The organism is Mucilaginibacter aquariorum (assembly GCF_024498135.1).
Taxonomy (GTDB): domain Bacteria; phylum Bacteroidota; class Bacteroidia; order Sphingobacteriales; family Sphingobacteriaceae; genus Mucilaginibacter; species Mucilaginibacter aquariorum.
Map to the genome: position 1 here is coordinate 115343 of NZ_JANHOH010000010.1, position 57671 is coordinate 173013.

Below are 57671 nucleotides of genomic sequence, written 5' to 3' on the forward strand. Positions count from 1 at the left end.
GCAACGAAAAATTTATGCAGATGGCTATTGACCTGTCTGAATACAATGTAAAACAGGCACAGGGCGGCCCTTTTGGTGCGGTGATAGTGAAAGATGGCATGGTGGTGGCACGCAGCGCAAACAAGGTTGTTACGCAAAACGACCCAACCGCGCATGCCGAAGTATCTGTTATACGTTTAGCCTGCCAGGAACTGGGTACTTATGATTTAGAAGGCTGTGAGATATATACCAGCTGCGAACCCTGCCCTATGTGCCTTGGCGCAATATATTGGGCACGTATTAGCAAAATATATTATGCCAATACAAAGAAGGATGCCGCCGACATAGGCTTTGACGACCATTTTATTTATGATGAATTGGTACAGCCAATGGAAAAACGCAAACTGCCTTTTGTACAACTAATGCGGAACGAAGCCCTTGCTGTGTTTAAACAGTGGGAGATATCAGAAAGTAAAACGGATTATTAAGCCCAGGCCAGGGATCAAAGGATCTCTCGGATTTCAACTCATCATGACAAACTAAATCATCGGGAGATTGCTTCGATCCTTGTCAACCATACACGGGGTAACTGCTGCTTCAAAGCACATAGCCGGTTTTATTACTCATAATTGTTTTATAAATATTCCATTCCGGAATATAACTCCTAATTACTTTGCATATTAAGCAAGGGAAGCTTTTATGCATTTTTTATTTCTCTTTAACAATTCATTAACAATTGCTAATCAGATATATTATGCGTAAATTTATTATACCAATAAGCCTAAGTGATAATATTTAGACTAATTAGAATCTAGGTATTTATTTGCCCTTCCTGGTGTTTTTTTGCTGAACCTAATAAAGCTACTGCCACCAAACAAAAAAACGCCATCAGAACAAATAAATTTTTGTCTCACATTTAAATTTAATCATATGAAAAAGATTTTCATTTATGCAACTTTATTAAGTTGCTTGATTTTAGGATGTAAGAAAAAAGAAAAGCCATCTCAGCCAAGCCAGGCGGGGGCATATGAATTAGAAAAGCAGGTGCTTAGTCGCGGGGGCAAAGATTCCACGATTAAAAGGACTCAAGTTAAAATTTATACAGATACTCACTATATGTATGCCAGTATAGTACCCGATTCATCTGTTGGGTTTGGTGTTGGCACTTATACGCTCGACTCTAATAAAATTACAGAACGCAGTATTTATAGCAGCAGGGCGCTTGATTCATCTATAACCAGTAACCTTGAAATTACAACAAAACCTGATGGCTATACCCAAATCATTCCAGACTATGCTACAGTACAGGGCGTAAAATATGTTTTGAAAGAAGACTATAAAAAATTCCCACCGGCCGATACCTCTGTACTGGATGGTTTGTGGAAAATGGAGAAAGCCTACACGGTAAAAGGCAAGGACACTATACCCACTGATGTAACACAGTACAAAATATTCTGGGCAGGACATTTTACTTTCATACACAGGCTCCCACGAAATCCGGAAAAAACCAAGTTTAAAAATGGCTTTGGCACCGGGACATTTACTTTTAAGGATGACATGCTCAGGGAAGAAGAGGTAACATCAAATTATGCCCTTCTTCGTGGCCATAAGTTTGCTATTAAGATTAAATTAAACGGCAGGGACGAATACACTCAGGTGATTAACAGTGCTACGAATGGCCAATCTGTAGAAATATACAGACGGGTTAAATAAGCCTAAATAATTATAACCACAAGCAATCCTGCAGATCTGTAAACATATGGAAAAGTAGCCCTACCGCTACTACTCTGGTTTTGGGGAAAAACAACAGAAGTATGTATACGCCTATAGCATAATATGAATGTAATGGGTGGAAGCCAACGCTACAGCGGTTTGGATCGAAAACAGGCCGTGCCAGCAAATGATCGGCATCCACTGCTATTGTAGCAGCCATAATTAACCAGGCCTTTTTCCATCTGTCCCTAAAAAACAAGTATGCCAGTAAACCCGGAGCTATAAAATGCAGCCCGTAATGCAATATAGGGCGCAGTACATGCAAAAATTGGAAGTTTTGCATCAGTAAAATTGAACTCCATTTTACTGATGCCGGCAATACTTTATTCAATCAGTGATTTTATTAGCTCTTCCAGATCTTTTAGATAAAGCATGTTTGGGCCATCACTTAATGCATGGTCAGGATCAGGATGGGTTTCTATAAAGTAACCGCTTACACCAAACGCCCTTGCAGCGTGGGCCATATTAGGTACAAACTTTCTGTCGCCGCCGGTTTTACCGCCTGCACCACCCGGGCGCTGTACCGAATGGGTACAATCCATACATACTGGATAGCCAAATTCTTTCATATCATAGATATTTCTGAAATCGACCACCAGGTTATTATAACCAAACGAGTTTCCGCGTTCGGTAAGGATAATTTGCTCGTTACCTGATTCTTTTACTTTTTGTGCCGGGTAAAACATATCCTGGCCAGATAGGAACTGTGCTTTCTTGATGTTTACAATTTTACCGGTTTCCGCAGCGGCAACAAGCAGATCGGTTTGGCGACAAAGAAAAGCCGGAATCTGTAATATATCAACCACTTCAGCGCACGCAACCGCCTGAAAAGGTTCGTGAATGTCAGTTGTAACAGGCAGCCCGAATTTTTCTTTTACGTTGTTAAGCATCTCCATACCCTTTGTTAAGCCCGGGCCGCGGTATGCATGCACGCTGGTACGGTTTGCCTTATCAAATGATGATTTAAATACAACCGTTACAGGATACTTACTTCCAATTTCGGCAACCTTTTCGGCCACGGTATATAAAAGCTCCTGGTTCTCCATTACGCATGGGCCAACAATAAAAAAAGGTTTCTCGATAATATCTTTATACAGTGCCATTTTCTTCTATTTTTTTACGTGCAAGTTCCAGGTCAGCCGGAGTATCTATCCCCTTTTCAATACCCTTCACTTCAATCATTTTAATTTTATAGCCGTTCTCTATCGCTCTTAGCTGCTCCAATTTTTCGGTGCTTTCTAAAAACGAAACCGGCATGGTAATAAATTCTTGTAAGAACGAAGCTTTATACGCGTAAACGCCCATATGCTTTTTATAAACAGATACATCTTCCACTTCCCTATCCCTTGAAAAAGGAATAGCAAACCTTGAAAAATATACAGCGTTGTTATTTACATCTGTTATAACTTTAACCAGGTTGGGGTTATTTAGTTCTTCTATGTTTGCAACCGGGGAGCAAACACTCGCCATTACGGCATCGCTTTGCTGTAAGGCAGTTATTAACCTGTCTATAATTCCTGCATCAAAAAATGGCTCGTCGCCCTGTACGTTAACAACAAGGTCGCACGCTATCTTTTCTACAACCTCTGCAATACGATCTGTACCGCTGGGGTGATCCTCACGTGTCATTATCACATTCGGGGTAAATTGCCTGCAAACGTTAAATACCTCGTCGCTATCGGCAGCTATCCAAATTTCGTGATGCAGGGTTGCCTTTAGGCAAGCTTCATAAACTCTTTGTATTACGGGCTTACCGCCCAGATCAAGCAGTACCTTTCGTGGCAATCGGGTAGATTTTAACCGGGCAGGTATAACAATGATCGCTTTCATTATTTAAGCCTGATTAAATATCTGATAAACGCCGGTAAGAATATTATCATCATTATGCACCAGCAGTGTGGTTATTTTACATTCCATCATTAACGCCTCGGCATCATATACCAGCTCATGCTCGTTAATAATCCTGGGGTTGGTATTCATCAGATCGGTAATTGGCAAATGATGAATATCATTATACTTAACCAAGCCCCGGCGCAGGTCGCCATCTGTTATTACACCGGCTACATTTGTCGGCGTGCCCACTATTACCATCCCCAGCTTACCTTCGCTCATTTGTAGTACCAATTGTGTAAACGTTGCTGTAGTATCAATAAACGGAAGTTTATCTGTACGCATCAGGTCTTTAACCCTTACCAGCAATTTACGGCCAAGCCTGCCGCCCGGATGGAACCGTGCAAAATCAGCCGGACTAAAATCTCTCGCCGTCATTAATGCTACCGCAAGAGCATCACCCATAACTAAAGTAGCGGTAGTTGACGATGTTGGGGCTAATTCTAATGGGCAGGCTTCCTGCTTTACACAAACATTTAAATGATATGTTGCATTTTTTGCCAGTGTAGAATTAGGGTTGCCGGTAATAGCTACGAATACATTTTTATTGTACTGCAGATAAGGGACAATTTTCAGCACCTCTTCGGTTTCGCCGGAGTAAGAGATCAATATTACTACGTCTTGCTCACTGATCATACCCAAATCGCCATGAAAGGCTTCTGCCGGGTGCATAAAGAAACTTGGCGTACCGGTGCTGGTAAATGTAGCGGATATCTTTTTGCTGATATGGCCCGATTTACCCATGCCGCACACCACTAATTTACCATTGGAATTAAGAATAGCATCAACGGCCTGGCTAAATTGCTCGTCAATCATCGAGGCAACGTATTGCAACGATGCTATTTCTATATCAAATACTTTTTGGGCAATACTCTTCATAAGCTGCAGAAGCTCGGAACATTTTTTGTATTGCAATTATACTCAATAAAATCAGATAAGCTAAATGACAGCTTAGCAATAAGATAAAACGATGATATTAATCCTGCAGTACCCTTAACTTAGGAGCCTCAATCTGAACACCTTCAGACCTGTCATTATCAAGGCCTTCAAACTTCGAATTTTTGCTGATAAACTCAGGAACTATGTCTTTCATTTTGTTTACCATTGCAAACTCATCATTTTGCTTATTTAATAAGATAAGCTCATCAATATCATCGGCAACTTGTTTATATGAATAAGATATAACCTTTGATATCTTTATTTTCTCGTGGTGGGTCGGCATTGTGCTTTCGCCCTGGTTAAGCAATTCTTCGTATAATTTCTCGCCCGGCCGCAAACCTGAATAAACAATTTTTATATCACGATCTGGCTGTAAACCCGCAAGCTTTATCATTTTAAGGGCAAGATCAACTATTTTGACAGGTTCACCCATATCAAAAATAAATATTTCGCCACCGGTACCCATCGTTCCTGCTTCCAATACAAGGTGAACAGCCTCTGGAATGGTCATAAAGTAACGGGTAATCTCGGGATGGGTCACTGTAATTGGGCCTCCCTTTTGTATCTGTGCCCTAAAACGTGGTATAACCGAGCCATTCGAGCCTAGCACATTACCGAAGCGTGTAGTGATAAAGCAGGTGCCTTTATTAGCGGGACTATCTTTAAGAGATTGAATGTAGATCTCGGCAATACGCTTAGTAGTACCCATAATATTTGATGGGTTAACAGCCTTATCGGTAGATACCATTACAAATTTTCTTATGCCAAAAGCAAGAGAAAGATCAGCAATGTTTTTAGTACCCAATACATTAGCTCTTACCGCTTCTGATGGATTCTCTTCCATCATTGGCACGTGTTTGTAAGCTGCAGCATGGTAAACCACCTCTGGTTCATAATCAGAGAACAACTGATGCATACGGCTGTAATTCCTTATATCGCCAATAAATATTTTTATTGGAACCTCTGCAAATTTTTCTTCTACCTCCAGACGGATGTCATGCAGTGGTGATTCGGCCTGATCGCAAAGAATAACCATAGCCGGGTTGTATTGCAACACTTGCTGTACAATTTCTGATCCAATAGAACCGGCAGCACCAGTAATTAATACACGCTTACCCTGCAGGTCTTCAGATATGCGCGTGGTATCTATCTGTATAGTTTTACGTTGCAGCAGATCTTCAATTTTCAGATCTTTTATTTGCTGCATGTTTAGCTTACCGTATATCCATTGGTCAGACGGTGGCACTGTAAGTACCTGAATACCTAATGCAAGGCATGTTTCAAGCGCTGTTTTTTTAGATTGCTCATCAAGGTGGTGATTCATGATAATCATCTTATCAATAGCACGCTTTTCTTTTAGCTTAGCAAGTTTATTAATATCGTAAACTCTAACCTGCTGTATTTCTTTATTGATCTTACTTGTATCAGCATCTACAAAACCGGCGATAACAAAGTTGGTTTTGGCACTTGCCTCTAAAGCCTGTTTAACCAATACCGCGCTGGTATCTGACCCATATATAAGTACTACGGTTTTTTTAGAACTTGAATAGTTGTTAAGGTAATTAAAAGCACTTTTTACAGCACTTCTAAGCAGGATGAGTAAGGTACTTGATACCGAAAAATTCACCAGCAATACAAGGTCAACCGTAGTATTATTAAGATTTAAGAATGGCTTAACCCATAGCGTTATAACAGCCAGGTAAATTATACTGCTTATAAATACCGATCCAAAAATACGCAGTACATCCCTTGTATTTGAGTACCTGATAAGCCCTATATGAATACGCATCAGGTACATTACTATAACAGCGATTATACAGTATAGGCCTGTATAAACAAAAAAGTAGCCTCTTAGTATATTGGTAAATTCGAACCGGTGAACGATAAAGTAGGAAGATGCAAATGACCAGGTAACAATAACAAAGTCTAACAACATTATTATCCATCTGGGCACAACCTTACTAAAAAGTAGATATTTTTTCATAGGTATATTATATTGCAGATAATTGTGTAAAGTTAATATTTTAACTTTAACCATAGTTATCTGTATATGTTTGACTTTAACTGTTAATAATTAATGTTAAACAGCCATCAACAGCCTTTTCAATAGTTAAATTATTGAAAATAAGATCAGCATTAGATAAACTAGCACTGTACTTAATTGATTTATATTACTGAATGTATTTCCAGATTTATAAACCAATGTAACAACACAACCGGGGGAAATTTGTTGTTAACAGCGGCAAATATAATATTACAGTTTGAATAAATGAAATAATGTATTGATAGTTAACAATCCGGAATCAATATCTTAATGTTTATCTAAGTACTTTCATTAAGCGCGGCTTAAAAATCAAATACACAAGCATCAAAGGAAGCAGTACGACCATAAAAACTTCAAGCTGTGAAAACCGCGTATTTAGAACAACAAAAGCAATTACCGATAACTGGATTAATGCATAACCTGCGGCAATAACTAAATGAGAAACCTTATGCTCATTTGCCAGTAACTGATAAAAATGCAACCGGTGTGCTTTAAATATATTTTGTTTTAAAATTAACCGGTGTGCAATAGTAAGTACAGAATCGACCCCGTAAACAGCCAGAAAAAGTATATAAGACCAATTATGATTTATAAATATTAGCTGGAACAGTAAAAAAACTATCCAAAAGGCAATGGTAATACTTCCTACATCGCCTGCAAAGCATTTCGCCTGCTTCCTGAAATTATAAAATAAAAACACAATACATGCCAGCATCGGGAACCATATCAGATCCGGATGAATAAAATTCACACCATATAAATTCACGTATTGTAAACCGGCCAGTACAATTAAGGTGTAACACCCTGTTATACCGTTAATGCCATCCATAAAATTATATACATTTATTACCCCTATAGCTATTATATAAAGTACAATAAACAGGTAGAAAGGCAGCTTGAAAACATCTAAAAATATAAACATGAGGGTTACAGACACAATATGTATTATAATCCTTATTTTATTCGAAAGGGTAATCCTGTCATCAATAAAACTAATAGTGCCAATAAGTAAGCCCCCTAAAGCCGGCAGCCAATAAGCAGGGTATAATACAATAATTAGTAAGTTAACAAGTGGAAAAAGTATTCCGCCCCCTCTAATTGTTATATCAGAATGCGAACTACGCTCATTAGGGTGATCAATAATGTTATAATGATCTGCAATGCGGAAATAAAACAGCAGTGCAATCCATAAGCATATAAATAAAACAAGGTAGGTCATCTGTATAAATATCTCTGTGATTTATAATTAAAGCTTTTATAGTTTCTATAAGTCCGTCTTGTGTACTAACCAGTAAGATTAATATTCATTATTAGTCAGCATTAGTTTCAATAGCCGTTAGAGAAAGTATTAAAAAGTAGTAAGTAGTGTATGTGTGACGTTTATATTAACTTAGTTACAACAAATGTGAATAAATTAATTATTGTTTTCATACTACTTAATTTAATATGTTACAATTCTTTTGAGAGCTTTTCTATAACGCTTGATGGACTCCAATTTATATCATTGCAAGCCTTACTATCATCAAATGTTAAATTAGAAGTTATTTTTTTTAGTTTATCGCTATTTATTGGGAAACGTGGGCCTAAAATATCTCCTGTTAAAGCCAGGATTTTTGCTAAAAAAAACGGAATGGACGCGGGTTTCTTTTTACCAAGAGATTTTGCTATTACTAACTCTAATTGCTTAAAACTAGGATTATTACCATCTGTTAAATTATAAGTTCCACCAACATTAGCCAGAGTGGGAATTATTGATGCTATATCCTCTTGCCATATAACACTCTTTTTGGCGCTTGCGCTTCCAATACTAAGATACCGCCCTGTTCGGATACCGTTGATCATTGCACCTAAATTACCCGGAGGATTAGGCCCTGCAATCAACGGCAATCTTAATATCCCTAATATTATATCATTCCTCCTGGCCCACTCTGCTAACCAATTTTCAGCTAAAATTTTTGATTTTGCATATGGGGTCATTCCATTAAGCGGATGACCTTCTGAGATCATGTTACCACTATCCAACCCGTATACGGCAACTGTGCTAATAAAAATGAATGATTTTGGCTTCTGTTTTAATAATTCGATAGCTGCACAAATATTTTTTGTCCCCTCAAAATTCACATCATAAAAAACCTTCTCTTCTTCACTGTTTTTTGGAATCGAATGGGCCTTGCCGGCTGCATGAACTACCACCTGAAGGTTGATATCTACATCTAACTTAAATTGTTTGGTAATATCAACATTTATGCTTTGCCCATGCAAATCTAAACCTGTAACGGTGTAACCTATTGAGGTTAGGTACGCCTTAATTATACGCCCAAGAAACCCGCTTGCCCCCGTTAGTAGATAATGATTATTTTGATTCATAAACTTTTACTAAAATATCAAGCATCTTATTTGAAAGAAAATCTTTATCAAAAAACCGTTTGGCAACTATCAATGCCTTTTCACCCATTAAAGAAACAGCCTCGGGGTTATCCTTCATCCATATTAACTTATCAGCAAGTTGGTCAGCATTATTAGGATCAAGTGTAAAACCTACATCATGTTCATTTAAAAAATCTTTCATCCAGCCTTGTGTGTTTTGTATAACGGGCACCCCTGCGGCTAACGATTCAAAGAATTTATTAGGAGAAGAGGTATCAAGAACCGGAGTTCCTTTTAATGGAACTAAAGAAGCAAATGCCTGCTGAATGTATGCTACTAATTCTGTTTTGGGCATTAAACCTAAACGTTTAAAAGTAGTTATATCTTCTTTATTTGACAATTCAACAAGTTCTGAACGTTGTTGCCCCTCCCCTATTAATAAAATTACAATATCTTCCCTTTTTTTTGCCTTTAATATTTTGGCTGCTTCGAAAAGCCAATACGAATTATTTACTACACCAATATTACCCGTATATATTGCGTACGATTTTGGCAAAACAACATCTGAATTAAAGGGAACAGGCGTTGAAAAAAGTTTAATATTGGCTGCATTGGTAACGTCGTCAACATTTAATATATTAAACCTTTTTTTTATGTTTTGGGTCATCCCCGGCGATAATGTAATAATGTAAGACGAAGCCTTGTAACATACTTTCTCAAACCAATACGAGAACTTTTTTAGCCATGCATTATTGATCATGCCCAATTCTATTGCTCCCTCGGGCCAAAGATCCCGCGTTTCAAATACTAATTTCCTACCCCTTATATATCTAGCTACTAACCCAGGCAGCCCCACTGTAATTGGGCCTGACGACGCAATAACTATATCTGCTTTTAGTGTTAATGCATAATAACAAGACAAAACACTATATAAAATAAATGACCAGATACGTTTTAAAAATGGTTGCTTATTATCTATACTGATGTTTAACACCTTTAGGTGTATCCCTTCGAAGTATTGGTCTTCGATAAATTTATCTGCCTTCAGGTCAGACTTGCTGTAAACACTTGTTACTACAGTAACCTCATGTCCCTTGTCAACCCAATCTTTTGCAAACTCGTATACGCGGGTTCCCCAGGATCCCTTGGGTGTTGAAAAATATTGATAAAAATAAACAATCTTCATACTCAATTATCAAAATTAATAAGTGTTTCTAGTGTATCGGTGAAGCTAACCTTGATCGCTATAGATGACCGCGTTTTATTAAACCCATCTGCAAAAGTAAATGCTTCTGTAGTAATTGCTAATGATCCTTTAAAACTAACTGTACCAATACCCTTTATATTAAAAGCACTATCTGTGCGAAGAATATTTATATCAGGATGAAAATGAAAATATGCCACCCTATTTACATCTTTTGTTTTAGCGCGCACATGGTCTACAATTGAAACACTGTTTGCATTTAAAACAAAGCTTCTTTTATGGATGCAACCATATCGTTTTAAGTAACCATCATGTTTGGCTTCAATGGCATTTGCTGTTTCGCTTATTATACGGGTATGAGCTCGTTCTGCTACCCTAAATGCCCCCCAAACTTGCGATTGATTGCTATCGGCAATTACAACTGTATTGTGTGCAGCGGTAGAACGTTCATAATACCTTATCTGGTTAGCCTCATAAGTAGATGTGCCTGCTTCAACAAAAACAGGCAGGTTATTATAATTCAAAATAAAAGATAAGGCATCTGCATGGCCATGACCTGATTGATAAGCCGGCCCTATTTCAGCAAAATCAATAACACATTCGTAATTATTAGCTGTGTATTTACGATATCCCGATTCTTTAAGCTGCAATTGCCTGTTGGGTATAATATTTAACTCTTTTGCGAATGAGAGAAGCTGGTTAGTAGTAAAAGCTATACCTGTTGCACTATCGTTAAAATGACCTATATCGCCGTTATTAAACGATACATTTTGAATCCAACCTAACATATTACCAGCTTTGTTAGTAATAAACGCCAGGAAGGCATCGTCTTTATTTTCTATTTTACCGTACCAGTCCACCAGTTCTAAAACGCGGAACAAAATAATTTGATGGTACATGGGGCTCAATTCAAAATGCCCGCCATCATTTAAGATCTGTTCATCAAGCTCCGCTTTTAAGACTTGCATTGCGTTATCGATCCATTTTTGTTCATTAAAAAAAACGCCACCCATAAGCAGCGCAAACGCGTTTTCCAGTAAATGATTGCCTAGTAAATGATACTCAAAATTGCTGCTTAAATAACTTAACTGGCCGTATAAGCTTTTTATTGATTGCGGCTCGGCCTGCTTTTGTAAACTAAAGAAACGTATCTCATTCAGAACCCGTAAAGCCACAGGATAAGGCTCAAGTTTTAATTTCCCATTCTTCAGCGAGTTTGTAATATCATTAATCAGTTGTTGTTTTCTTTCAACGGTGATATTTACTTGATTTAGAAAATTAAAGTATTGTAAATTATAATTCCATAATTTACCGTAAGCCTGGTAACCCCAATCTATTTCAGCATCAAAAGTATGTTTGATATTTAAAAATGTAAATGAGTTTCCCGGCGTTATAATATCCTCCTGAATATCTACCTGCAAATTAAAAAGCAGCGAATTGTATTCCGGCTGCTTTTTAATTTTACCTATATACCAATCAAGGTTGCGCTGGGGCCGTAACCTATTATATAACTGATATATAATTTGCTTTAATTTTAAATACCTAACGGTTTGGGCAACTAATAAAATCTTTCTTATCACAACTTAATTATGATTCTAATTTTAAAAGAGCGTTTATAATGCGCTCGCCTGTTTTACCATCCCATAGTTCGGGGATACCACCTTTTTTCCACTCGCCTTTAAAGAGCTTACCAAAAGCAGGCTTAATAGCTTTCGGATTAGTGCCTAATAACTCGTTTGTACCTATCGTAATAGTTTCTGGGCGCTCTGTATTATCGCGCAGGGTCATACAAGGCACTCCCATAACGGTGGTTTCTTCGGTAATCCCACCAGAGTCAGTAACAACAGCTTTTGCTTTTTCAACCAAATAGTTAAATTCTAAGTAGCCAAGTGGTTCTACCATATGCAAGCGTTCGCTGCTAACACCCAAGCCTTGCAGAATTTTGGCCGTACGTGGGTGTACTGGGAAAATCAATGGCAGGTTCTCGCTATTATCTATAATTTCCTGTAGTAATTCTTTTAATTTACCCTCCTCGTCAACATTTGCCGGGCGATGCAGTGTCATTACAATATAGCTGCCGGCTTGCAGGCCAAGTTCATCCCAAATGGAAGGTTTTATGAACTTAGTTCTATTTTTTAATAATGTATCAATCATGGTATTGCCCACAAAAAATATGCGATCATCTGTTACCCCGGTTTTACGTAAGCTATCGTTAGCTATTTCGGTAGTGGTAAAAAAGTAGTTGGTTATACTATCTGTTACCATACGGTTTATTTCTTCAGGCATTGTCCAGTCGCCAGAACGTATACCCGCTTCAACGTGAGCTACTTTTACATGCAGTTTTTGGGCAACAATAGCACATGCCATTGTAGAAGTAACATCGCCAACTACCAAAACCAGGTCGGGCTTTGATTCCATCAATACCTTTTCATAACGCACCATTATAGCGGCTGTTTGTTCTGCTTGTGTGCCACCACCGGCTTCCAGGTTTATGTTTGGTTCAGGTATACCTAATTGTTCAAAAAAATCGCCAGACATTTTTTTATCGTAATGCTGGCCTGTATGTATAAGCCTGTAGCTAATGTTAAACCCAGCTTCTGATTTTTCTTTGATAGCGCTGATTATAGGCGCTATCTTCATAAAATTAGGACGTGCACCGGCTATAATATCAATATTCATAGTTAGTTATTTATTTTAAGATTTTGGTAGGTTTTAAGCTTTTGCATAATCTTACTATCAGTAGTAGGACTAAAGTTTTTCATACTGTATTTAAATTCTTTAACACCGTCTGTACGGGCTTTAAATGCGGGTGACATGCCATGCATAACACTCCCATAATCACCCTCGGCAATTTTATACAAGCCGTTGGTGTATAAAAAGTTATTACGCATAAGCACTCCTTTAGGCAACTCGTCGCAATCGCTGCTCTGTAATACTTTCAAATCAAGCTTACCTACAAATACATTATCGTTAACGGTAATATTATCTACAGCTTTATAGGAACATCCGTTGCCGCCCTTCATAAAAGTAATGCTGCTGGCCGGGCTATCAAATACATTGTTACTTATAACATGCCCTGTGCCGCTAATCCTTACAGGCCATACGGTATTCGTAAATTTATTATTAATGATCTGGCATGAATCGCCAAGCCTTAATGAAACGCCCGAACGGCAGTCTGTAAATGTGTTGCCGGAAACAATAACCCCGTTTGATTTACAACTAATAGTTTCAGCATCGCCGAAATAATTAAAGAAGTTGTTATTTATAATTTTGCAGTTTGAACGGCTGTTACCGAATCCAATCCTGATAGCTTCCAGTGCTTCGCCCTTGCGCGATTTTACATTTTTGAAAATGCAATTTGATATAGTGTTATTGTCCCCTGTCCAACCCTTTGAGTTTACGTGGATTACCGGCAGCCTGTTTTGCTTCCCTTCAAAAGTACATTTATCAACCAGGTTGGTCTTCCCAAAAAATTCAATCCAATAAAACTGCGATTTTACATCCATATCGGGGAACGTACCTGTGTATTGAAAATCGCAATTGCTAATGGTATTATTATTTGCAGAATTTTTCTTTGTGCCTATCTGGATCAACGCTTCGTAATCCCGGTAATTTATCTGGTTATTTACAAACGATACATTACGTATGGTAATAAAATCACCTGTAACAATTATGCTACTATTCCCTCTGAGTGTGGTTTTACCACCTGCACCGGCCACAATAAAGGGCGCCCCCGAACTACCGCTACCGGTTATGATAATATGTGTATCATTCAATGAAGCCGGTAGGTTATATACCTGCCCAGGCGCTGCATTTATATGTATATCATCTGCCATAACAGCTGATATAGATACAAATGCTAAAAAAATAACTGATGCGGCTTTGATAGCTAAATTTGCTACAAGGCTTTCCTTCGCTAATCGTTTCATAATATTAAGTTATTGATACCCAAGCCCCTGTTTTTAGGCTTTCTATAGCACCAAACGACGCCCTTGTTGTATTTAGTATTTCATCAAAGGGTATCAATGAATCGCCACCAGATTTAACACGGTCAATCAAAAGCTTAAATTGATCTTTATGTCCTTTATCCAGGCCAGTTTTTAACTTTGAAAATCCTTTAAAGCCAAAACCTTCTGTAACCCGGAAATTATCCATTATAGCAATGCGCTCTTGAGAGTAAACTTCAACACGTTCTTTTGAGTACGACTTTGAGCCATTAGCAAAGTAGTTGATGACACCTGTGCTTCCATTCTCATATTTAAGTAATATAGAAGCGTTATCGGTATTATCCTGAGGGTTTGTGCCCATAGCATTCATTACCACTGCTTTTACTTTGCTGCCTGTTAAAAACGTTATCAGATCAATAAAATGGCAGGCCTCACCAATTATACGGCCACCGCCAACTTTCATATCATGTACCCAAAGATTGGCCGGTAGGCTGCCCGCGTTCATAGTAGCTATAACATTCATAGGGCTATTGCCTACCAGTTTTTTTATTTTTTGAATATGCGGTGAAAATCTGCGGTTAAAACCAACCGTTAATGTTTTGGTCCCGTCGTAAGCAGCAACTATTCCTTCCAGTTCTTCACCGGTAAGCGCCAGCGGCTTTTCAACAAACACATGTTTACCCGCTTTTAAGGCTGCAGTAACCATACGCGCGTGCTGATTATGGCGTGTAGTTATCATTACCAGGTTTACAGCAGGGTCGCGTAGTATTTCATTATAGTCGGTAGTGCTTTTGGCTATATTGTATTTTTTAGCCATTATAGTGCCGCTTAAGCCACTTGCACTTGCAATAGATACAATAGACGCATTCGCTGTTTTTAAGGCAGGCAACATGGTCATACTAGTGAAATTACCTGCGCCTATAATACCAATACCAGCCCCGCCGGCATTAAAATTACCCTGATGTAATACAACTGTGTTTGATGCGTTACTTTCCTCCGGGTATTCTAATATCGATGCTATTGAACCTTTATTACTAATGTTGTCATAAATTTCTTTATAGCTTTCTAATGCTACCCGTTCAGTTATTAACGACTTAACATCAAGCTTCCCTGTTGAAATTGACTGCAGAATGGTTTCAAAGTTTCTTTTTTCAGTCCATCTTACAAATCCGATAGGGTAATCTATACCGCCATGTTCGTATAGCTCATCATACCTGCCCGGGCCGTATGAACAAGAGACCTGGAATGAAAGTTCTTTCTCGTAAAATTCGGCTCTGCTAAGGTTAAGGCCTATTACCCCAACTAAGATCACACGGCCACGTTTGCGGCTCATTTGTGCGGCCTGGGATATAATGTCATTTGTTTTGGCAGATGCCGTGATGATCACACCATCAGCGCCAATACCATTTGTAATATCTATTACTGATTTAATTACATCATCGCCGGCTGCCGGGTTTACAACCAGTACACCTTTTTTTCGTGCAATCTCGGTTTTAGCCGTATCAAAATCAACGCCTATTACACGGCAACCATTTGCAACAAGCAATTCTGCTGTAAGCAGCCCAATTAGGCCTAATCCTATTACAACAATTGTTTCACCAAAGGTAGGTTCACACAAGCGTATTCCCTGCAAACCAATAGCACCAATAACAGTAAATGCAGCTTCTTCATCGGTAACATTATCTGGTATAGAGGCAACCAAATTTTTTGGGATGTTAACGTACTCGGCATGAGCCCCATTTGATGCTACGCGATCACCAACTGAAAACTCAGTAACGCCTTCGCCTACAGCTATAACCTTACCCACATTACAATAGCCTAATGGTAATGGCTGCCCAAGTTTATTAAAAACAGCCTCTAGTGTGGGGGCTAATCCATCTGTTTTAATTTTATCTAATACCTGCTTAACTTTATCTGGTTGCTGGCGTGCTTTTTGCACAAGGTTTGCCTTACCAAATTCTACCAGCATTCTTTCTGTACCCAATGATACAAGGCTTCTGGAGGTTTTTATGAGTACGCTTCCTCTTGATACTTGTGGGACTGGAATCTCTTCTAATATAGTTTCGCCGCTTTTGAATGATTGTATGATTTGTTTCATCAGGTATGGTATTATTATTAAATTATCATTAAATGGAAAAAGACGTATTCATTAATATTCAGAAATTGCGTCTGACTTCTCAATTGTATCTAAACTTTTTTTGTAGTTATTGTGCTCAGTTAAATAAGCGTCACTATCTAACTTTTCAACTAGCTTTACCATATCATTCTGTGGCCATGAAAATCCAATTTGATACTTATGCACTTGCTCAGCTAAAAAAGTATTAGTTGAAACTACTAATGGTGTGGCAAAATACATTGATTCATATAATTTGTTCGGCAAAGCTAATCTTACGTTTAAATCGGTTGAGTCATACATTACAAAACTTAAATCAACCTGATTATATATATTGTCTAAGCCATCAGGATATTTAAACTGCCCGTTAAAAAAAATATTCTTATCATCAACAAATGGCAGAACCCTGTCTCTTAATGGCCCATCTCCGAAAATTTTAACTTTAAATGTGGCTTTTGATGATTTATAAGCTTTTAAAAAATCTATCACGCATTCATATCGCAATAAACCAATAATACCTACGCAAAACGCCTCGGTATCTTCAACTACTTTAAATTCTTTACGATTATCAAAATCAAAATCAGTTGCGCTTAACTTATTTTCTATTATTGTAATTTTATCGCTGTTTAAATGATGTTTTTCAGCTAAATATTTTTTAAAACCCAAAGAAGTTACGAAAATACGATCCACTTTATTCAGTAATTTTCCGTAAGTATAATGAAATGATCCTTTCAAAAACGGGTTACTTATTTCCCTTAAGTCGCCAACTTCAAAATATCTTTGGGGAGTTTTAACAAAAAAGCTAAGTACTAATAAGTCAATTGAAAATGAATATATGCAATCGGCTCCTCTAACAAATTTTTTTAACCCTGATAGCGAAACGAAGAAATTTTTAACTCTTTGAATATACTTTTTGTTCTCAACTCTCCCCAACGAAAAAAAACCAATCCCTGCCGGCAACTTATTAAGATTAAAATAATCTCTTTCATAGGAAGCGACATCAACATTAGCCCCGCTATTCAACAAGGTTTTAATTCGCCTAATAAATCGCGGTTGTGAAGTAACCGGTAAAAGCAAAACGTATTTTTTCATTATCTTAACTAAGTGGTTTATTGCCTATACAATAACTATTTGCAAATTCCTGTATAGCATTAAAAAAAAATTAATTTTCTCTTCATCGCTTTAAAATGATCTGTTATTTAAGCTTCTTTTACTCATTCGCTTGTTCATTATTGACAGAAACACTAAACCTGTTAAATAACCATAAGAAAGTAAGATGGTATGATATTCGGTGTTAACCAGGTTTATACAGCTTAGACACAATAACACGGTTGCCGGCAACAACAGGCGTATATTAAGCTTTCTTGTAACTTTTAGTGATATATCTAATAGTATAAACAGGAATGGATATAATATAAAGGCAAAGTACCCCATGTACGAATAGTAAGAAAAGATGAAAGATGTATTCATTAATCCTGAATCAACCGATAACCTGTCATTTGACTGGTTCATCATATAGTTGGCTACGTTTACGTAGTTATCGCCCGTGAAGGGCTTTAAGAAACTTACCCCATTAATACCCCAAATACCATGTCGTTGTACATAATCGAGCCAAGTTAGTCCGGTTTCCATAGGGATCCTTATACTCCTCTTCAGTAAAATCTCATCATAAGTCAAGAGTATATTTTCTAAACTAAAATTACGATGGAACTTATTTAGCTGTAAGGACACCGGCACAAGCAGTAACACCAGTACAGAGATTACAATGGTTAATAGAGGAACCTCAAAATTCACTAAGAACAAAATGGTAATTACCGAACTGAGCAATACGTAAATCCCGTGTGATCTTGCCCCGGATAGAGAGGACATTATCGCAATGAACAATATAAGCATAAGCTTCAGAGCAAAGTTCCTCCATTGCTTATTTTTGAAGTTTTTGTAAAGCCTTCTTGTTATTATAACAACTGCAATTATAGCCAGTACCTTGTTAAAAAACACATAAGTATATCTTACAATAGCCGGTGCATTTTTTAATGACTCCTCACGTGCTATAGTTGATTCCAACGCATCGCTGCCATTAAATATTTGGAATAATCCGGTTTTCTTTAAAGGGGTATTTAGTAAGAAGAGACCAACAATTACTACCGATAATACAAATATCAAGCTAATTAGAAACTTGTAATCTTTTTCGGGTATTATTTTGTTGGTTTGATATAGCTTTGAGTAAATATTTTTGGCTGTGTTGATATAAGTTTTTTGTACTATAAAGCAAAACAACAGGGGAAGCACTTGCGTAAGTGCGAAAAACAAGTACGGTTGTTCCAGCTTTTGAAATACCTCCAAGCCATATATAGTAGACGACCACTGTATTTGAACATGGAAAAACAGCAGGAACCAAAAAGACGGTTTTACTATAAGGTGCTTTTTAGTCTTAAATATCTTAACTAAGATAATAGAGCATATTACCGAAAACAGTATGGATAATAAGATGAATACCTGTAACATTATGCAACTACCCCTTTAATAGGCTGTATAGCGAATACAGCCTTAAGTTTTTTAAATAATGAAAACAATAAAATCGATAAAATTATTATCCCAATTGCAAACACCAATACCTGCACAGGCATACGATTATTAAAATATGCCATTATAAGCAACAGGCCATTTACAAATAGAAACATCAAAAAAATAAATCTCAAATAAACAATATCCCAACCAGCTTTGATCCTGCTCCACAAATTGGTTATGAGTGCTAAGAACAGGTAGGTACAAAAGGTAGATATAGCACCACCCACTATACCCATTTTTGGTATAAATAAAAAGTTTAAGCCAATATTAACCATAGCAGATAGTACCGTTGATGTTGCAATAAACTTAGTTTTATTAATTACTGCTAACTCATAATTGGCTACTGTATAAAACGGAATTATTAAGTGGGCTGCTAAAACATATCCAAGGCAGTTAATTCCCAATATGTAATCTTTTGATACGTATTTTAAAATAATTGGTTCAAACGAACATTTAATTGAAAACGCTAAAATCCCGGCACATATAAGTACAAACACAAGGTAAAACTTAAGTATGGTTTGATAAGCCGCTTTATTATCATGATGCCTATACGTCAAGGGTTCAAAGTAAGAGGCTACAGTGCCATAAAAAAAGAAGATACTGCTTCCCAAAGAGTATACAAATGTATATATTCCCAACTGTTTACTATCTAAAAAGCCGTTAACAAAAAACCTATCGGCATAGCTTAATATATTACCGCTCATAGCATGAAATATTAGCGGAACACCAAAGCCTAATAACAATATGGTGTTCTTGTCAAATTTAGCCAAACCTTGCAATGGCTTATAATTGCTGTAAATGAGCCTGGCATAAATGATAAAAAATATAAAGCCTGCTACAAAACATCCATATATATAACTTAAACCGTTTTTGAACCAGTATGCCAAAATAAATACCGCTACAATTTTAATGATCTGATATAACGCGCGGGTTTTCCAAAACATAGCCGCATTTTCTGTTATACGCGACAGCGACATTAATAAACGTGCCTGGTTATAAAACAAAATTGATATAAGGAAAACAATAAGGTGAGGAAATATGGGAATGTTAAACATCTCCTTCTTCAATAAGTATACACCACCAGATATCAACATAATTAATATCAAAAACAATGTAACCAACTGAAAAGAATACTTTAACACATTAAAGCTTTTTGGATTATGAAACCTAAAAATAGCTTTTTCCTGGCCTATTAAAGTGATGGTAGAAACTACCCCTTCAATTGCTACGAGCAAACCAACTATACCATACTCCTTCGGGCTAAGAACCAGCGGAAGTAAAGCTATTGTTAACCAGTTTAGAGCTTTGCTTAAGCCCTCGGCTGCGGTATATGAGAAGAATTTTTTTAACACAATGTTGGTATGTATAACTTATAATTACACTTGTCCTTTTATTATAGTATACCTGTTCTTTATTTTTAACAGTGGTTTTTCAAAAAGGTAATAGGACAGTGTTGGTATTAAAATGCACAGCATTAATATAAACAAGCCAAGTTTTAAAGGTACGCTGTCTACATTATCCATGTGTGATACCCCGAAGTAAACCAAAATGGGTAAATGGAATAGATACAAACCGTAACTTATTCTACCAAAAAACCGCATTACAGAATTATCAAAAAACTTTAGTAGCCGTGGGTATATCCCCTGGAAGGCTATGATCAAAATGCTTAGTAAAAAGTAATACGAAAAAGCTGCAGAAAATATAAATCTTCCAAAAGACATTAAAGGAACATTTGGAACTAAATGGCACGCACTTGTACAAATTAAAAACAACACGGCTAAAAAAGCAGGTTTTTTAATAGAGTAGTGCTCGATCTTACTTTCATTATAAGCCAACAATGCTCCCAGGCAAAGTGTTAAAATACGCACATTGCTAACCCTGTTTATGATCTGCACGCCATTATCAAAAAATACTAAGGCAAGTATTGCCGATAAAATGGCTACAGCAGGAATAACATATGCTATTATTTTATTTGACCGCTCTACCGAAAAATAGCTGATAACAAATGGCCAAAACATATAGAAATGTTGTTCAACACATAAAGACCATGTATGCCTTAAAGCATTTTCACTATCATTAAAAGAAAAATAGTAGTTTGATAGATACAGTGCAGACCATCCCAGCTTTGACCATGATATAATTAATCCTACTAATAGTATAACCAGGTAATACACCGGGAATATCCTAATAAACCGCTTAAAGTAAAAATTACCATAGCTAAACTTATTGTGCTCTTTTTCCCATAGTAAAATCCGGGTGATTAAAAACCCACTTAGTGCAAAAAATATGTCAACACCAATGTAACCCGCATATACAGCTTTTGAAGCTAAATGAAAGTATTTGAATCCGATGCCTCCTTGTAAAAGTGGAAAATGGGCCCACAAAACCAGCAAACACGCTATTCCTCTGATACCATCAAGAGCTATTATTTTTTTCATCCAGTTCTTATTGCGCTATGAGTATTGAATATATAATACCAAACTACCCTCTATAGCTAATTTGTTATGGAAGTTTATATTATAATCTGCCATCAATTAAAGATCTGTCTAAACAAGCTTTGGTGTCAAATATAACCCCGTTGTTGCGTTTGATCTTGTGGTAATCAAATTCAATAAATTCGTCATGAGCTACAGCTACTACAATGGCATCATATATAACGTTATCCTGTAGTTTGTTTAAAATATCTATTCCGTATTCGTGCTTTACTTCTGCGGCATCAGCCCATGGGTCATAAACATCTACATTTAAGCCAAACTGCTCTAATTCATGATAAATATCTACTACGCGGGTATTACGAACATCCGGGCAGTTTTCTTTAAACGTTATGCCCATTATTAGCACCTTAGAGCCCTTTATTTTATGATCCTTATCAATCATAAGTTTTAACACGCGGTTAGCAACAAAGGGGCCCATATTATCGTTAACCCTGCGGCCAGATAAAATAACTTGTGGGTGATACCCTAATGATTCTGCCTTATGTGCCAGGTAATATGGGTCAACACCTATACAATGCCCCCCAACTAAACCTGGTTTGTATTTTAAAAAGTTCCATTTAGTTCCGGCAGCTTCAATTACATCATTAGTATCGATACCGATCCTGTCAAATATTAAAGAAAGCTCATTCACAAAAGATATATTAACATCGCGTTGTGCGTTCTCAATAGCTTTTGAGGCTTCTGCAACTTTAAGGCTTGGTGCTTTATGTGTACCTGCTGTTATTATTGAACGATATAACTGATCAACTTTTTCAGCAATTTCAGGAGTAGAGCCGCTGGTAACTTTTTTGATTTTTGTTAATGTATTGATTTTATCGCCCGGATTGATCCGCTCAGGAGAATAGCCTGCAAAAAAGTCAACGTTGAATTTTAATCCGGATACTTTTTCAAGAACAGGTACACAATCTTCCTCGGTGCAACCGGGGTAAACGGTAGATTCGTATATAACTAAATCACCTTTTTTCAATATTGAACCCAACATCTCAGATGCTTTTATAAGCGGGGTAAGATCGGGAGCTTTAAACTGATTTATAGGAGTAGGTACGGTAACTATAAAAACATTGTACTTGTTCAGTTCTTCTCTGTTGTAAGAAAAATGCAATCCTTTATTAGTGTTTGTCTTTTTAAGTTCAATAACTTTTAACAGTTCTTCAATATCAGCTTCTTTAGTACGGTCTGCACCGCGGCTTAATTCTTCAACCCTGTCTTTGTTTATGTCAAATCCCAGTACATCGTACTGTTTTGCAAACTCTAATGCAAGTGGTAAGCCTACATAGCCTAAACCTATAACGGCAATTTTAATTTGATCGGTCTGTTTTTCAAGTGATGGCATAGATGGTGTGATTTATATAATAATTATTTAGATCCCTGGGTAGAATCAGGCATTTATCAATTATGATTTAGATTTTTTAGCAAAAAAAGATTTCTTTTTAGAGGTTTCGTCGTCCTGATAATATCCCCCACCGTAACCGTAACCGTAACCATAGCCGTAACCATAGCCACCATTAGCATCAATAGAGTTTAAAACAATATTCAGGTTCCTGAACTTTTTGCTACTATAAAAATTCTGAATAGACGTGATGTGATTTTTAGCTGTATAGTTATGCCTTACAATAAATAAAGTGGCATCAACATATTCGGCCAATATTTGGGCATCTGTTACCAAACCTACTGGGGGGGCATCTAACAAAATGTAATCAAAGTCTTGTTTAAGCTGATCTAAAAGCGTTTTGATTTTTCCATTTACCAAAAGTTCTGCCGGATTAGGAGGTATAGGGCCGCAGGTAATTATATAATAATTTTCCTGTTGAGCTATTTTCTTTATGATATCCTTATAACCAACTTCACCAATAAGGTAATTTGATAGTCCTTTTGTGTTATCTATCTCTAAACCTGCATGTAATTTAGGTTTACGAAGGTCAAGCTCCAATATAACTACCTTTTTGCCAGACATGGCTAAACTTGCTCCCAGGTTTAATGAGATAAACGATTTACCCTCGCCGCTTATGCTTGATGTAAATAGCATTACTCGGTGCCCTTCTTGTGGAATTACAAAGTTTAAGTTAGTACGTAAGGCTCTTAACTGCTCCGCAACCATTGATCGTGGTTTTGTTGCAACCAATAATGCCGATGCATCTTCAGAATGAGATATTTCGGCCAAAATAGGTACTTTAGTAACACGTTCGATATCTGACCGCTTAGAAACCCTGAAATTTAACATATCCAACAAGTAGATAATGGCTGCAGGGGTAATCAGGCCTATTAAAACAAATACAAACATTATCATTTGTATTACCGGCTTAAAAGGGAACTTACCACTGCGGGCAACATCAATGGTTCGGCTATCTGCCGTTGTAGATGCAAGAGATATCTCTGTTTCCTCCCGTTTTTGCAACAAGTAGGTAAATAAGGTATTCTTAATTTCCTGCTGGCGCATTACATCAATTAAACCTCGTTCTTTTGAAGGCACCTGGCTTATAACCGATTGGAAAGCAGAATTCTTAGAATCCAGTTGGCTCTTTATCACCTGCAAACCACTCTTCAAATTTTTAGTAGATTGGCTAATCGCAAGCTTTAAAGATTTGATCTGGTCATCTATCGAAATAACAATTGGGTTAGTTTCTGGTATGGTTTGCAATAAACTTTGTCTTTTTAGTTGCGTTTCTGCCAGCTGATTTACCAAGCCTAACAATGTAGGGTCTTCTATACCCAGCATCGATGGCACCTGCGATTGCTCATTACGGGCGCTATACAGGTAATCTTCAATGTTCTTTAATACACCTAGTTGTATATTAATTTTACTTAACTCCGCATCGTTACCTTGTACACTTTGTAAAAATATCTGCGATTGAGAACTGATATCTGTTATTTTATTGCCCGATTTATAGTTCTCAACTTTTCTTTCGGCTGTGCCTAATTCTTCCTGTAACTTTTCTAAGCGGCCCTTAATAAATGCCAGCGTACTCGAAGTAACCTGATTTTTATCATCAATAGCAGCCTTGTTATATTCATAAACCAACCGGTTTAAAATATCCTCACCTCTTGATGGCAATGCATCTTCAAGGGTAATAATAAGTACCGTACCCTGTTTACTTACCGGATCTACTTTGATTTTTCCGCTAAGGCTTTCAATCAGTAGCTCCTTATCATTAAACATAAACTCAATTGGATCATTTAGTTCGCCTTTAGGTGCAGATGGGTTTGGGGTTACCAAAAATTCAGCCCCACCAATATTTATTGGCTGTCCTAAAGGATATTTTTTCCCATTTATGTTTATCTCTTTTGAATTAATCAAATTTAAAGTATAAACTAAACTATAATCAACACTATCATCTGCTTTTAAAAGTTCTATTTTGCATGGCACACGATTATATAATTCGTGCTTGCGTACACCTTTAGTGCTATAATAAGTGGTTTGCAAGTTTAAAGCATCAATAGTACGTTGTAAAAGCGTGTGCGATTGAAGTATTTGGATCTCGTTATCAATTATCTTATCAGATGTGAACAGGTCAAGATCTTTTAAAAGATCATCCTGGCCACCCAAATTACCTTTATTATCCTTTATTAAAAGGTCGGTTTCTATTTTATATAACGGGGTAGTTAATTTAACATATACATAGCCTAATGCTGTTGCAATGATAACGGATAATATAAACCATTTCCAATGAATAAGGTACTTGTGTAAAATTTCCCTTATGTTTAATTCATTCTCATCCTGAAATTCAAGATTGTTAGTTTCGTTATTAGTGGTCATTTGTGTGTATCGGTAGAATGAGTATTATTTATATCTGCTAAATATGATTGCAAGGAACGACAAAGCGCTCAGTATTATAGGCAAAAGACGGTAGGATTGCTCAGTCTGTGCAGTCTTACTCTTGCCTTGTTCAACATACACCAAATCCCCCGAATGCAAATAATAATATGGAGAAGTAAATATTTCTCTTGTGTTTAGGTTTACCCGGCCAAACTCTTTTTTCCCATTGTTATCTCTAACAATCAAAACATTTTCGCGCTTGGCAAATATGGTTAGATCACCCGCCATACTCAGAGCTTCCGGCAGGGTTACTTTTTCATTTGGTATTACATATACCGATGGGCGTACAACTTCACCCATAATTGATATTTTGTAATTTAAAAACCTAACATTTACCGTAGGTTCTTTTAAATATGTTTTTAAACGATTTTTTATCGTATCACGTGCTTGCGCTGTTGTAAGGCCTCCAACTTTAACCGTACCTATTAATGGCAGTTCAATTATACCATTGGCATCTACTAAATTGCCGTTTGCAGTAGACTGGGTTAAAGGCACACTGCCGGTTGTTATACCACTATTAGTGTTATCAGTGCTAATATTACCACTTGGCGCATTATATGGGTTAAAAAAACTGCTTGCAGCAGGATTTAATGAACTGATAGGTATAGATAAAATGTCGCCAGGTTGTATTGTTGGCACATATTGCTTGGCAACGTCTATAGTATCAGACTGGTTGAGTTCTTTTTGAAAGTAAACAATACGCTTTTGATTGGTACAGGACGATAAGATAACAAGAGCGATAAAGAACAAAAAAATATTAAGGTAGATATTTTTTTTCATATATTTTTTCAATGGTATTTGGCGCAAAAGTAGAATTTTTTGTTAAATTAAAAGAATGTAATTAAACACATTAGCCTTTACACGGAATTTAAAAAGGCAATTTTAATGATTGATACAGTGGCTATTGGTTGAATATTGATTACTTTTCAATCAACATCCTTCTAAAATAGCTCACAGCACCCTCATTCCCGAATGCGACGATAAAACGAATACAAGGGTTAATTGTTTTTAATTTATTTAAAAAAATCATCTTTTAGGTCATCAATCTCTCTGCGATCGCGTTTTGTGGGGCGGCCCGCACCACGATCGCGGCTTAATAAAGGCGCATGAAACACCGATTTAAACGCATGAGTTTCTTCTTCAGGGGTAATATCTTCATAAAACATAACGGCGGTTTTAGCATCGGTACGGCTTTCTAACAGCCCGGTAACTTTTAGCATCCTTTTATCCGGCCCTTTTGACACGGTATACACCTCTCCTATTTTAACCTCGTGCGATGGTTTTATATTATTACCTTCCAGTTTTACACGCCCAGCCTTGCAGGCATCAGAAGCCAGTGTACGGGTTTTAAACGCACGTATCGACCATAAATACTTATCAATTCTTAGTTTTTCTTTCTCAGCCATGGCGCTCTTATTTGTTCACGGGTTCATTAGCTTATTGGTTTATTAGTATAATAGTTTTTCATACGTACACTGTGCTTTGATCAGGCACCAATGAACCATTGAGCAAATGAACCAATAAACTAACTACTACTATAAAACAAATCTCCTTAAAATTCCTTTAATTTGACAAAATTTATATTTCTAATGATCGACCTTAAAAAAATGATTGAGGATGCCTGGGATAACCGCACCCTTTTAAGTGAAAATGATTATATCAATGCCATAAATACCGTTATTGAGCGATTGGATAAAGGCGAAATACGTGTTGCCGAATTAATAGGCACCCGCTGGCATACAAACGACTGGATCAAAAAAGCCGTTATATTATACTTCCCTACCCGTGCTATGGAAGAAATTAAAGTTGGCCCTTTTGTATTTCATGATAAAATGAAACTGAAAACCAACTATAAAGACCTTGGTGTGCGTGTAGTACCCCATGGTATTGCCCGTTACGGTGCTTACCTGGCTAAAGGTGTTATTATGATGCCATCGTATGTAAATATTGGCGCTTATGTTGATGAAGGCACCATGGTTGATACCTGGGCCACTGTGGGTTCATGTGCGCAAATAGGCAAGCATGTACACTTAAGCGGCGGTGTTGGTATTGGCGGTGTATTAGAACCAGTACAGGCAGCACCGGTTATTATAGAGGATAACTGCTTCCTGGGCTCGCGCGCTATTGTGGTTGAGGGTGTACATTTAGAAAGTGAGGTGGTTTTAGGCGCTAACGTGGTTTTAACAGCATCTACCAAAATAATTGACGTAACAGGCCCCGAGCCAATTGAATATAAAGGCCGTGTGCCTGCCCGTTCGGTAGTAATACCAGGCTCATACGCCAAAAAATTTGCTGCAGGCGAGTACCATGTACCATGCGCGCTTATTATTGGAAAACGTAAAGAATCTACCGACAAAAAAACATCATTAAATGATGCTTTAAGGGAAAATAACGTAGCAGTTTAAGTATAGATATGAGATGTGAGATATTAGATTTGAGATTAGCTTCAGCATTGTCTTACAAAGATTAGATCATGCAGCCTGTCTCAAATCTCATATCTCAAGTCTCAAATCTCAAAATTTTGATTCGCCTGCCCAACTGGCTTGGCGATGTGGTGATGAGCACCGCGTTCATCAATGCTGTTAGGCAGCTTTATCCTGATGCCACTATTGATGTCATCATCAAAAAAGAACTGGGTGGCATTGCCTCGCTTATCCCCAGTATTAATAACATCCATCTTTTCTCGAAACAGGAACATAATGGCTTAGGCGGAGTTTACCGTTTTGGTAAATCCATGCGCGACGAACACTACGATCTTTATTTCAACCTGCCCCACTCCCTGTCTTCCTTTGCAATGGCATGGGCAAGCGGCGCTAAACAACGCATAGGCTTTAATAAAGAAGGTGGTTTCTTTTTGCTAACGCGATCTTTTAAGAAACCAGCCGACCTGCACAGGGTTGATGAGTATGTTTCCCTATTGGAAAGTTTCACCGGTAAAACCATCAGCAATAAACAAGTTGGCTTAGAAGCTCAAATATCTACAGAACCGAAAGAAACCGTTATCATCAATTTCAATTCAGAAGCGTCATCCCGCAGAATGCCTTTGGATAAAGGCCGCAGTATTATTAATGCACTTACATCCACATTTAAGGATACAACCTTTGCCTTTGTGGGTTCGGCAAAAGAAGCGGTATTTATTGAGGAGTTGCTTAATGGCTTAAACAATAGCAACAGGCTGCAAAACCTTGCCGGCAAAACCGATCTGAAAGGATTGGCAGAACTAATAGCAAGCAGCAAAGCCGTTCTTACCACTGATTCGGGGCCGGCACACTTGGCTAATGCTGTGGGTGCGCCAACCGTGGTTTTATTTGGCGCAGGTAATGAAAATAACACTGCCCCCTACAACAAACAAAGCCTAACGGTTATACGTTATGGCGAATTAATATGCGAACCCTGTGTGCGCAATACCTGCAAGTTATACGGTATTCCTAAGTGCATGGAAATGTTAGATGAAATAAAAATAATAAATGCATTAAGTTTGCACCTGAATCATGCTTAAAGACGAAGTAAACAAGGCGCTAAAAATCGTACAGGATGGAGGCATTATCCTTTACCCTACCGATACCATTTGGGGTATTGGCTGCGATGCTACTAATACCGATGCTGTTAAAAAGATCTACGAACTAAAACAGCGCGAAGAAAGTAAAAGCATGATCATTTTGGTAGACGTTGATAATAAGCTGCAAAGCTACATTAACGAAGTACCCGATATTGCTTACGAACTGATAGAATACTCCGAAAACCCTTTAACACTGGTTATGCCCGGTGCAAAAAATATCTCACCCGCCCTAATTGCCGAAGACGGCAGTGTGGGTATAAGGGTTACCAGCCATCCGTTTTGCCAGCAGCTTATACAACGTTTACGCAAACCTTTGGTATCAACATCGGCAAATATCAGCGGGCAAGCATCGCCCGAGTACTTTTCAAAAATAGATCAGGATATTATTGATGGGGTTGATTATGTGGTTGATATAGACCAGCATAGCACCGAAATTAAAAAGCCATCAACCATAATGAGATTGGCCCCAAATGGCGGTTTCGAATTTATTCGCCGTTAATTTTTTTATAATCGCTAAATTTGCGCTGTAATACAAGCCTGTTCGCAGCCCTTTATATGAAAAAACACCTGCAACATCCGGTATTTTCTGTTATTTCTAAACTTGCTGCCGAACAAGATGTACAGGCTTACGCAATTGGCGGTTACGTGCGCGATATTTTCCTTAACCGCTCATCTAAAGATATTGATATAGTTATTCTTGGTAACGGTATCGCCTTTGCCGAAGCGGTTGCCGCCAGGCTGAACGTTAAGGTATCGGTTTTTAAAAACTTTGGTACGGCCATGCTGCGCTACCAGGATGTAGAAGTGGAATTTGTAGGCGCCCGCAAGGAAAGCTACCGGTCAGACTCGCGCAAGCCAATTGTTGAGAACGGCACGCTTGAGGATGACCAAAAACGACGCGATTTCACCATAAATGCACTCGCAATCGCCCTTCATTCGTCACAATTTGGAGAGTTGATAGACCCATTTGGCGGCATTGCCGATTTGGAAACAAAACTCATCCGTACACCCCTAAATCCGGTAGAAACTTTTTCTGACGATCCTTTAAGAATGATGCGCGCGATACGTTTTGCAAGTCAGCTTAATTTTAGGATAGACGATGAAGCTATTGAGGCGATAAAAAGTAACCTGTCTCGAATAAACATTGTATCACAAGAGCGGATTACTGATGAACTGAACAAGATTATCCTGTCGCCAAAACCATCAATTGGATTTAACTACTTGTTTGATACCGGCCTGCTGCATATTATTTTCCCGCAGATGGTAGCACTTTACGGCGTAGAGATAATTAATGGTAAAGGGCATAAAGATAACTTTTACCACACCTTACAGGTGCTGGATAACATTTGTGAAACCACCGACGACCTTTGGCTGCGTTGGGCTGCCATATTGCACGATATTGCCAAACCACCAACCAAACGCTTTGAACCCGGCCACGGCTGGACATTTCACGGTCACGAGGATAAAGGGGCCCGTATGGTCCCCAAAATATTCGCGCAGCTAAAATTACCATTAAACGAAAAAATGAAGCTGGTACAGAAATTGGTACAACTACACCTGCGCCCTATTGTGTTATCGCAATCTATCGTAACAGATTCGGCCGTGCGCAGGTTATTGTTCGAGGCTGGTGATGATATTGAAGCATTAATGCTGCTGTGTAAAGCAGACGTTACTACAAAAAACGAATACAAGGTTAAAAAGTATCGCAATAATTTTGAGCTTGTTCAACAAAAATTAAAAGATGTTGAAGAGCGCGATAATATTCGCAACTGGCAGCCGCCGGTAACGGGGCTGGATATTATGAAGCTTTTTGGTATTGGCGAAGGCCGCGAAGTGGGTATTATAAAGAATAAAATACGAGAAGCTATACTGGAAGGCGAAATACCTAACGAGCGTGAAGCCGCAATAAACTTCACAATTGAAAAAGGGAAAGAAATTGGCTTGAAAGTTGTTGCAATCACAAATTAAAATAACATTCCTATTTTTGACAAAAAACTACTTAAAAAAATGGCACTATACAGGTTCAGGGTTACTTTTGAGGATTATGACGACGTTTCCCGGGATATTGATGTAAAATCTAATCAAACCTTTGAAGATCTTCATAAGGCTATACACCAGAGTACCGGTTATAACCCTGAGTATCCGTCTTCTTTTTATATCAGTAACGACCAGTGGATGAAGGGCGAGGAGATAACCTATATGCCAAATCAAAAAAGGATTGACCGCAAGATCCCTTTGATGGAAAATATAAAACTGAGCAGCTTTATTGACGATCCGCATCAAAAATTTTACTATACATTTAATTTCGACAGGCCATTTGATTTTCATGTAGAACTAATGAAAATTATATTGGAAGATACACCGGGCGTTACGTATCCTTCTGTTGTACGTTCTGTTGGCGAGGCACCAAAACAATTTGGTAACGTATTTAACCCAAGCGCTGCTGCTGCAGAAACACCGGATGAAGATTTCGACTTTTTACATGAAATGGCTTATAACCCGGAAGATGCTGAAGACTTTTCTGAAGTAACCGATACCGGTATTGATGAGGTAGACGAAAAGAAAGTTGGTGACGAAGAAGGCGAAGAAGATGAATTTGGCTTTGGCGACGATGAAGAGTTTGAAGACGAAGACAAACCCGGCCGCGACGATTATTAATAATTAGTCCATAGACCATAGCCGATGGTCAATAGTAGCTGCAATAGTCTTTCAAGCATGTTATTCTATGGACTATCGACTATGGACTATGGACTTCAAAAATAAAACCCTAATTGTTATAGCCGGCCCTACGGCCTCCGGAAAAACTGCGGCGGCCATAAGTTTGGCGCAGCATTATAATACCGTAGTTGTTTCTGCAGATTCACGACAGTTCTTTCGTGAAATGTCTATCGGCACAGCAAAACCCACCGGGGCAGAATTAGCCGCGGCCCCACATTACTTTATTAATTCGCATAGTATTACCGAGCCATTCTCGGTAGGTGATTTTGAACGCCAGTGCCTGCAATTACTTGATGAGCTCTTTAAGAAGCATGATGTAGTGATATTAGCCGGCGGCTCGGGTTTATACATCAGGGCCATTACCGAAGGTTTTGATGACCTGCCTACTGCCGATCCTGATATTCGCGACAGGTTAAATACCGAATTAGCTATAAACGGCATAGAAGCCCTACAGGAGCGCCTGAAAGAAATTGACCCTACGTATTACAGCGAGGTCGACATCAACAACCCACAGCGCGTTATAAGGGCCTTAGAGGTGCACGAAAGCACAGGCAAAACTTTTTCATCTTACCGCACCTCCAAAATTAACAAAAGGCCTTTCAATATTATTAAGCTTGGGCTGGACATGCCCCGCGAAAAATTATATGACCGCATTAACCAACGGGTAGATATAATGGTAAAAGATGGTTTGTTGGAGGAGGTTGCAGGTTTAACCCCCTATCGCCAATACAACGCTTTAAACACCGTAGGCTATACTGAATTGTTTGATTATTTGGATGGCAAAACAGATTTGGATACTGCGATTGCCTCTATTAAACAAAATACCCGTCGTTTTGCTAAAAGGCAGCTTACCTGGTTCCGTAAGGATAAGGATATTGTTTGGTTTGATGCAGGTGATGAAAAGTTGGTTGATAATATATTGTCGGAAATAAGTAAAGTTAGGGACTTAGCTTAAATCATTTCGGCTAAAGCCGTTGGCTTAGCTTAAGGTTCCGTCCCATAAATGGGACGGCAATGAATAGAAAAAATTTATTACCATTGGTTTAATCAACCCCGCCTGTTCAAGCGTCCACACTTGAACAAAAGCAATTGTGAGCGTCCACGCTCACGTGAAACACCCCGGATACTTTCAGCGTGGACGCTGGAAGTATTATAAAGTCAAGCGTGGACGCTTGACTTGGCGGAAGTCGCCCGACTTGGCGAAGCAAACTGCAAACTAACTACTGCAAACTGAACCTACGCGTTATCCAGTACAGATTGTATATAAACCCCGTAACCGCTTTTAATATATTTATTCGCTAGTACTTGTAACTGTTCTGCATTAATATATCCCATCAGGTAGGCTACTTCTTCAATACAACCTATTTTTTTAGCCTGGCGCTTTTCTATTACCCGCACAAATTCGGTGGCATCGCTAAGGGAATCAAACGTACCGGTATCCAGCCACGCTGTTCCCCTATCCATTACCCCAACATGCAGATTGCCTTGCTCCAGGTAAACACGGTTTACGTCGGTTATCTCGTACTCGCCGCGTGGAGATGGCTCAATGTTTTTGGCTATCTCAACAACGCTGTTATCGTAAAAATACAATCCGGGTACCGCATATTTTGATTTTGGCTTCAGTGGTTTTTCTTCAATCGAAACCGCTTTTAAATCTTTATCAAATTCAACAACCCCATAACGTTCCGGGTCGGCAACCGGGTAGGCAAATATGGCCGCGCCATCTACATTATTAAAGCTTTGTATCAATTTACTAAAGCCCGATCCGTAAAATATATTGTCGCCCAGTACCAGCGCCACTTTATCGGTTCCAATAAAATCGGCACCAATAACAAAAGCCTGTGCAAGTCCGTTTGGTTTTTCTTGTATGGCATACTCAAAGCGGCAGCCAATCTCTTCGCCTGTGCCTAATAAACGCACAAAGCCGGCATTATCTTCGGCAGTGGTAATGATCAGGATCTCGTTTATACCGGCCAGCATCAATACCGATAGCGGGTAATAGATCATGGGCTTATCATAAATAGGCATTAACTGCTTACTTATGGCCTGGGTTATTGGGTAAAGCCTTGTGCCCGATCCGCCTGCTAATATGATACCTTTCATGGGATAATTATTTATTTATTGAATTAGTGATTGAGTGATTTCCTGTCAAGCGTATAAGCTTTGCAAGTCTGCCTAAAATCACTAATTAGTTTTGTTGTTTTAACCTGCCGATGCAAACTGCAAGGCTATCTCTCCAATACGGAATTTGCAGGCCAAATGTTTGTTTGATCTTTGATTTATCCATAACCGAATATGCCGGCCTTACCGCGCGGGTCTTGTATTCGCTGGTTGGTACCGGGATAACTTTTACATCGGTACCCGATAGTTCAAAAATAGCTTTTGAAAAATCGTACCACGATGCTATCCCCTCGTTACTGTAATGGTAAATGCCATAAGCAATACTATCCGACTGAATGATGCTGATAATGCAGCCTGCCAGATCAATGGCATAAGTAGGTGTACCGGTTTGGTCGGCAATAACTTTAAGCTCGTCACGCTCGGCGCCCAGCTTAAGCATGGTTTTTACAAAGTTGTTGGCAAATTCAGAGTACAGCCATCCAGTGCGGATGATAAAATACTTGTCCAGCAAAACGGGAATAACCTTTTCGCCATCCAGCTTGGTTTGGCCATAAACATTAATTGGTTTGGCTACGCTATCTTCTTTAAGTGGTGATGATACATCGCCCTTAAAAACAAAATCTGTTGAAGTATGGATCAGCGTAGTATCGTGCTTGCTGCACAATCTGGCCAGGTTTTCTACCCCTGTTATATTTACTTTGGAAGCGGTTGCCACATCGTCCTCAGCTTTATCAACCGCGGTATAAGCGGCGCAATTTATGGCGAATGTGGGTTGATAGGTCGCAAATATTTTCTCTAAGGCTTCGGTATCAAGTATGTTGGCTTCGTCTTCGTTAGGAAAAATAAGGTAATCGAGGTTGTTATCTGCAGCAAGCTTTTTAAAGCATTGCCCCAACTGACCCGAAGCACCAAAAACTATTGTTTTACTCATTATCTATCTGTTAAAAACTTTAAGCATTTGATATACTTAAACTACTTACCGCTCTACATGTTTTACCAGGAAATCCTCGTAGGCAAGTTTAATACCGGTTTCTAATTCGGTTTTGTATGTCCAGCCTTTTTCTGCCAGTTTAGATACATCCATTAATTTGCGTGGCGTACCATCAGGTTTAGTAGCATCAAAGATCAATTTCCCTTCGTAACCTACAATCTTTTTAATGAGCAGGGCCAGATCTTTAATAGTGATCTCTTTACCGCTGCCTATGTTGATGAAACCGGCTTCGCTAAAGTTTTGCATCAGGTAAACGCAAGCTTCAGCTAAATCATCGGCAAATAAAAACTCGCGTAACGGCGAACCGCTACCCCAAATAACAACCTCGGGAGCGCCATTTTCTTTAGCTTCATGAAACCTGCGGATCAATGCAGGCAGCACGTGTGAGTTTTGCGGGTGATAGTTATCGTTATAACCATACAAATTTGTAGGCATAACCGATATGTAATCGCAGCCGTATTGCGCGCGGTAAGCATCGCACATTTTAATGCCCGCTATTTTAGCGATAGCGTATGGCTCATTAGTTGGTTCAAGCAGGCCTGTTAACAGGGCATCTTCCTTTAAAGGTTGTGGCGCCAGTTTTGGATAGATACAGCTCGATCCTAAGAACATCAGCTTTTTAACCTGGTTAAGGTATGATGAGTTGATGATGTTATTCTGGATCTGCAGGTTATCGTATAAAAACTCGGCACGATAGGTGTTGTTGGCAACAATACCACCCACTTTTGCAGCAGCAAGAAAAACATAATCGGGTTTCGTTTGCGCAAAAAATAAGGCTACCGCCTGTTGATCGCGCAGGTCAAGCTCGGCAGATGTACGGGTTACAAAATTAGTGAACCCCTCGGCCTCCAGCTTGCGCATTATGGCCGAGCCCACCATCCCACGATGACCGGCAATATATATTTTAGCGTTTTTTTCCATTTTGTTTGGTCGATAGTCAATGGTCCATAGACCATAGTAAAACACTCCCATAACCATGGACTATCAGCCATGGACTATGGACTTTAAATTACGCCTGCCCCATGGTTCCGCCAAAATTCATTGGGAAACCTGTTGGGTCATTCTGAATTTTTACACGGCCGTTTATAGCTTCAAACTTTTCTATATTATCCTGCAAAGCGGCCAACAAGCGTTTGGCATGCTCGGGAGTTAATACTATACGCGATTTAACTTTTGCCTTGGGTACACCCGGCATAACACGTATAAAATCGAGCACAAACTCCGAGCTGGAATGGGTTATAATAGCCAGGTTAGCGTAAACGCCTTCGGCAACCTCTTCAGAAAGCTCAATGTTGATCTGGTTTTCGTTTTGTTCTTCCATGATAAATGGTGTTAAAAAAGCAAAGCCTTCCATTTTCATAGAAGGCCTTGCAAAAGTATTTAAAAAAATCTGATTAAGCTTCCACTTCCTCAGTTTTTGAAGCCATAAGGCGATCAAATTCTTCCTGAGAACCTACACGGATATTTTCGTATTCGCGTAAACCTGTTCCTGACGGAATTAAGTGACCAACAATAACGTTTTCTTTCAGGCCAAGCATTAAGTCTTTCTTACCTGCTATAGCTGCTTCGTTCAGTACCTTGGTAGTTTCCTGGAACGATGCTGCTGAAATGAACGATTTTGTACCTAATGATGCTCTTGTGATACCTTGTAACATTGGGCTTGAAGTTGCTGCAATTGCATCCCTTACTTCAACTAAAGCTAAATCTTTACGTTTTAAGATAGAGTTTTCGTCCCTTAGTTTCCTCAATGATATGATCTGACCAGCTTTTAATGTTGCAGAATCACCTGGCTCAACAACAACTTTCTTATCAAATATCTCATCATTTTCGGTCATGAAATCCCAGCTATCAACTGCTTCCCTTTCAAGGAAACGGGTATCGCCGGCATCTTCAATGGCAACTTTCTGCATCATCTGGTGAACGATCACCTCAAAGTGCTTATCGTTAATTTTCACACCCTGTAAGCGGTAAACTTCCTGAATACCGTTAACAAGATACTCTTGTACTGCAGCAGGGCCTTTAATTGCAAGGATATCTGCCGGAGAGATAGAACCATCAGACAATGGCATACCTGCTTTAACAAAGTCGTTATCCTGTACAAGAATGTGTTTAGACAATGGCACCAGGTATTTCTTAACCTGGCCGTCTTTACTTTCGATAGTGATCTCGCGGTTACCACGTTTAACACCACCTAAAGTTACCACACCATCAATTTCGGTTACTACAGCCGGATTAGATGGGTTACGTGCTTCGAATAACTCGGTTACACGTGGTAAACCACCTGTAATATCTCGCGTTTTACCGGTTGAACGAGGAATTTTAGCAATAACTTGTCCGGTTTGTAGTTTCTCACCTTCTTCAACAGAAATGTGGGCACCTACCGGGATGTTGTATCCTTTAATGATGTTTCCTTTGCTATCAGCTATCTGTATAACAGGGTTTTTAGTTTTATCCCTGGTATCGATAATAACCTTTTCGCGGTGACCGGTTTGCTCATCACTTTCCTCGCGGAACGTGATACCTTCCAATACTGCCTCGAAAGTGGTAATACCTGCAAATTCAGAGATAATAACCGCATTGTACGGATCCCATGAACAGATACGGTCGCCTTTTTCAATTTTGCTGCCATCTTTCACATACAGGTATGAACCGTATGGAATGTTGTTGGTAACAATAACTTTATTAGTACCCGGCTCAATGATACGGAACTCGCCAGAACGGCCTAATACCACATCAACTATACCATCCTCAGTTTTATATTCTACTGTACGTACGTTCTCAAATTCAATGATACCTTCAAACCTTGCGTTGATCTGTGACTCAGCCGCGATGTTTGAGGCGGTACCACCCACGTGGAATGTACGTAGTGTTAACTGTGTACCCGGCTCACCAATTGACTGTGCAGCAATTACACCAACAGCTTCACCCATTTGCACGCGTTTACCGCTTGCAAGGTTACGGCCGTAGCATAAAGCACATACGCCACGTTTGCTTTCGCATGTTAATACCGAACGTATCTCAACACCCTCTAAAGGTGAATTTTCTACTTTCTTAGCAATCTCTTCGGTGATATCTTCACCTGCAGAAATTAATAATTCGTTAGTGATAGGATCGTGAACATCATGCAGTGTAGTACGACCTAAAATACGATCGTATAACGGCTCAACAACATCCTCGTTATCTTTTAACGCGGTTGTGTAGATACCTCTTAAAGTACCGCAATCAACTTCACCAACAATCATATCCTGGGCAACGTCATGCAACCTACGGGTTAAGTAACCAGCATCCGCTGTTTTTAACGCCGTATCCGCCAAACCTTTACGCGCACCGTGGGTAGATATGAAGTACTCTAATACCGACAAACCTTCTTTAAAGTTTGAAAGGATAGGGTTTTCGATGATCTCACCACCTGAACCTGATTTTTGAGGCTTAGCCATCAAACCACGCATACCTGCAAGCTGACGGATCTGCTCTTTAGAACCACGCGCACCAGAGTCAAGCATCATGTAAACAGAGTTGAACCCTTGGTTATCATTGCTCAGGATGTTCATTACATTCGCTGTTAAGCGGTTGTTAATACGTGTCCAGATATCGATGATTTGGTTGTAACGCTCGTTGTTGGTAATGAAACCCATGTTATAGTTACCCATAACATCTTCCACTTCTTTAGAAGCCTGTGCTATCAAAGTAACCTTTTCTTCAGGAATGTTGATATCCTTCAGGTTAAATGATAAACCACCCTGGAATGCCATACGGAAACCTAACTCCTTAATATCATCAAGGAACTGGGCAGCGCGTGCCATACCGGTCATTTTAACAACTTCACCAATAATATCACGCAGTGATTTTTTGGTTAACAGTTCGTTAATATAACCAACTTCTTCGGGCACATGCTGGTTAAATAGCACACGGCCTACAGTAGTTTCAATTATTTTAGAAACGATGATACCATCGCGTTCTTTAATTCTTCCTTTAACCTTGATAAAGGCGTGCAGATCGATCTTTCTTTCGTTGTAAGCGATAATTACCTCTTCGGCAGAATAGAAAGTTAAACCTTGTCCTTTTACAATACGTCCTTCGTCAGTTTTACGGCCTTTGGTTATGTAGTACAAACCAAGCACCATGTCTTGCGAAGGTACTGTAATAGGCGTACCGTTAGCAGGGTTTAAGATGTTGTGTGATGCAAGCATTAATACCTGGGCTTCCAAAATTGCTGCGTTACCAAGTGGTACGTGCACAGCCATCTGGTCACCGTCAAAATCCGCGTTGAAGGCGGTACAGGTTAACGGGTGCAATTGTATAGCCTTACCTTCAACCAGTTTTGGCTGGAAAGCCTGGATACCCAACCTGTGCAGCGTAGGCGCACGGTTTAATAATACAGGGTGGCCTTTTAATACGTTTTCCAAAATATCCCAAACTAATGGGTCTTTACGGTCAACAATTTTCTTGGCAGATTTTACTGTTTTAACCACACCACGCTCAATCATCTTGCGAATGATAAATGGTTTGAACAGCTCAGCAGCCATATCTTTTGGTAAACCGCACTCGTGTAATTTAAGGTTTGGCCCTACAACAATTACCGAACGTGCCGAATAATCCACACGTTTACCTAATAAGTTTTGACGGAAACGGCCTTGTTTACCTTTCAGGATATCTGAAAGTGATTTCAATGCACGGTTACCTTCGGTTTTAACCGCGTTAACTTTACGTGAGTTATCAAATAACGAATCTACAGCTTCCTGTAACATACGTTTTTCGTTACGTAAAATAACTTCCGGTGCTTTTATCTCGATCAAACGTTTTAAACGGTTGTTACGGATAATTACACGGCGGTATAAATCATTCAAATCGGATGTAGCGAAACGGCCACCTTCCAATGGTACTAACGGGCGTAATTCAGGAGGTATAACAGGAACAATCTTAACGATCATCCAAGATGGGTTATTCTCTATCCTTGTAGCCGCGCCACGGAAAGCTTCAACAACCTGTAAACGTTTTAAAGCTTCGTTTTTACGTTGCTGAGAAGTTTCGTTAGCTGCCTGGTGACGAAGATTGTATGACAACTCATCTAAATCGATGCGGCGTAATAATTCTTCAAGCGCCTCGGCACCCATTTTAGCCACAAATTTTTGTGGGTCTTTATCATCCAGGTATTGGTTTTCTTTTGGTAAAGTATCCAATATATCCAGGTATTCTTCTTCTGTAAGGAAATCCATTTTGGAAATGCCGTCAGATTCTTTAATACCAGGCTGAATAACTACATATCTTTCGTAATAAATGATCAGGTCTAACCTTTTTGTAGGTAAGCCCAACAGGTAACCAATTTTATTTGGCAACGAGCGGAAATACCAGATGTGCGCAACAGGCACCACCAAGTTGATGTGGCCCATACGCTCACGGCGAACCTTTTTCTCAGTTACTTCAACACCGCAACGGTCACAAACAATCCCTTTGTAACGGATACGTTTGTATTTACCGCAATGGCATTCGTAATCTTTAACCGGACCGAAAATACGCTCGCAGAACAAACCATCACGCTCGGGCTTGTAGGTACGGTAGTTAATGGTCTCAGGTTTTAAAACCTCACCGCTTGAACGCTCAAGGATAGATTCCGGAGAAGCTAAACTGATCGTAATTGTGGTGAAATTACTCTTGATTTTATTATCCTTTTTGTAAGACATAGTCTCCTTTGTTTTTAATTATTGAAGGAATGAATTATTGACTTATTGATTGAGGAACTGAATTATTCGATAATTCAATCCCTCAATAATTCAATAATTATTCTAATGTGATATCCAAACCTAAACCTCTTAATTCGTGAACCAATACGTTGAATGATTCCGGAACTGATGGTGTTGGCAGGTTTTCACCTTTAACAATAGCTTCATAAGTTTTGGCACGGCCGATAACATCATCCGATTTAACGGTTAATATTTCCTGCAGTATGTTTGATGCACCAAATGCCTCAAGTGCCCAAACCTCCATCTCACCAAAACGCTGACCACCAAACTGGGCTTTACCACCCAATGGCTGTTGTGTAATTAATGAGTATGGCCCGATAGAACGCGCGTGCATCTTATCATCAACCATGTGACCAAGTTTAAGCATGTAGATAATACCTACAGTAGTTTGCTGGTCAAAACGGTCGCCTGTTAAACCATTGTATAAATAGGTACGGCCAGATTCTGGTAAGCCCGCTTTTTTAACCCACTCTTCTACTTCGGTATGGCTTGCACCATCAAAAATAGGAGTAGCGAATTTAACACCAAGCTCTTTACCTGCCCAACCTAATACTGTTTCATAGATCTGGCCAAGGTTCATACGTGAAGGTACACCCAGTGGGTTCAACACAATATCAACCGGGGTACCATCTTCTAAGAAAGGCATATCCTCGTCACGTACAATACGTGCAACAATACCTTTGTTACCGTGGCGGCCCGCCATTTTATCACCCACCTTAAGCTTACGCTTTTTAGCGATGTAAACTTTAGCCATTTGTACGATACCAGATGGAAGCTCATCACCTACGCTGATGGCAAACTTATCGCGACGGTAAGCACCCAGTTCTTCGTTCACTTTAATGTTATAGTTGTGAAGCAAAGTTTTTATCTGGTCGTTCTTATCATCATCAGTTGTCCATTTTGTTGGGTTGATGCTTTCGTAATTAAGCTCAGTCAGAATTTTCTGAGTGAATTTAACACCTTTAGCCACAAACAACTCTTTGTAAACATTGTAAACACCTTGTGATGTTTTGCCGTTAACAATCTCAAATAACTTCTCGATCAAAGTATTTTTAAGATCTTTTACAGCTTTATCATGTTTAGCATCAAGTTTTTCAATTTGCGCCTTTTCTTCCGCCTTAGTGGTTTTTTTAGCACGGCTGAATAATTTTGTATCGATAACAACACCCGCGATAGACGGCGGAGTTTTTAAAGATGCATCCTTAACGTCACCTGCTTTATCACCAAATATGGCACGTAACAGTTTTTCTTCCGGTGAAGGATCTGATTCACCTTTTGGAGTGATCTTACCTATCAGGATATCGCCTTCTTTAACCTCGGCACCAACACGGATGATACCGTCTTCGTCAAGGTCTTTAGTAGCTTCTTCTGATACGTTAGGGATATCCGGTGTCAATTCCTCTTCGCCGCGTTTAGTATCACGTACTTCAAGTTCAAATTCTTCAACGTGAAGTGATGTGAATATATCCTGAGACACTACACGCTCAGATATTACGATTGCATCCTCAAAGTTGTAACCTTGCCAAGGCATGAATGCCACTTTCAGGTTACGACCTAAAGCAAGCTCACCATTCTGGGTTGCATAGCCTTCGCAAAGCACTTGTCCTTTTTCAACACGCTGACCTTTCTTAACGATAGGTTTTAGGTTGATGGTAGTGCTCTGGTTAGTCTTTTTAAATTTAGTTAACAAGTAGCTTCTTGTATCGCCGTCAAAAGAGATCAAACGATCCAGTTCGTTACGGTCATACTTAATTTTGATCTCGTTAGCATCAACATACTCAACCACACCATCGCCTTCGGCGTTGATAAGGGTACGAGAGTCTTTTGCCACACGGCCTTCCAAACCTGTACCAACAATTGGCGCTTCGGGGCGTAACAATGGTACGGCCTGGCGTTGCATGTTTGATCCCATCAAGGCACGGTTAGCATCATCATGTTCTAAGAACGGAATTAATGATGCCGCGATTGATGTAATTTGATTTGGAGCAATATCCATCAAATCCAGTTTATCAGGGTCGATAATAGGGAAGTCACCTTCAAAACGTGCTTTTACACGTGGATTAGCGAATACACCTTTATCATCATAGTAAGCATTTGCCTGGCCAATGGTTTTACCATCTTCATCTTCTGCAGATAAGTAGATAACCGGTTCATCAACCTGTACCTTACCGTCAACCACACGTTTGTATGGTGTTTCGATGAAGCCTAAGTTGTTGATCTTGGCGTGTACGCAAAGTGAAGATATCAAACCAATGTTCGGTCCTTCCGGGGTTTCAATAGTACACAACCTACCGTAGTGGGTGTAGTGTACGTCACGAACCTCGAAACCTGCACGCTCACGAGACAGACCACCGGGCCCAAGGGCTGACAGACGACGCTTGTGCGTGATCTCTGCCAGTGGATTGGTTTGGTCCATGAACTGTGATAACTGGTTTGTTCCGAAGAACGAGTTGATCACAGATGATAGTGTACGTGCGTTGATCAGGTCAGTTGGTGTGAACACCTCGTTATCACGAATGTTCATACGCTCACGAATGGTACGCGCCATACGTGCTAAACCAACACCAAATTGTGCATAAAGTTGCTCACCAACAGTACGAACACGACGGTTTGACAAGTGATCAATATCATCCACCTCAGCTTTTGAGTTGATTAATTTGATCAGGTATTTCACAATCGCGATGATATCCTGTTTGGTTAAAACCTTAGTTTCTTCTGAAGTGCTAAGTTTCAACTTACGGTTGATGCGGTACCTGCCCACATCTCCCAAATCGTATCTTTTATCAGAGAAGAATAAACGATCGATGATACCACGAGCTGTTTCTTCATCAGGTGGTTCAGCGTTACGTAACTGGCGATAGATATGCTCAACCGCTTCTTTCTCTGAGTTTGAAGTATCTTTTTGTAACGTATTATATATAATAGTATAATCACCGCTGGTGGCAGCATCTTCCTTGTTAAGGATGATGGTTTTAACACCGGCATCAATGATCATATCAATATGGTCATCTTCCAATACGGTTTCGCGCTCAAGGATGATCTCGTTACGGTCAATAGATACCACTTCACCGGTATCCTCATCCACGAAATCTTCTACCCATTTTTTAAGCACCCTTGCAGCAAGCTTACGGCCAATGAATTTCTTCAAGCCAGATTTGCTTACTTTAACCTCGTCTGCAAGCTCAAATAATTCTAATATATCTTTATCAGAATCGTAGCCTATTGCACGAAGAAGCGTAGTAACCGGGAATTTCTTTTTACGGTCAATGTAAGCATACATCACGTTATTAACGTCTGTAGCAAACTCAATCCACGAACCTTTGAAAGGTATAACACGTGCCGAGTATAATTTTGTACCGTTGGTGTGGCGGCTTTGGCCAAAGAATACACCAGGTGAACGGTGTAACTGTGATACAATTACACGCTCGGCGCCATTGATAACAAATGTACCTTTAGGCGTCATGTAAGGGATAGTTCCCAGGTACACGTCCTGTACAATTGTTTCAAAATCTTCGTGTTCGGCATCATTACATGATAAACGAAGTTTTGCTTTTAATGGCACACTGTAAGTTAACCCGCGCTCAATACACTCGCGTATATCGTAACGTGGCGGATCAATAAAATAATCAAGAAACTCTAAAACGAAGATGTTCCTTGAATCTGAAATAGGAAAGTTTTCGGCAAATACTTTAAACAACCCCTCTTTGTAGCGGTTGTCTGACGTGGTTTCCAATTGAAAAAATTCCTGGAAAGATTGTAACTGTACATCCAGGAAATCGGGGTAATCAAGTACCTTTCTGCTGGTTGCAAAGTTTACTCTTTGGTTATTTTGGTTTGCCAAGGTGTTATAATTTTAGTTTATTAAACCTGTGTTTTAGATATGAGATATTAGACGTGAGATTTGAGACAGACGTTGAAATCTTCATTTTGACGCAAGATTTTCATATCTCATATCTTACGTCTCAAATCTAAAGTATATAAACAGCAATAGACCCCGACCAAAAATGGTCGGAGTCTGATGCTATTGTGTGAGTGGTTAAATTATTTAACCTCAACTACTGCTCCGGCTTCCTCTAATTGAGATTTCAAAGATTGAGCTTCTTCTTTAGTTACGCCAGTTTTAACCTCTTTAGGTGCACCGTCAACTAAATCTTTAGCTTCTTTCAAACCTAAGCCAGTTAAGTCTTTTACTAATTTAACAACTGCTAATTTTGAACCACCTGCTTCTTTCAGGATTACGTCAAATGCAGTTTGCTCAGCCGCAGCTGCAGGAGCGTCATCGCCACCACCAGCAGCCGGTGCAGCAGCAACAGCTGCAGCAGCTGGCTCAATGCCATACTCGTCTTTCAAGATCTGAGCTAATTCGTTTACTTCCTTTACTGTTAAGTTTACCAACTGTTCAGCAAACGCTTTTAAATCCGCCATTTTATTTTTTATTTTTACTTAATGCTTTTTTGTTTAAATCGAACTTTAAGGTGTTCGTTAACCTCTTTCTTGTAATGTTTTTACAACACCTGCTAATATATTTCCGCCTGATTGTAATGCAGAAATAACGTTCTTGGCTGGTGATTGCAATAAGCCTACTATCTCGCCAATCAATTGTTCCTTTGATTTTAGTTTGGTCAAAGTATCTAATTGATTATCGCCGATAAATATCGCTGAATCAATGTATGCTGCTTTTAAAACTGGTTTATCACCTTTTTTCCTTAAAGCTTTGATCAACTTTGCCGGGGCAGTTGCTGATTTTGAGAAAAGGATTGATGAAGAACCTTTTAATACATCATATATCGGGGAAAAATCACCTTCTGCGGCTTCCATAGCTTTTCTGATCAAGCTATTTTTTGCAACCTGCATGGTGATATCAGCCTCGAAACATTGACGACGGATATTATTCACTTTTGCAACCGTTAGATCAGCTGTATCGGTAATATAAAAATTACCGTACTCTTTAATCTGATCAGCAAGGGCAAGAACAAGGTCGTGTTTTTCTTCTTTATTCATGATTAAATTCCCGCTACTGATTTAGTTTCAATTGTAATTCCCGGCGACATTGTTGAAGAGATATGTATGCTCTTAAAATATGTGCCCTTTGCTGCTGATGGTTTTAATTTAGAGATAGTTTGCAATACTTCTAATGCATTCTCATAAATTTTATCAGCAGAGAAAGATGCTTTTCCTATTGAAGTGTGGATGATACCGGTTTTATCAACCTTGAAATCGATCTTACCACCTTTTACCTCAGTTACAGCTTTACCAACTTCTGGTGTTACTGTTCCTGATTTAGGGTTAGGCATAAGGTTACGTGGGCCTAATATTCTGCCCAAACGACCTACCTTAGCCATAACGCTTGGCATAGTGATGATAATATCAACATCAGTCCATCCGCCTTCAATCTTGGCAATATAATCATCCAAACCTACGAAATCCGCACCTGCGTCTTTAGCTTCTTGCTCCTTATCTGGAGTACAAAGCACCAACACACGTACAGTTTTACCGGTTCCATGAGGCAATGTTGCAATACCACGTACCATTTGATTGGCTTTACGAGGGTCAACACCTAAACGCACATCTATATCAACTGATGAATCAAATTTGGTATTGGTTAATTCCTTTACCAATGATGACGCATCTTGTAATGTATACGATTTATTAGCCTCAATTTTGGAGAGTGCCGCTTTTTGATTTTTTGTTAATCTAGCCACTGTCTTAAACTGATTTGTATTAATTAATTACTCCAGGGTGCCGTACCTGATACGGTTATCCCCATACTGCGGGCAGTACCTGCCACCATTTTCATGGCTGATTCTACTGTGAATGCATTCAAATCAGTCATTTTATCCTTGGCAATGTTCTCAACCTGTTCCCAATTTACATTGGCAACTTTTTTACGGTTGGGTTCAGCCGAACCACTCTTTAAGCCAGTTGCTTCTAAAAGCTGTATAGCTACAGGAGGGGTTTTGATGATAAAATCGAAAGACTTGTCGACATAAACAGTAATAACTACAGGTAACACTTTACCAGGTTTATCCTGGGTACGTGCGTTGAACTGCTTGCAAAACTCCATAATGTTCACACCTTTTGCACCCAATGCTGGGCCAATTGGAGGAGATGGGTTTGCAGCGCCGCCCTTCACTTGTAGCTTTACCATCGCACCGACTTCTTTTGCCATTTTGATTTGTTTTAATTATAACTCAATGTTAGTAAGTGGAAGCTAAGTAACATTTAAGATCGTTAGGTTTGAGATATTAGATAGGAGATTTGAGACTCGTACCAGGTTATTCAAACCTTTATATTGTTATATTTATTGTTTAGTATCCTCAATATGACCCTTAGATGTTTCATCATCTAAAATCTCACATCTCCTATCTAAACTTATTCTTTCTCTACCTGCATGTAATTCAATTCAAGCGGCGTACGGCGCCCGAAGATCTTTACCATTACTTTTAATTTCTTTTTCTCTTCGTTAACCTCTTCAATCACACCGCTAAAACCGTTGAATGGACCATCCATTACCTTAACGTTTTCGCCAACGTAATATGGAACATTCATTGTTTCGCCTTGAGCGCTCATCTCATCAACCTTACCTAAAATACGGTTAACTTCGGCCTGGCGTAAAGGGATAGCGTTGCCTTGTTTATCACCTAAAAAGCCTATAACGCTGTTCACATTTTTAATAATGTGCTCCAGCTCGCCATCAAGTGCGGCTTCCATCAATACATAACCTGGAAAATAGTTACGCTCTTTAGCGATCTTTTTCCCGTCACGCATCTGGTAATATTTTTCGGTAGGAATAAGTACTTGCGGCACTAAGTGTGTTATACCTAACCTGCTTATTTCCGCATCTATATATTGCTTTACCTTTTTTTCTTTACCACTGATGGCCCTAACTACGTACCACTTTAATTGATCACTCATCTATATATAATTAGGTTAGTGAAGTATAAAACTGATTAAGCAGGTAGCCTATTATCTGGTCCATACCAAAAATGACCATAGCAATAATCATTGCAGCTATTAACACCAATACGGCGCTGTTTTGCAATTCTCTCCAGGTTGGCCAGGTTACTTTCTCGGTCAACTCAATGTATGATTCTTTAATATATTCAGCTACGCCTGCCATTTTACTAATTGCTTATGCACGGGAACAAGGATTCGAACCCTGATCAAAGGTTTTGGAGACCTCTATTCTACCGTTGAACTATTCCCGTGTATACTATCTCCTTAAAAAGGAAATTTGTATTGTATTTGCTTATTGTGAATAAAGTACCGAGACAAAAGCCCCGGTACTTTATACAAAATTAACCGTTTTGCTACCCATTTAAGGGTATGTAATTATGCTAATATTTCAGTTACCTGACCAGCACCTACTGTTCTGCCACCTTCACGGATAGCGAAACGTAAGCCTTTTTCCATAGCAATAGCGTTGATTAGCTTTACAGTGATAGTAACGTTATCACCTGGCATAACCATTTCTACACCTTCTGCCAATGAAATTTCACCGGTTACGTCAGTTGTACGGAAATAGAATTGTGGACGGTATTTGTTGAAGAATGGAGTGTGACGGCCACCTTCTGCTTTTGATAATACGTAAACCTCTGCTTTGAAATCAGTGTGAGGAGTTACTGAACCTGGTTTGCAAATAACCATACCCCTGCGGATATCAGTTTTTTCAATACCACGTAACAATAAACCTACGTTATCACCAGCTTCACCTCTGTCAAGGATCTTGCGGAACATTTCCACACCTGTAACAGTTGATTTTAAGTTTTCAGCACCCATACCAAGGATGTCTACTTGCTCGCCTGAGTTAATAACACCACGCTCGATACGACCAGTTGCAACAGTACCACGACCAGTGATCGAGAATACGTCTTCAACAGGCATCAAGAAAGGAAGATCAGTTAAACGTGGAGGGATAGGGATCTGTGTATCTACAGCATCCATAAGCTCCATAATTTTATCTACCCATTTAGGCTCGCCGTTAAGGCCACCTAATGCAGAACCTTGAATTACAGCGATATCATCACCTGGATAATCGTAGAATGATAATAATTCGCGGATTTCCATTTCAACAAGTTCTAACAATTCTGGATCATCAACCATGTCAACTTTGTTCATAAACACAACCAATGAAGGCACACCAACCTGGCGGGCTAACAAGATGTGCTCACGGGTTTGAGGCATTGGACCATCAGTAGCGGCAACAACAATAATTGCACCGTCCATTTGAGCCGCACCTGTAACCATGTTTTTCACATAATCCGCGTGACCTGGACAGTCAACGTGTGCATAGTGACGGTTTTGCGTTGAATACTCAACGTGTGCTGTATTGATTGTAATACCACGTTCTTTTTCTTCAGGAGCTGAGTCAATCGAATCGAATGAACGAGCTTCAGAGAAACCTTTGTCAGATAATACCTTAGTAATAGCTGCGGTAAGGGTTGTTTTACCGTGGTCAACGTGACCGATTGTACCGATGTTTAAGTGCGGTTTGCTACGGTCAAATTTTTCTTTTGCCATGATTTATATTTGTTTGTAGGTTAATTTATTATTAATTATAATTTGTATTCAAAATTATGAGCCAACAATGGGATTTGAACCCATGACCTCTTCCTTACCAAGGAAGTGCTCTACCCCTGAGCTACGTCGGCTTGTTTTGTTCATTGGTTCACTCGTTGCTTAGTTCACTGGTCTTTTACGGCTGCCCTTAATGAACAAATGAACTAACCGACTAATGAACCAACCGAGCGGAAGACGAGGTTCGAACTCGCGACCTATAGCTTGGAAGGCTATCGCTCTACCAACTGAGCTACTTCCGCAAAAATAGTTAGTGAATCACTGACTTAGTGATTGAGCGATTTAAAAATCTACAATTCACTAATTCAATAACTCACTAATTACAAGTGGGGGGAGAAGGATTCGAACCTTCGTAGCCGAAGCAGCGGATTTACAGTCCGCCCCATTTGACCGCTCTGGTATCCCCCCATTGTTGATTTCGGATTTATGATGTTCAAAGTTGAAGCTAAACATCACTCTTCCGAAATAAACAGAGCCTCCTATCGGGATCGAACCAATGACCTACTGATTACAAGTCAGTCGCTCTACCAGCTGAGCTAAGGAGGCTTAAATTGTCACCATAACCTTGTTACCTTTACAGGTCTTTCCGGCTTTTGGTTGCAAATTAATATTGCGCTATTTTTTTCTTTTAAAGAACCACCCTTTTAATAAACCAGAGATGATTAAACCCTCTCTGAAAGGGATTGCAAATCTACAAAAATTTAAACCCGTACAAAATATTTTTGCAAAAAAAATCGGCAGGCTTTAAACCTGCCGATCCGGGCTTCATTTTTGCCCTCGTATATGCTTAAAAATCATCTGTTTCCGCAATTAGCGCCGCTTTTTTTACGGCTTCGGCTGCAATAGATTTTTTTGTTTTGTGTTTTTCTATCTGCTTGCGAAGGCTCTCTACCACCAAATCTGTAGCCTCTTCAAACGTTTTGCACTTCTCTTTGGCAAAAATTTGGTTCCCGGGCAGCATAAGCTTTATCTCTGATATCTTATTAGCCTCATCCTCTACATTCTCTAATTTTAAATAAACTTCCCCGCTTATTATGTGATCAAAAAACGTTTCCAGCTTGTCTACTTTCTTTTGGATAAAATCCAACAATTTCTGATCTGCACTAAAGTGAATAGATTGCACTGTAATTTTCATTTTTCCTCCTTTTTATGCCTTTGGATGGGCTTGTTTATAAATAGATTTAAGTCGTTCTACTGAATTGTGCGTGTAAATTTGCGTAGCGCTAAGGTTAGCGTGGCCAAGCAATTCTTTAATTGCGTTTAAATCGGCACCCTTATTTAGTAAGCTGGTTGCAAACGTGTGCCTTAACACGTGGGGGCTTTTTTTATCTTGGGTTGATATGTGTGAAAGATATTTCTGCACTATTAAATATATAAGCTTTGGATATGCACTTGCTCCTTTATCTGTAACGAGAAACGTTACGGAATTGTTATGAAAATTTTCACTTTTCTTTGCCTCGGTATATCGCTTTAACAGTTGCACTAGCTCACTGTTAAGGGGTATTATCCTCTGTTTGTTGCGTTTACCTAAAACTTTAATGGTTTTCTCATACAAATTAATATCTTCCTCTTTTATGCCGATAATTTCGGCCAGGCGCATACCTGTGCCAAACAGCATCTCAATAACCAGTTTATCGCGCAAACCTTTAAAGTTATTCGTAAAAATAGGATCTTCTATGGCATCCATCCTGCCATCAAGCATACCGGTTAACTTATCACTATCAACTATGGTAGGCAGGTTCTTTGGCACTTTAGGCGCGTTTATACGCGATGTTGGGTTGATAGTTATCTCACCCTCCTGCAATAAAAACTTAAAGTATTTGCGCAGCGTGGCAATTTTACGGTTAACCGAGCGTGCAAGCAGCTTGTTATCCATTAGCTCAACCATCCAGTTGCGGATATGGTGATGGCTAATTTCTGATGGGTGCGAAACCGATGGTGTGGTGTTGGGTGGGTTTAAAAAGAGCAGAAATTGCTCCATGTCCGATTGATAGGCAGATACCGTATGGGGTGAGTATCTTTTCTCGAACCTGATGTACTCTATGAACTTATCTAAAAACATAAAAACTATTTGAACACCCAATAAATTGAATGTACAAATAGTTTTTTTATAGTGACAAGAAAATCTGTAAAATTCTTTTTAAACAAGAATTAAACAGTAGTTTCTAAATTCATATTCTGCTTGTAGATAGCATGTTTAATTTCATGCCTGCGGGTAATTGATTTCTTTTCAAAAGCCTGGCGACTGCGCAGTTCTCTTAAAACACCCGTTTTTTCAAATTTCTTTTTAAAGCGTTTTAATGCTTTGTCTAATGATTCGCCGTCTTTTACGTTAATAATGATCATAATTCCAAATACCTCCTTTCAGGGACGTCAAAGGTAGGAAAATACTTTTAATTCTGAAATACAATATTTTAAAAGATTTGCCTTTATTATCCTCTTATACAATTTGCTCGAAAAAACCTTTAATGTTGGCTGCGAACAGCTGAGGTTGTTCTATTGCCGCGAAGTGACCACCTTTTGGCATCTCTGTCCATTGTGTGATATTAAATGACTTTTCTACAAACGAGCGGGGGGGTGTGGGTAATTCTTTAGGGAAACGTGTAAATGCCACCGGAGTATTAATGCGGTTGTCCCTGCCAAATTTAAGCGGTTTTTTCCTGCTTTCCTTATAAAGCCTTATAGATGACGGCAGGCTTTGGGTAAACCAGTATAAAGATACATTGGCAAGCAGTTCGTCGTAACTGATAACGCTTTCCAGGTTACCGCCGCTATCTGTCCAACTTTGGAATTTTTCTATGATCCATCCGCATAAACCAGCCGGCGAATCGTTAAGACCGTAGGCGAGTGTTTGTGGTTTGGTACTTTGTATACTGCCATAAGCCCCTTCTTTAGCATACCAGTCGGCTATCTGCTGTTTATAGATATTTTCTTCCACGGTCAAACTATCACCGGGCTTCATATAAGGCTGGTATGAACCGGGGATAAAATTGAGGTGCAAGCCAATTACATTATTGGGATGTTTTAGGCTAAGCCAACTGCTTATCCCGGCGCCAATATCGCCGCCTTGTGCGCCATATTTTGTATAACCTAAGCCTAACATCAATTTATGCCACAAATCAGCTATAACTGCACTATTACATCCTGATGAAGTAGGCTTTGATGAAAAGCCAAAACCTATAACAGATGGTATCACCAAATCAAATGTGAGCCCCGTTCCTTCGGTTAAGTAAGGTATCATCTTCATCATTTCCAGAAAAGACCCTGGCCAGCCATGTGTGATTATTAATGGTACCGATTTGCTGCCTTTACCTTTTACATGTATAAAATGTATTTGATATCCATCAACCCCGGCAATAAAATTATCATAGGAGTTTATCTCACTTTCGGTTTTACGCCACGAGTAATCATTTGTCCAGTAAGTACACAAATTTTTAAGATAACTTAAGTTGGTACCATAAGCCCATCCTGCCCCATCTATCTCATCGGGCCAGCGGGTGTTTAACAGCCTGTTGTTAAGATCAATTATTTGTTGTTTGGGAATGGCAACTTTAAATGGACTTATTTCCATTGCCTTATTGCTTTAAAGCCTGCGGCGCCCTTTTATCTGGCGGTAGGGCCATAAACTTCTTATAGCTATCATTAACATAAGCCACCATTGATTCGGCATTATTGCTGCGCAAAAACGCATAGCTCGGCCTAAACATGGTCATAAAATTTTCCAGATCGTTTCCACGCAACGGTATCAGGCTGGTTACGTAAGCCGGGCTAAATGCTGCATCAATACTACGTTCTTCGGCTTCGCGCTGAAAATAGCGTTTTAACCTGCGGGCTTTCTTCCCTTCGCCACTAAACCAGGTCGATGGCGAAAATACATATACCTTACTCTTTTCATAAACCTCCGGGTATTCTTCTCTCGGGTTAAACGTTGTACGGGTTGCCGTAATGTTTACCGCTCTTAAAGATATCATTGATGTGCTCATCATTATCTTTTTTGGAGCAAGGTCAACCAGGTAAAGTGTATCTGAATTGTACCCCGGCGAATTAAATATAAGCGTTTGGCCTGCTGCGGCCCTTATAGAAAAGTTTCCGTTTTTATCGGTGATGCTTACCTGCCTGTTATTTACATTTTTTATAAAAACATCCGGCAGCCTGGTAGTGGTACCATTCTCATAAACGGTACCTTTAAATACGCTTTGCGCATTAGCTAATGAGGTTATAAATAATAATGTAACGGCGGCGAAAAGTATTTTTTTCATGGCTGATGTATTAGCTAATAACTTAAACTTGTTTTGGCTGGTAAAGGTTTCGATTTTAACACTTCAAATCAATAAAAAACCCGGTTTAAACCGGGTTTTTTATTAATTATTGCTTTTTCCAAACATTGTTGTCGGGATTGTAATCAGGTAAGACCTTATCAGGGTCATAAGTTACCGATTCAATTTCTTCTGTTGATGGATATTTTACAACAAAGCTGGTATTGCGTTCCCATATCTCAACAGGTAGTTTAAGGCGTTCAACCTTACCGCTAATTGTTTTAATTTCTAATATAGCAGGCATAGCCAGTTTATCAAGGTTATCAAGGGTTATTAAAGCGCCTTTGCTTGCATCGCCATTTACATATTTAACCTCGCGCACGCCAACATCCAGGCGCCAGTTGTTTACAAACCAGCCTCTCCAGAACCATTGCAGGCTCTCGCCGCTTGCATTCTCCATCGTCCTGAAAAAATCATCAGGTGTTGGGTGTTTAAATGCCCAGCGGGCAACGTAGGTCCTAAATGCAAAGTCGAAACGCTCTGGGCCTAAGATCTGCTCGCGCAGTAAGGTTAAACCTGTACCTGGTTTAAAGTACAGCAATAAGCCGGTGTTAGCTTCTTTAAGGTTATCTGGCTGGCTCAATACAGTTTCCAGCTCGGGGCGGGTAAGGTAAGCTCCCACTTTTTGCATATCCTGTTTTTTACCCGCATACTCGCCTTTGTTAAAATCGGCAGTAGATAAAGTATTGATGAAAGTATTAAAGCCTTCATCCATCCAGCCGTATAAACGCTCGTTTGATCCAACTATCATCGGGAACCAGGTATGGCCAAACTCATGATCGTTAACACCCCATAGCGAGCCTTTTTTAGCCCTCCAGCTACAAAATACAATGCCAGGGTATTCCATACCACCTACAACACCCGCAACAGCGGTAGCGGCAGGATAAGGGTACTCGAACCATTTTTGTGAGTTATACTCTATAGATTTTTTTACATACTCGGTAGAGCGGCCCCATGCATCGTTGCCATCGCTTTCAACCGGGTAAGCAGATATCGCTGTTGATTTTTTACCGCTTGGCAGATTCATTTTAGCAGCATCGACAATAAATGCGGCTGATGAACCCCATGAAACGTCGCGGGCATTCTTTATTTTAAAGCGCCAGGTAAGTTCTTTTTTACCAGCCGGGCGAGATGCCGCATCAGTAACTTCACTTGCCGAACGGATAACTACCGTTTGCTCGCTTTTTTCAGCTAATGCCCAACGTTTTAATTGCTCTGGTGTATAAACATCCTGTGGGTTTTGCAACTCGCCAGATGCTACTACAATGTGGTTTGCCGGGGCAGTGATGCTCAGGTCAAAATCGCCATACTCCAGGTAAAACTCGCCCGGGCCGGTGTAAGGTAAAGCATTCCAGCCCATAATATCATCATACACATACATGCGCGGGTACCATTGTGCTACTGTGAATATTTTACCGTTTTTGGTGTTCTGGATACCTGTACGGTCAGATCCGTAATCAGGCACTACAAAAGAATACTCGATGTTCAGTTTTACCTGGCCACCATTTGGGTTTACGCCTGTAGGCAAAAATATTTGCATACGGGTATCTTCTATCAAAAACTTAACCGGGGTATCGCCTATTTTAACCGATTTAATTTTGTAACCGGCATTCGGATTTGCAGCACGCCCACCAGTACCATTACGGCTACCGCTTGGGGGGATAATTGCCGAACCACGTGAATCTGATTTAAATAAGTTTTGGTCTAACTGCATCCACAGGAAATCTAACTTCTGCGGGCTGTTATTTGTATAATTTAGAACTTCAGAACCTGTAACCTCGTTGGTTTGATCGTTAAGGGTTGCCGCTAACTGGTAATCGGCACGGTTTTGCCAATATTTTGGACCCGGCTGGCCATCTGCCGCGCGGAATTCCGAACCATTTTTGGTGTAAAAGAACGGCGCAAAAGCATCGTGATAGTTATAAGTGCTAACCGTTGGCTGCTGCTGTGCCTGTACAACGCCACTAACGGTCATAATAGCCAGCGTGCAACCGGCAATCAGTCTCAATTTCATAATTTTTATAATGATTTAGTAAAAACAAAACACAATAATACAAATTATTGAATAACCTGCTTACATAATTACGTAGTTGTAATGAGGAAGTTACCTTTTTGTTAATGGCCAAACCACAAATGCGGGCCTATTGGCTTTCGAACTCGGCTGTGTAAATAGATACCAGCTTGCCGGCGGTAAAGTTTAGTGTAACATAAACATACCTTTTAGCAGATATTGTTGAAACAAAGTACCATTGCGGTGAAGCGCTCATTTGCGGGTCATATGGCTTGTTGTTATCCTTAAAAAATATAGACAGGCGTTCGAGTTTTTTTGCTGATGCCGGGTTCTTCTTAATGTTTACCAGCTTTTGATAAATATCATCAACCGGGTCGCCTACCGTGATGGTGGTATTTTGGGCAAAATTAACCGGCCAGCGTGTAAGCGCGGTACCATTGTTAAGGAAAATGGTTTTCACTTTATTATTTTCGAAACTTAGCTGCACCCCGGTTGATGTACCGTTTGCCTCATCCATAAAAATGCCTGTGTATAAAGGCAACCTGGTTTTAAGGCTATCAATGCTGGTGTATATATTATTAACAATGGTTAGGCCCCCTATTTTTTCGGCAACCTGCACTTGCTGAAGTTTAGCGTACAAATCCGCACTTGTTTGCCCAATGGCTAATCCAAAAAGCTGCCCGCTGGTAAGTGTATCACTGGCGATTAGTTTTTGAAAGGGTGGTTCAATTATTATTTCGTTACCAGGATCTGCTTTCTTGCAGGCAGTAAACAGCGCTGCAGCTAATAAAAAAATGTATAATTTTCTCATAAGGTGGTTTTATTTAATTACGCTACCCATGGCAAAAGTGCTACAACAATTATTAACTAAGTTTTAAGCTTTTAAAAAACAACAGGCTGATCTACAGCAGCTCCTTGCTGTACACCGCCTCGTCAAATCCGAAGAACAGGAAATCGCCTTTTTCAATAACCGGGCGTTTGATCATGCTGGTTTTTTGCTGCAGTAATTGCAGGGCATCGTTTTTGGTTTTAATGCTTTCTTTAACCGAGGGATCAAGCTGTTTCCAGGTAAGGCCTTGCTTGTTCAAAAATCTTTCGTAGCCTGCTTTTTCATCCCACTCGTTCAATTTTTCGGCGCTTACGCCCAGTTTTTTAAAATCGTGAAATTCATAGGGTACATTGTTGGCCTTAAACCAGTCGAGCGCTTTTTTTACTGTATTGCAATTAGTGATACCGTAAACTTTCATGTTATAGTTTGATTTATTCCCGCCCACCGCCGCTGGTATCATCATTATTGATACCCCGCTGATTCTTTTTGATGGAGCTGTTAAGTTTGCCAAATTTATAACTTAAGTTAATACCAAATGACCGGAAGTAATTATAATTATAGGAATAGGTTTGAAAATCGGGTGTCCGGGTGTAAAAATCAAGCTTGTTAAATTTCTTGAAAGGGCTTTGTATATTTAGAGATACGGTTAGCTTTTTATCTAAAAACTCTTTAGATACGTTTGTGCCATAACCAAAATACCAGTTATCGGTACCCTGCAGCAGCACATACCGGCTATCATAACCAATATTGAGCCCAATGCGGTAACCGCTGTCAAACTTATAACTGCTGTTGGTAAACACATGCCCTTGTTGCCCGCTATTCGTAAAAAACTGGCCGTTATAAGTGCCCTTAAGCCAAATGCGCAATATTTCGGCATTAACATTCACATTTAATTTTTTTGATAGCGGGTAGTTTAGGTTTACATCGAGCCCCAGGGTTTTATTTTTACCCACGTTGGCAAACGTTGTGGTGGTTACATCGTTATTAACCGATGCCAGGCTTTGAATGGTGTTATTAGCAAATGAGTAACTACCGCTTATATTAACAGAACCCTTTGCGAAATTGCCATAGCTCAACTCAAAATTATTATTTATAGCCGGGCGAAGCCCCGCGTTACCCTGTGTTATATAATTAGGGTTCGACCTGTCGACAAACGGGTTTAGCTGATATATACCCGGTCTTTGTATGCGCTGAGTAAATCCAAAGGTAAGGCTGCTATTTTTTAAGCTGCGCTGTAAGGATACAGATGGTACCAGGTTATTAAACTGCTGGTTTAATGTACTACCTTTTGAAAATAACGCATCGTTGATTGTACGTTCAAACCTTGCCCCTGCTTTAACCGTCCACTTGGTAAATTTTAGCTGGTATGAGTTATACACACTATATATATCCTGTTTGTAGGTAAAATTATTTACCTGGGCGGTATCGGTAAGGTATTGATTCCCAACCCGCGCATCGCTATGAAAATTACTGAAGTTGTTTCGGGCAATCAACTTCCCTCCTGCTTCTATCGTAATTACTTTAAAAGGCTGTATATAATCCAGTTGGGTAGTATGTTCTTTTGAACCTGCACTGTTGTATTGGCGGTAACTGGGAGCGTTAATACCTATAATTTCGTTAAACTGGTTATTTGTAAAATTGCTGTATTTATAAGACGCTGTTACTAGCTGGTCTT

Annotated in this window: 50 protein-coding genes and 5 tRNA genes (2 of these 55 running past the window's edge); 8 read left to right on the forward strand and 47 right to left on the reverse strand. The window is 39.3% G+C overall.

Features of this window, described 5'->3' with window-relative positions; all coding sequences use genetic code 11:
• Both NPE20_RS23255 and NPE20_RS23260 read left to right on the forward strand, forming a co-directional pair.
• Positions 1–467, forward strand: partial view of a nucleoside deaminase gene (locus tag NPE20_RS23255; RefSeq protein ID WP_256541105.1) — the 3' portion only. 13 nt of this gene lie to the left of the window's left edge; only the last 467 of its 480 coding nucleotides appear in the window; its start codon lies beyond the left edge, outside the window; its stop codon occupies positions 465–467.
• 442 nt (positions 468–909) lie between these two features.
• The gene (locus tag NPE20_RS23260) at positions 910–1692 is read left to right on the forward strand and encodes a hypothetical protein (RefSeq protein WP_256541106.1); all 783 of its coding nucleotides are present in this window, start codon (positions 910–912) and stop codon (positions 1690–1692) included.
• A gap of 10 nt (positions 1693–1702) precedes the next feature.
• Here the strand turns inward: NPE20_RS23260 and NPE20_RS23265 are convergent, their stop codons facing one another.
• The 20 genes from NPE20_RS23265 to NPE20_RS23360 form a co-directional block, all read right to left on the reverse strand.
• Positions 1703–2035 (reverse strand): DUF6122 family protein, encoded by a 333-nt coding sequence (locus NPE20_RS23265; protein ID WP_256541107.1) that lies wholly within the window; start codon positions 2033–2035, stop codon positions 1703–1705.
• Positions 2036–2075: 40 nt separating this feature from the next.
• The gene (gene kdsA / locus NPE20_RS23270; RefSeq protein WP_256541108.1) at positions 2076–2855 is read right to left on the reverse strand and encodes a 3-deoxy-8-phosphooctulonate synthase; all 780 of its coding nucleotides are present in this window, start codon (positions 2853–2855) and stop codon (positions 2076–2078) included.
• Positions 2842–3582, reverse strand: coding sequence for a 3-deoxy-manno-octulosonate cytidylyltransferase (gene kdsB, locus NPE20_RS23275; protein ID WP_256541109.1), 741 nt, complete (start codon positions 3580–3582; stop codon positions 2842–2844). Before kdsB ends, kdsA begins: the two co-directional genes overlap by 14 nt.
• Before the next feature lie 3 nt (positions 3583–3585).
• On the reverse strand, positions 3586–4521 hold the full coding sequence (locus NPE20_RS23280) for a KpsF/GutQ family sugar-phosphate isomerase (protein ID WP_256541110.1): 936 nt from the start codon (positions 4519–4521) through the stop codon (positions 3586–3588).
• Between the two features lie 97 nt (positions 4522–4618).
• Entirely contained in the window at positions 4619–6565 is a 1947-nt protein-coding gene (locus tag NPE20_RS23285; RefSeq protein ID WP_256541111.1) for a polysaccharide biosynthesis protein, read from the reverse strand.
• Positions 6566–6899: 334 nt separating this feature from the next.
• Positions 6900–7844 carry an MraY family glycosyltransferase gene (locus tag NPE20_RS23290; RefSeq protein WP_256541112.1) on the reverse strand — a complete coding sequence of 315 codons (945 nt, stop codon included), beginning with the start codon at positions 7842–7844 and terminating at the stop codon, positions 6900–6902.
• Positions 7845–8074: 230 nt separating this feature from the next.
• Complete coding sequence (locus NPE20_RS23295; RefSeq protein WP_256541113.1) at positions 8075–8992, reverse strand: NAD-dependent epimerase/dehydratase family protein; 918 nt, start codon at positions 8990–8992, stop codon at positions 8075–8077.
• Positions 8979–10178 (reverse strand): glycosyltransferase family 4 protein, encoded by a 1200-nt coding sequence (locus tag NPE20_RS23300; protein ID WP_256541114.1) that lies wholly within the window; start codon positions 10176–10178, stop codon positions 8979–8981. Before NPE20_RS23300 ends, NPE20_RS23295 begins: the two co-directional genes overlap by 14 nt.
• A gap of 2 nt (positions 10179–10180) precedes the next feature.
• Positions 10181–11776 (reverse strand): heparinase II/III domain-containing protein, encoded by a 1596-nt coding sequence (locus NPE20_RS23305; RefSeq protein ID WP_256541115.1) that lies wholly within the window; start codon positions 11774–11776, stop codon positions 10181–10183.
• A gap of 7 nt (positions 11777–11783) precedes the next feature.
• Positions 11784–12875 (reverse strand): non-hydrolyzing UDP-N-acetylglucosamine 2-epimerase, encoded by a 1092-nt coding sequence (gene wecB, locus NPE20_RS23310; RefSeq protein ID WP_256541116.1) that lies wholly within the window; start codon positions 12873–12875, stop codon positions 11784–11786.
• Between the two features lie 2 nt (positions 12876–12877).
• Complete coding sequence (locus NPE20_RS23315; RefSeq protein WP_256541117.1) at positions 12878–14125, reverse strand: chondroitinase-B domain-containing protein; 1248 nt, start codon at positions 14123–14125, stop codon at positions 12878–12880.
• Between the two features lie 4 nt (positions 14126–14129).
• Entirely contained in the window at positions 14130–16241 is a 2112-nt protein-coding gene (locus NPE20_RS23320) for a bi-domain-containing oxidoreductase (RefSeq protein WP_256541118.1), read from the reverse strand.
• A 51-nt stretch (positions 16242–16292) separates the two neighbouring features.
• Positions 16293–17348 carry a glycosyltransferase gene (locus NPE20_RS23325; protein ID WP_256541119.1) on the reverse strand — a complete coding sequence of 352 codons (1056 nt, stop codon included), beginning with the start codon at positions 17346–17348 and terminating at the stop codon, positions 16293–16295.
• Between the two features lie 90 nt (positions 17349–17438).
• Positions 17439–18761 carry a hypothetical protein gene (locus tag NPE20_RS23330; protein ID WP_256541120.1) on the reverse strand — a complete coding sequence of 441 codons (1323 nt, stop codon included), beginning with the start codon at positions 18759–18761 and terminating at the stop codon, positions 17439–17441.
• Entirely contained in the window at positions 18761–20176 is a 1416-nt protein-coding gene (locus tag NPE20_RS27010; protein ID WP_256541121.1) for an oligosaccharide flippase family protein, read from the reverse strand. Before NPE20_RS27010 ends, NPE20_RS23330 begins: the two co-directional genes overlap by 1 nt.
• 24 nt (positions 20177–20200) lie before the next feature.
• A complete protein-coding gene (locus NPE20_RS23340; protein WP_256541122.1) occupies positions 20201–21262 on the reverse strand; it encodes an acyltransferase family protein in 1062 nt (353 codons plus the stop codon).
• Positions 21263–21341: 79 nt separating this feature from the next.
• Positions 21342–22652, reverse strand: a complete 1311-nt coding sequence (locus NPE20_RS23345) for a nucleotide sugar dehydrogenase (protein ID WP_256541123.1) — start codon at positions 22650–22652, stop codon at positions 21342–21344.
• Positions 22653–22712: 60 nt separating this feature from the next.
• Positions 22713–25073 carry a GumC family protein gene (locus NPE20_RS23350; protein ID WP_256541124.1) on the reverse strand — a complete coding sequence of 787 codons (2361 nt, stop codon included), beginning with the start codon at positions 25071–25073 and terminating at the stop codon, positions 22713–22715.
• Between the two features lie 24 nt (positions 25074–25097).
• Positions 25098–25913 (reverse strand): polysaccharide biosynthesis/export family protein, encoded by an 816-nt coding sequence (locus NPE20_RS23355; protein WP_256541125.1) that lies wholly within the window; start codon positions 25911–25913, stop codon positions 25098–25100.
• A 233-nt stretch (positions 25914–26146) separates the two neighbouring features.
• A complete protein-coding gene (locus NPE20_RS23360; protein ID WP_256541126.1) occupies positions 26147–26539 on the reverse strand; it encodes an RNA-binding S4 domain-containing protein in 393 nt (130 codons plus the stop codon).
• A gap of 183 nt (positions 26540–26722) precedes the next feature.
• On the opposite strand from NPE20_RS23360, the gene NPE20_RS23365 reads away from it, so the two are divergent.
• The 6 genes from NPE20_RS23365 to miaA all read left to right on the forward strand — a co-directional run bounded on the left by NPE20_RS23365 (position 26723) and on the right by miaA (position 32365).
• Positions 26723–27538 (forward strand): 2,3,4,5-tetrahydropyridine-2,6-dicarboxylate N-succinyltransferase, encoded by an 816-nt coding sequence (locus NPE20_RS23365; protein WP_256541127.1) that lies wholly within the window; start codon positions 26723–26725, stop codon positions 27536–27538.
• A gap of 116 nt (positions 27539–27654) precedes the next feature.
• Positions 27655–28632: a glycosyltransferase family 9 protein gene (locus tag NPE20_RS23370; RefSeq protein ID WP_256541128.1), complete on the forward strand. Its 978-nt coding sequence runs from the start codon at positions 27655–27657 to the stop codon at positions 28630–28632.
• Positions 28625–29191: an L-threonylcarbamoyladenylate synthase gene (locus NPE20_RS23375; RefSeq protein ID WP_256541129.1), complete on the forward strand. Its 567-nt coding sequence runs from the start codon at positions 28625–28627 to the stop codon at positions 29189–29191. The genes NPE20_RS23370 and NPE20_RS23375 overlap by 8 nt, the downstream gene beginning before the upstream one ends.
• Positions 29192–29247: 56 nt before the next feature.
• Positions 29248–30660, forward strand: a complete 1413-nt coding sequence (locus NPE20_RS23380; protein ID WP_256541130.1) for a CCA tRNA nucleotidyltransferase — start codon at positions 29248–29250, stop codon at positions 30658–30660.
• A 39-nt stretch (positions 30661–30699) separates the two neighbouring features.
• Positions 30700–31350 (forward strand): plasmid pRiA4b ORF-3 family protein, encoded by a 651-nt coding sequence (locus NPE20_RS23385; RefSeq protein ID WP_256541131.1) that lies wholly within the window; start codon positions 30700–30702, stop codon positions 31348–31350.
• Positions 31351–31417: 67 nt separating this feature from the next.
• A complete protein-coding gene (miaA, locus tag NPE20_RS23390; protein ID WP_256541132.1) occupies positions 31418–32365 on the forward strand; it encodes a tRNA (adenosine(37)-N6)-dimethylallyltransferase MiaA in 948 nt (315 codons plus the stop codon).
• Between the two features lie 281 nt (positions 32366–32646).
• On the opposite strand, the gene rfbA is transcribed toward miaA, so the two are convergent.
• From rfbA to NPE20_RS23525, 27 genes are all read right to left on the reverse strand, one after another.
• Entirely contained in the window at positions 32647–33513 is an 867-nt protein-coding gene (gene rfbA / locus NPE20_RS23395) for a glucose-1-phosphate thymidylyltransferase RfbA (RefSeq protein WP_256541133.1), read from the reverse strand.
• A gap of 85 nt (positions 33514–33598) precedes the next feature.
• The gene (gene rfbD / locus NPE20_RS23400) at positions 33599–34462 is read right to left on the reverse strand and encodes a dTDP-4-dehydrorhamnose reductase (protein WP_256541134.1); all 864 of its coding nucleotides are present in this window, start codon (positions 34460–34462) and stop codon (positions 33599–33601) included.
• Between the two features lie 45 nt (positions 34463–34507).
• Positions 34508–35443 carry a GDP-L-fucose synthase gene (fcl, locus tag NPE20_RS23405; protein WP_256541135.1) on the reverse strand — a complete coding sequence of 312 codons (936 nt, stop codon included), beginning with the start codon at positions 35441–35443 and terminating at the stop codon, positions 34508–34510.
• A gap of 88 nt (positions 35444–35531) precedes the next feature.
• On the reverse strand, positions 35532–35843 hold the full coding sequence (locus NPE20_RS23410; RefSeq protein ID WP_256541136.1) for a DUF3467 domain-containing protein: 312 nt from the start codon (positions 35841–35843) through the stop codon (positions 35532–35534).
• Positions 35844–35916: 73 nt separating this feature from the next.
• Positions 35917–40203, reverse strand: a complete 4287-nt coding sequence (gene rpoC, locus NPE20_RS23415; RefSeq protein WP_256541137.1) for a DNA-directed RNA polymerase subunit beta' — start codon at positions 40201–40203, stop codon at positions 35917–35919.
• Between the two features lie 97 nt (positions 40204–40300).
• Positions 40301–44104, reverse strand: coding sequence for a DNA-directed RNA polymerase subunit beta (gene rpoB, locus NPE20_RS23420; RefSeq protein WP_256541138.1), 3804 nt, complete (start codon positions 44102–44104; stop codon positions 40301–40303).
• A 200-nt stretch (positions 44105–44304) separates the two neighbouring features.
• Positions 44305–44688, reverse strand: coding sequence for a 50S ribosomal protein L7/L12 (rplL, locus tag NPE20_RS23425; protein ID WP_191176019.1), 384 nt, complete (start codon positions 44686–44688; stop codon positions 44305–44307).
• A 57-nt stretch (positions 44689–44745) separates the two neighbouring features.
• On the reverse strand, positions 44746–45264 hold the full coding sequence (gene rplJ, locus NPE20_RS23430) for a 50S ribosomal protein L10 (RefSeq protein WP_256541139.1): 519 nt from the start codon (positions 45262–45264) through the stop codon (positions 44746–44748).
• A 2-nt stretch (positions 45265–45266) separates the two neighbouring features.
• A complete protein-coding gene (gene rplA, locus NPE20_RS23435) occupies positions 45267–45965 on the reverse strand; it encodes a 50S ribosomal protein L1 (protein WP_256541140.1) in 699 nt (232 codons plus the stop codon).
• A gap of 23 nt (positions 45966–45988) precedes the next feature.
• Positions 45989–46432 (reverse strand): 50S ribosomal protein L11, encoded by a 444-nt coding sequence (rplK, locus tag NPE20_RS23440; RefSeq protein ID WP_256541141.1) that lies wholly within the window; start codon positions 46430–46432, stop codon positions 45989–45991.
• 203 nt (positions 46433–46635) lie between these two features.
• Complete coding sequence (gene nusG, locus NPE20_RS23445; protein ID WP_129876900.1) at positions 46636–47178, reverse strand: transcription termination/antitermination protein NusG; 543 nt, start codon at positions 47176–47178, stop codon at positions 46636–46638.
• 10 nt (positions 47179–47188) lie between these two features.
• On the reverse strand, positions 47189–47383 hold the full coding sequence (secE, locus tag NPE20_RS23450) for a preprotein translocase subunit SecE (protein WP_256541142.1): 195 nt from the start codon (positions 47381–47383) through the stop codon (positions 47189–47191).
• A 17-nt stretch (positions 47384–47400) separates the two neighbouring features.
• Positions 47401–47471, reverse strand: a tRNA-Trp gene (locus NPE20_RS23455).
• A gap of 124 nt (positions 47472–47595) precedes the next feature.
• Positions 47596–48783: an elongation factor Tu gene (gene tuf, locus NPE20_RS23460; protein ID WP_256541143.1), complete on the reverse strand. Its 1188-nt coding sequence runs from the start codon at positions 48781–48783 to the stop codon at positions 47596–47598.
• 59 nt (positions 48784–48842) lie between these two features.
• Positions 48843–48914 (reverse strand) — tRNA-Thr (locus tag NPE20_RS23465).
• Between the two features lie 95 nt (positions 48915–49009).
• A tRNA-Gly gene (locus tag NPE20_RS23470) sits at positions 49010–49082 on the reverse strand.
• Positions 49083–49167: 85 nt separating this feature from the next.
• Positions 49168–49248, reverse strand: a tRNA-Tyr gene (locus tag NPE20_RS23475).
• 65 nt (positions 49249–49313) lie between these two features.
• Positions 49314–49386: transfer RNA gene (locus tag NPE20_RS23480), tRNA-Thr, on the reverse strand.
• A 241-nt stretch (positions 49387–49627) separates the two neighbouring features.
• A complete protein-coding gene (hpf, locus tag NPE20_RS23485; protein WP_256541144.1) occupies positions 49628–49975 on the reverse strand; it encodes a ribosome hibernation-promoting factor, HPF/YfiA family in 348 nt (115 codons plus the stop codon).
• Between the two features lie 12 nt (positions 49976–49987).
• The gene (locus NPE20_RS23490; protein ID WP_256541145.1) at positions 49988–50902 is read right to left on the reverse strand and encodes a phage lytic cycle repressor MrpR family protein; all 915 of its coding nucleotides are present in this window, start codon (positions 50900–50902) and stop codon (positions 49988–49990) included.
• Positions 50903–50991: 89 nt separating this feature from the next.
• On the reverse strand, positions 50992–51186 hold the full coding sequence (gene rpsU, locus NPE20_RS23495; protein ID WP_067059690.1) for a 30S ribosomal protein S21: 195 nt from the start codon (positions 51184–51186) through the stop codon (positions 50992–50994).
• A gap of 94 nt (positions 51187–51280) precedes the next feature.
• Entirely contained in the window at positions 51281–52411 is a 1131-nt protein-coding gene (locus tag NPE20_RS23500) for an epoxide hydrolase family protein (protein ID WP_256541146.1), read from the reverse strand.
• Positions 52412–52415: 4 nt separating this feature from the next.
• A complete protein-coding gene (locus tag NPE20_RS23505; protein WP_256541147.1) occupies positions 52416–53099 on the reverse strand; it encodes a hypothetical protein in 684 nt (227 codons plus the stop codon).
• 106 nt (positions 53100–53205) lie between these two features.
• Positions 53206–55170 carry a M1 family metallopeptidase gene (locus NPE20_RS23510; protein WP_256541148.1) on the reverse strand — a complete coding sequence of 655 codons (1965 nt, stop codon included), beginning with the start codon at positions 55168–55170 and terminating at the stop codon, positions 53206–53208.
• 127 nt (positions 55171–55297) lie between these two features.
• Positions 55298–55978, reverse strand: a complete 681-nt coding sequence (locus tag NPE20_RS23515) for a hypothetical protein (RefSeq protein WP_256541149.1) — start codon at positions 55976–55978, stop codon at positions 55298–55300.
• Positions 55979–56069: 91 nt separating this feature from the next.
• Positions 56070–56459, reverse strand: a complete 390-nt coding sequence (locus NPE20_RS23520; protein WP_256541150.1) for a Spx/MgsR family RNA polymerase-binding regulatory protein — start codon at positions 56457–56459, stop codon at positions 56070–56072.
• Positions 56428–57671 carry the 3' portion of a TonB-dependent receptor gene (locus NPE20_RS23525; protein ID WP_256541151.1) on the reverse strand. Its footprint extends 1141 nt past the window's final position, so 1244 of the gene's 2385 nt are visible here — the last part of the coding sequence; its start codon lies off the right edge, out of view; its stop codon occupies positions 56428–56430. Before NPE20_RS23525 ends, NPE20_RS23520 begins: the two co-directional genes overlap by 32 nt.

Bases quoted from the DNA above. Each gene is read 5' to 3' on its own strand.
- rplK (WP_256541141.1), bottom strand. From the start codon at position 46,432: ATGGCAAAAGAAGTCGGTGCGATGGTAAAGCTACAAGTGAAGGGCGGC.
- NPE20_RS23375 (WP_256541129.1), top strand. From the start codon at position 28,625: ATGCTTAAAGACGAAGTAAACAAGGCGCTAAAAATCGTACAGGATGGA.
- rpsU (WP_067059690.1), bottom strand. From the start codon at position 51,186: ATGATCATTATTAACGTAAAAGACGGCGAATCATTAGACAAAGCATTA.
- NPE20_RS23505 (WP_256541147.1), bottom strand. From the start codon at position 53,099: ATGAAAAAAATACTTTTCGCCGCCGTTACATTATTATTTATAACCTCA.
- fcl (WP_256541135.1), bottom strand. From the start codon at position 35,443: ATGGAAAAAAACGCTAAAATATATATTGCCGGTCATCGTGGGATGGTG.
- NPE20_RS23295 (WP_256541113.1), bottom strand. From the start codon at position 8,992: ATGAATCAAAATAATCATTATCTACTAACGGGGGCAAGCGGGTTTCTT.
- NPE20_RS23260 (WP_256541106.1), top strand. From the start codon at position 910: ATGAAAAAGATTTTCATTTATGCAACTTTATTAAGTTGCTTGATTTTA.
- NPE20_RS23280 (WP_256541110.1), bottom strand. From the start codon at position 4,521: ATGAAGAGTATTGCCCAAAAAGTATTTGATATAGAAATAGCATCGTTG.
- NPE20_RS23490 (WP_256541145.1), bottom strand. From the start codon at position 50,902: ATGTTTTTAGATAAGTTCATAGAGTACATCAGGTTCGAGAAAAGATAC.
- NPE20_RS23360 (WP_256541126.1), bottom strand. From the start codon at position 26,539: ATGGCTGAGAAAGAAAAACTAAGAATTGATAAGTATTTATGGTCGATA.
- rfbA (WP_256541133.1), bottom strand. From the start codon at position 33,513: ATGAAAGGTATCATATTAGCAGGCGGATCGGGCACAAGGCTTTACCCA.
- NPE20_RS23265 (WP_256541107.1), bottom strand. From the start codon at position 2,035: ATGCAAAACTTCCAATTTTTGCATGTACTGCGCCCTATATTGCATTAC.
- NPE20_RS23315 (WP_256541117.1), bottom strand. From the start codon at position 14,125: ATGAAACGATTAGCGAAGGAAAGCCTTGTAGCAAATTTAGCTATCAAA.
- nusG (WP_129876900.1), bottom strand. From the start codon at position 47,178: ATGAGTGATCAATTAAAGTGGTACGTAGTTAGGGCCATCAGTGGTAAA.
- NPE20_RS23350 (WP_256541124.1), bottom strand. From the start codon at position 25,073: ATGACCACTAATAACGAAACTAACAATCTTGAATTTCAGGATGAGAAT.
- NPE20_RS23285 (WP_256541111.1), bottom strand. From the start codon at position 6,565: ATGAAAAAATATCTACTTTTTAGTAAGGTTGTGCCCAGATGGATAATA.
- miaA (WP_256541132.1), top strand. From the start codon at position 31,418: ATGGACTATCGACTATGGACTATGGACTTCAAAAATAAAACCCTAATT.
- NPE20_RS23355 (WP_256541125.1), bottom strand. From the start codon at position 25,913: ATGAAAAAAAATATCTACCTTAATATTTTTTTGTTCTTTATCGCTCTT.
- NPE20_RS23510 (WP_256541148.1), bottom strand. From the start codon at position 55,170: ATGAAATTGAGACTGATTGCCGGTTGCACGCTGGCTATTATGACCGTT.
- secE (WP_256541142.1), bottom strand. From the start codon at position 47,383: ATGGCAGGCGTAGCTGAATATATTAAAGAATCATACATTGAGTTGACC.
- rplJ (WP_256541139.1), bottom strand. From the start codon at position 45,264: ATGAATAAAGAAGAAAAACACGACCTTGTTCTTGCCCTTGCTGATCAG.
- NPE20_RS23410 (WP_256541136.1), bottom strand. From the start codon at position 35,843: ATGGAAGAACAAAACGAAAACCAGATCAACATTGAGCTTTCTGAAGAG.
- kdsB (WP_256541109.1), bottom strand. From the start codon at position 3,582: ATGAAAGCGATCATTGTTATACCTGCCCGGTTAAAATCTACCCGATTG.
- rpoC (WP_256541137.1), bottom strand. From the start codon at position 40,203: ATGTCTTACAAAAAGGATAATAAAATCAAGAGTAATTTCACCACAATT.
- hpf (WP_256541144.1), bottom strand. From the start codon at position 49,975: ATGAAAATTACAGTGCAATCTATTCACTTTAGTGCAGATCAGAAATTG.
- NPE20_RS23385 (WP_256541131.1), top strand. From the start codon at position 30,700: ATGGCACTATACAGGTTCAGGGTTACTTTTGAGGATTATGACGACGTT.
- NPE20_RS23345 (WP_256541123.1), bottom strand. From the start codon at position 22,652: ATGCCATCACTTGAAAAACAGACCGATCAAATTAAAATTGCCGTTATA.
- NPE20_RS23515 (WP_256541149.1), bottom strand. From the start codon at position 55,978: ATGAGAAAATTATACATTTTTTTATTAGCTGCAGCGCTGTTTACTGCC.
- kdsA (WP_256541108.1), bottom strand. From the start codon at position 2,855: ATGGCACTGTATAAAGATATTATCGAGAAACCTTTTTTTATTGTTGGC.
- NPE20_RS23340 (WP_256541122.1), bottom strand. From the start codon at position 21,262: ATGAAAAAAATAATAGCTCTTGATGGTATCAGAGGAATAGCGTGTTTG.
- NPE20_RS23320 (WP_256541118.1), bottom strand. From the start codon at position 16,241: ATGAAACAAATCATACAATCATTCAAAAGCGGCGAAACTATATTAGAA.
- NPE20_RS23520 (WP_256541150.1), bottom strand. From the start codon at position 56,459: ATGATGATACCAGCGGCGGTGGGCGGGAATAAATCAAACTATAACATG.
- rfbD (WP_256541134.1), bottom strand. From the start codon at position 34,462: ATGAGTAAAACAATAGTTTTTGGTGCTTCGGGTCAGTTGGGGCAATGC.
- rplL (WP_191176019.1), bottom strand. From the start codon at position 44,688: ATGGCGGATTTAAAAGCGTTTGCTGAACAGTTGGTAAACTTAACAGTA.
- NPE20_RS23365 (WP_256541127.1), top strand. From the start codon at position 26,723: ATGATCGACCTTAAAAAAATGATTGAGGATGCCTGGGATAACCGCACC.
- NPE20_RS23380 (WP_256541130.1), top strand. From the start codon at position 29,248: ATGAAAAAACACCTGCAACATCCGGTATTTTCTGTTATTTCTAAACTT.
- tuf (WP_256541143.1), bottom strand. From the start codon at position 48,783: ATGGCAAAAGAAAAATTTGACCGTAGCAAACCGCACTTAAACATCGGT.
- NPE20_RS23325 (WP_256541119.1), bottom strand. From the start codon at position 17,348: ATGAAAAAATACGTTTTGCTTTTACCGGTTACTTCACAACCGCGATTT.
- NPE20_RS23290 (WP_256541112.1), bottom strand. From the start codon at position 7,844: ATGACCTACCTTGTTTTATTTATATGCTTATGGATTGCACTGCTGTTT.
- NPE20_RS23300 (WP_256541114.1), bottom strand. From the start codon at position 10,178: ATGAAGATTGTTTATTTTTATCAATATTTTTCAACACCCAAGGGATCC.
- wecB (WP_256541116.1), bottom strand. From the start codon at position 12,875: ATGAATATTGATATTATAGCCGGTGCACGTCCTAATTTTATGAAGATA.
- NPE20_RS23330 (WP_256541120.1), bottom strand. From the start codon at position 18,761: ATGTTACAGGTATTCATCTTATTATCCATACTGTTTTCGGTAATATGC.
- NPE20_RS23500 (WP_256541146.1), bottom strand. From the start codon at position 52,411: ATGGAAATAAGTCCATTTAAAGTTGCCATTCCCAAACAACAAATAATT.